The 45181-nt window shown below is 45.4% G+C and carries 29 protein-coding genes (1 of these 29 running past the window's edge); 6 read left to right on the plus strand and 23 right to left on the minus strand.

The genetic code is table 11. The features are described 5' to 3' along the window. From ilvA to GO493_RS18060, 7 genes are all read right to left on the minus strand, one after another. Positions 1 to 892 carry the 5' portion of a threonine ammonia-lyase IlvA gene (ilvA, locus tag GO493_RS18030; RefSeq protein WP_157307613.1) on the minus strand. Its footprint begins 365 nt before the window's first position, so 892 of the gene's 1257 nt are visible here — the first part of the coding sequence; the start codon lies at positions 890 to 892; the stop codon falls past the left edge of the window. A gap of 103 nt (positions 893 to 995) precedes the next feature. Further along, entirely contained in the window at positions 996 to 2039 is a 1044-nt protein-coding gene (gene ilvC, locus GO493_RS18035) for a ketol-acid reductoisomerase (RefSeq protein WP_157307614.1), read from the minus strand. 40 nt (positions 2040 to 2079) lie between these two features. Beyond that, entirely contained in the window at positions 2080 to 2670 is a 591-nt protein-coding gene (gene ilvN / locus GO493_RS18040) for an acetolactate synthase small subunit (RefSeq protein WP_157307615.1), read from the minus strand. 37 nt (positions 2671 to 2707) lie between these two features. After that, positions 2708 to 4462: a biosynthetic-type acetolactate synthase large subunit gene (gene ilvB / locus GO493_RS18045; RefSeq protein WP_317165440.1), complete on the minus strand. Its 1755-nt coding sequence runs from the start codon at positions 4460 to 4462 to the stop codon at positions 2708 to 2710. Then, complete coding sequence (gene ilvD, locus GO493_RS18050; RefSeq protein WP_157307616.1) at positions 4428 to 6107, minus strand: dihydroxy-acid dehydratase; 1680 nt, start codon at positions 6105 to 6107, stop codon at positions 4428 to 4430. The genes ilvB and ilvD overlap by 35 nt, the downstream gene beginning before the upstream one ends. 432 nt (positions 6108 to 6539) lie before the next feature. Further along, positions 6540 to 7445 (minus strand): branched-chain amino acid transaminase, encoded by a 906-nt coding sequence (locus GO493_RS18055; protein WP_157307617.1) that lies wholly within the window; start codon positions 7443 to 7445, stop codon positions 6540 to 6542. Between the two features lie 405 nt (positions 7446 to 7850). After that, the gene (locus GO493_RS18060) at positions 7851 to 8753 is read right to left on the minus strand and encodes a nucleotidyltransferase family protein (RefSeq protein WP_157307618.1); all 903 of its coding nucleotides are present in this window, start codon (positions 8751 to 8753) and stop codon (positions 7851 to 7853) included. Between the two features lie 292 nt (positions 8754 to 9045). On the opposite strand from GO493_RS18060, the gene GO493_RS18065 reads away from it, so the two are divergent. The 3 genes from GO493_RS18065 (at position 9046) to GO493_RS18075 (ending at position 13086) form a co-directional block, all read left to right on the plus strand. Then, the gene (locus GO493_RS18065) at positions 9046 to 11310 is read left to right on the plus strand and encodes a family 20 glycosylhydrolase (protein ID WP_157307619.1); all 2265 of its coding nucleotides are present in this window, start codon (positions 9046 to 9048) and stop codon (positions 11308 to 11310) included. 1 nt (position 11311) lies between these two features. Beyond that, positions 11312 to 12184 (plus strand): 1-aminocyclopropane-1-carboxylate deaminase/D-cysteine desulfhydrase, encoded by an 873-nt coding sequence (locus GO493_RS18070; RefSeq protein ID WP_157307620.1) that lies wholly within the window; start codon positions 11312 to 11314, stop codon positions 12182 to 12184. Between the two features lie 152 nt (positions 12185 to 12336). Continuing rightward, a complete protein-coding gene (locus GO493_RS18075) occupies positions 12337 to 13086 on the plus strand; it encodes a hypothetical protein (protein WP_157307621.1) in 750 nt (249 codons plus the stop codon). Positions 13087 to 13115: 29 nt separating this feature from the next. Here GO493_RS18075 and lipB read toward each other — a convergent pair whose 3' ends face one another. Continuing rightward, positions 13116 to 13835: a lipoyl(octanoyl) transferase LipB gene (gene lipB, locus GO493_RS18080; protein WP_157307622.1), complete on the minus strand. Its 720-nt coding sequence runs from the start codon at positions 13833 to 13835 to the stop codon at positions 13116 to 13118. 149 nt (positions 13836 to 13984) lie between these two features. On the opposite strand from lipB, the gene GO493_RS18085 reads away from it, so the two are divergent. Beyond that, positions 13985 to 15058, plus strand: a complete 1074-nt coding sequence (locus GO493_RS18085) for an RluA family pseudouridine synthase (protein ID WP_157307623.1) — start codon at positions 13985 to 13987, stop codon at positions 15056 to 15058. 231 nt (positions 15059 to 15289) lie between these two features. Further along, positions 15290 to 16951 (plus strand): gliding motility-associated C-terminal domain-containing protein, encoded by a 1662-nt coding sequence (locus GO493_RS18090; protein WP_157307624.1) that lies wholly within the window; start codon positions 15290 to 15292, stop codon positions 16949 to 16951. A gap of 134 nt (positions 16952 to 17085) precedes the next feature. On the opposite strand, the gene GO493_RS18095 is transcribed toward GO493_RS18090, so the two are convergent. From GO493_RS18095 to GO493_RS18135, 9 genes are all read right to left on the minus strand, one after another. Next, on the minus strand, positions 17086 to 18021 hold the full coding sequence (locus GO493_RS18095) for a hypothetical protein (RefSeq protein ID WP_157307625.1): 936 nt from the start codon (positions 18019 to 18021) through the stop codon (positions 17086 to 17088). Between the two features lie 27 nt (positions 18022 to 18048). Beyond that, entirely contained in the window at positions 18049 to 18885 is an 837-nt protein-coding gene (locus tag GO493_RS18100; RefSeq protein ID WP_157307626.1) for an anti-sigma factor, read from the minus strand. Between the two features lie 2 nt (positions 18886 to 18887). Then, the gene (locus GO493_RS18105; protein WP_157307627.1) at positions 18888 to 19439 is read right to left on the minus strand and encodes an RNA polymerase sigma factor; all 552 of its coding nucleotides are present in this window, start codon (positions 19437 to 19439) and stop codon (positions 18888 to 18890) included. Between the two features lie 226 nt (positions 19440 to 19665). After that, positions 19666 to 20526 (minus strand): anti-sigma factor, encoded by an 861-nt coding sequence (locus tag GO493_RS18110; protein ID WP_157307628.1) that lies wholly within the window; start codon positions 20524 to 20526, stop codon positions 19666 to 19668. Positions 20527 to 20530: 4 nt separating this feature from the next. Next, positions 20531 to 21079 carry an RNA polymerase sigma factor gene (locus GO493_RS18115; RefSeq protein WP_157307629.1) on the minus strand — a complete coding sequence of 183 codons (549 nt, stop codon included), beginning with the start codon at positions 21077 to 21079 and terminating at the stop codon, positions 20531 to 20533. Positions 21080 to 21146: 67 nt separating this feature from the next. Then, positions 21147 to 21725 carry a peptide deformylase gene (gene def / locus GO493_RS18120; RefSeq protein WP_157307630.1) on the minus strand — a complete coding sequence of 193 codons (579 nt, stop codon included), beginning with the start codon at positions 21723 to 21725 and terminating at the stop codon, positions 21147 to 21149. A gap of 47 nt (positions 21726 to 21772) precedes the next feature. After that, positions 21773 to 22183, minus strand: a complete 411-nt coding sequence (ruvX, locus tag GO493_RS18125; protein WP_157307631.1) for a Holliday junction resolvase RuvX — start codon at positions 22181 to 22183, stop codon at positions 21773 to 21775. Positions 22184 to 22197: 14 nt separating this feature from the next. Continuing rightward, on the minus strand, positions 22198 to 23064 hold the full coding sequence (locus GO493_RS18130; protein ID WP_157307632.1) for a UbiA-like polyprenyltransferase: 867 nt from the start codon (positions 23062 to 23064) through the stop codon (positions 22198 to 22200). A 30-nt stretch (positions 23065 to 23094) separates the two neighbouring features. Beyond that, complete coding sequence (locus GO493_RS18135; protein WP_232538887.1) at positions 23095 to 23625, minus strand: RNA methyltransferase; 531 nt, start codon at positions 23623 to 23625, stop codon at positions 23095 to 23097. A 52-nt stretch (positions 23626 to 23677) separates the two neighbouring features. Between GO493_RS18135 and mutS the strand changes: the two genes are divergently transcribed. Further along, the gene (gene mutS / locus GO493_RS18140; RefSeq protein WP_157307633.1) at positions 23678 to 26284 is read left to right on the plus strand and encodes a DNA mismatch repair protein MutS; all 2607 of its coding nucleotides are present in this window, start codon (positions 23678 to 23680) and stop codon (positions 26282 to 26284) included. A 44-nt stretch (positions 26285 to 26328) separates the two neighbouring features. On the opposite strand, the gene GO493_RS18145 is transcribed toward mutS, so the two are convergent. From GO493_RS18145 to GO493_RS18170, 6 genes are all read right to left on the minus strand, one after another. Next, a complete protein-coding gene (locus tag GO493_RS18145; protein ID WP_157307634.1) occupies positions 26329 to 27624 on the minus strand; it encodes a cytochrome c in 1296 nt (431 codons plus the stop codon). A 338-nt stretch (positions 27625 to 27962) separates the two neighbouring features. Next, the gene (locus GO493_RS18150) at positions 27963 to 28355 is read right to left on the minus strand and encodes a hypothetical protein (protein WP_157307635.1); all 393 of its coding nucleotides are present in this window, start codon (positions 28353 to 28355) and stop codon (positions 27963 to 27965) included. Next, on the minus strand, positions 28336 to 36735 hold the full coding sequence (locus GO493_RS18155; protein ID WP_157307636.1) for an RHS repeat domain-containing protein: 8400 nt from the start codon (positions 36733 to 36735) through the stop codon (positions 28336 to 28338). The genes GO493_RS18150 and GO493_RS18155 overlap by 20 nt, the downstream gene beginning before the upstream one ends. Positions 36736 to 36744: 9 nt before the next feature. Continuing rightward, entirely contained in the window at positions 36745 to 37491 is a 747-nt protein-coding gene (locus tag GO493_RS18160; protein ID WP_157307637.1) for a hypothetical protein, read from the minus strand. Positions 37492 to 37508: 17 nt separating this feature from the next. After that, positions 37509 to 39173 (minus strand): hypothetical protein, encoded by a 1665-nt coding sequence (locus tag GO493_RS18165; protein WP_157307638.1) that lies wholly within the window; start codon positions 39171 to 39173, stop codon positions 37509 to 37511. Between the two features lie 12 nt (positions 39174 to 39185). Next, positions 39186 to 45181: DUF5977 domain-containing protein (locus GO493_RS18170; RefSeq protein ID WP_198315750.1), on the minus strand; the 5996-nt coding region annotated here is incomplete at its 5' end.

Below are 45181 nucleotides of genomic sequence, written 5' to 3' on the forward strand. Positions count from 1 at the left end.
CATAGTAATCCAGTGCTGCTATAGACAATGCACCTGCCGGTTCCACCACGATAGCGTCTTCATTATATAGTCTCAGTATAGTAGAGCAAACCTTCCCTTCCGGTACCAGCTGCATTTTGGTCAGTATATCTTTACAGATCTCAAAAGTGAGGGTACCTACCCTTTTCACCGCCGCACCATCCACAAAACGTTCTATTTCACCAAGAGTAACAGGTGCACCTGCTTCCAGGGCGCGCGTCATGGAAGGAGCGCCTTCCGGTTCTACACCAATGATAGCCGTATTCGGACTGTAAGTCTTAAAATAGGTACCTACGCCGGATGCCAGTCCGCCACCGCCTATAGGCACAAAAATATAATCAACCTGGGCCTGGTCTTCCAGTATTTCTACTGCAACAGTGCCCTGGCCTTCAATTATCTTAGGGTCATCGAATGGAGGGATAAAGGTCATGCCATGCGTCCGGGTAAATGCCTGGGCTTCAGCAGCACAATCATCAAAAGTATCACCCACCAGTTTGATCTCTATATTATCGCCGCCAAACATGTTCACCTGGTTCACTTTCTGCTTGGGAGTGATAATAGGCATGAAAACCACACCTTTGATATCCAGCTGCCGGCAGGCATAAGCAAAACCCTGGGCATGGTTGCCGGCACTGGCGCAGGTTACTCCTTTCGCCAGAATCTCTTTGTCCAGGCTGCTAATCAGGTTGTACGCACCACGTAATTTATAAGAACGCACAATCTGCATATCTTCCCTCTTGAGATAGATATCTGCATTATACCTGCGGGAGAGCGTTGCGCTATAGGTAAGCGGAGTACGGTTCACCACAGGTTTCAACTTCACCGCTGCATCTAGGATATTGAGCGGATTAACACTTGTTAGTACCTGGGACATATTTCATCATTAAAAAATGACCAATCACGGACTACGAACGAAGATCTGAGTGACTGCATCCGTAATCCGCAATTGATCATTTAGATCGTTATAATTTGTATAATTACGCGTTAGGACGCAGCTTTCTTACAGCCGCACCTGCCTGCCACATTTCGCTTTCACGAAGTTCTTTCAGTTCTTCGTTCAGCTTTTCACGGTAGTCAGGAGTGCTGTTGGATGCGATAGAGCGTGCAGCTTCTTTACCGCTTTTTACGCTTTCATACAGCTCTTCAAATACAGGCTGGGAAGCAGCTTTGAATTTCTTCCACCAGTCCAGCGCACCACGCTGAGCAGTAGTAGAACAGTTAGCATACATCCAGTCCATACCGTTTTCTGCTACCAGCGGCATCAGTGACTGGGTCAGCTCTTCTACTGTTTCATTGAAAGCTTCAGACGGAGAGTGACCGTTCTTACGCAGTACTTCGTACTGTGCGGCGAAGATACCCTGAATAGCACCCATCAGTGAACCACGTTCGCCTGTCAGGTCAGATGTAACTTCTTTCAGGAAATCTGTTTCAAACAGGTAACCGGAACCAACGCCAATACCCAGTGCAATAACACGATCACGTGCTTTACCGGTAGCGTCCTGGAATATTGCAAAACTGGAGTTCAGACCCTGACCCGCCAGGAACAACCTGCGCAGAGATGTACCGGAACCTTTAGGTGCTACCAGGATCACGTCTACGTCAGCCGGAGGAATAATACCAGTCTGGTCTTTATAAGTAATACCAAAACCATGGGAGAAATACAGTGCTTTACCTTTGGTCAGGTGTGGTTTTAAAGTAGGCCACAGGGAGATCTGACCGGCATCACTCAGCAGGAACTGGATGATAGTACCTTTTGAAGCAGCTTCTTCGATCTCGAACAGTGTCTGACCTGGTACCCAGCCATCAGCGATAGCTTTATCCCATGTTTTAGAACCTTTACGCTGTCCTACAATCACGTTGAACCCGTTGTCTTTCAGATTCAATGCCTGGCCGGGACCTTGCACGCCGTAACCAATAATAGCTATCACTTCGTTCTTCAGCACTTCTCTAGCTTTTTCCATGGGGAATTCTTCTCTGGTTACTACGTCTTCCAGTACCCCTCCAAAATTGATGGTTGCCATGTTTTGATAGTGTTTGTTTTATTTATTGAATTATTTAAAACTAGATGCTTTCTTCTTCAGCTGATACCTCTGTATGAGCAGTATATCTTGCCTGTTTCAGATTGTCAGGACGCTGTGCTTCCAGCTCCTTCAGGTGGTCATGGAAACGACGGCTCCATTTCACAATGGCAACTCTCCCGCTCTTGGAATATTCTATCAGCCCATAGGGTGCCAGTTTGGCCTGCAGGGCTATCAGCTCTTCCTGGTGACCGGTCTTCTCCAGCACAAAATATTCATCTGTGATGGTGAGAATACGGGCATTGTTCTCCCGGATCAGCTGTTCAATATTACCATTCTTCAGCGCCTTGGTAGATATCTTGTACAACGCCAGTTCCTGGTACACCACTTCGTCTTCCTCATGTACAAAAGCACGGTGAATCTCTATCAGCCTTTCTATCTGACCTACTATCTTCTCCAGCTTCGACTTTTCAGACAATACGGTGATGATAAATTTATATACGCCCGGGATCTCCGTTTCAGCCGTTGTCAGACTGGTGATGTTAATGCCCCGGCGGGTAAAGATAACAGTGATACGGTTCGTGATACCGATCCTGTCTTCCGTATATACCGTTACTGTATATTCTTTTTGCATAGTGTTCGTGTTAATGATTGCTGATTCCTTATTCCTGCTACTCAAGCCTGATATTAGCTATCGGCTGACCGGAAGGTACCATTGGGAATACATTGTCTTCTTTCTCCACAACTACTTCCAGCAGATATGCACCATTGTGGGAGATCATCTCGTCCACAGCAGCAGTGATATCAGCACGGTCTGTCACTTTTCTGCCCGGAATGAAGAACCCTTTGGCTATCTGCACAAAGTCAGGATTGATCATCTCTGTAGAAGAATAACGTTTATCAAAAAACAATTGTTGCCACTGACGCACCATACCCAGGAAGTTGTTGTTCAGGATCACGATCTTCACACCGATCTCTGACTGGTATATCGTACCCAGCTCCTGCAACGTCATCTGGAAACAACCATCACCAATCACAGCCACTACTTCCTTTTCCGGCGTTCCTACCTTCGCGCCCATTGCGGCAGGCAATGCAAAGCCCATAGTACCCATACCGCCAGAGGTGATATTGGTATTAGGGTCCTGGAATCGATAGTAACGGGAAGCGATCATCTGGTGCTGCCCTACGTCCGTTACCAGTACAGCTTTACCCGCTGTCCTTTCAGAGATCAGGCGTACCACCTCCGCCATCTTTAAACCACCTTCAGCAGGATAAAGTTCTTTCTTCGATACCTTTTCTTCTTCTTTTTTATCCGCCTCACGGAATTGCTGGATCCACGCATCATGCTGCTGCGGTTTTACCAGCTCCAGCAGCGCCTCCAGGGCAGTCTTTGCATCCGCATGTACCGCTACATCCGCTTTAATGATCTTATTGATCTCAGCTGCATCTATTTCAATGTGGATCACTTTCGCCTGCTTCACATACTGTGTTACATCACCTGTGATACGGTCGTCAAAACGCATACCTACGGCAATCAGCACATCACATTCATTCGTCATGATGTTGGGCGCATAGTTACCATGCATACCCAGGTAACCTACATATTTCGGATGGTCAACCGGTACGGCTGACAAGCCAAGCAAAGTAGACGCTATCGGGATACCCGCTTTCTCTGCTAATGCTATCAGTTCCTTCTCCGCACCGGAAAGCAATACTCCGTGGCCACAGAAAATATATGGACGCTGTGCATTGTTGATCAGTTCAGCTGCCGCTTTCACCGCTTCAGTATCCAGTTTTGGTACCGGGCGGTAACTACGGATATAATCACATTTCTTATATTCAAAATCAAACTTCGCTACCTGCGCATTCCTCGTAATATCCACCAGTACAGGTCCTGGACGGCCGCTGCCCGCAATATAGAATGCTTTGGCAATAGCCCCCGGAATGTCTTCCGGACGCGTTACCTGTATATTCCATTTGGTGATAGGCATGGTAATACCTATTACATCCGTTTCCTGGAAAGCGTCAGTACCCAGCAAATGCGCTGCCACCTGTCCGGTAATACACACCATAGGGGTAGAATCCATATAAGCATCTGCCAGACCTGTTACCAGGTTGGTAGCACCGGGGCCGGAAGTGGCAAACACCACCCCTACCTTGCCGGAAGTACGGGCATAACCCTGGGCAGCATGGGTAGCGCCCTGTTCATGACGGACCAATATATGATGAACTTCATTCTGAAAATCGTAAAGGGCATCATAAATAGGCATAATAGCGCCTCCCGGATAGCCGAAAATGGTTTCTACACCTTCTGCAATCAGCGAGCGGATCACTGCCTCAGAACCGCTGATATTAGGTAGAACGGCAGCTGCCGCACTCTTTCCAGCCAGCTCAGGCTTCATCGGTAACACATCCTTCTGTTGCATCTGAAACAAGTTTTGCGTATTTTAATAATATACCGTTTGATGCTTTCAATGCAGGTTTTACCCAACTGGCCTTACGGGCGGCGAGTTCCTCTGCGCTCACTTCCAGCACGATCGAGTTCTTCTCAGCATCTATTTCAATAATATCGTCATCCTGTACCAGGGCTATGGTACCACCTTCATAAGCTTCAGGCGTAATATGCCCTACCACAAAGCCATGGGTACCGCCGGAGAAGCGGCCATCAGTGATCAATGCCACACTCTTGCCCAGGCCCACACCCATGATAGCAGAAGTCGGCTTCAGCATTTCAGGCATACCAGGTGCGCCTTTAGGCCCTACCTGCCTGATCACCACAACATCCCCTTTCTTCACACGTCCGCTCTGGATACCTGCAATCAGCTCAAATTCACCATCAAATACACGTGCAGGACCACGGAAGCTCAATCCTTCCTTACCGGTTATCTTTGCCACTGAACCCCTCTCTGCCAGGTTACCATACAGTATCTGTATGTGACCGGAAGCTTTGATAGGCTTTTCCAGCGGAACAATAATGTCTTGCGATTCAAATTCCAGTTCCGGTACGCTTTCCAGGTTCTCTGCCAGCGTTTTACCGGTTACAGTCAGGCAATTACCATGCAGGTAACCCCTCTTCAGCAGGTATTTCATTACCAGCGGAACACCTCCGATGTCATGAAGGTCCTGCATCATATACTTACCACTCGGCTTCAGATCTGCAATAAAAGGAGTTTTATCACTGATACGCTGAAAATCGTTCAGCGTAAATTTGATATCTACTGATTTTGCAATAGCTATCAGGTGCAGTACCGCATTAGTACTACCTCCCAGCGCCATTACCACAGTTGCGGCATTCTCAAATGCCTCAAAGGTCATAATGTCCCTGGGCTTAATATCTTTTTCCAGCAGCAGACGGATATACTTACCTGCTTCCTCACATTCCTGCTGCTTTTCCTTACTTTTCGCAGGGCTGGAAGAGCTGTAGGGAAGGCTCATACCCATTGCCTCAATGGCTGAAGACATGGTATTCGCCGTATACATACCGCCACAGGCGCCGGCGCCCGGGCAGGAATTCATTACTATTCCTTTATAGTCCTCATCATTCAGGGTACCCGCTATTCTCTGGCCCAAAGCCTCAAAAGAAGAGATAATGTTCAGGTCCTGTCCTTTATATTTACCAGGAGCTATCGTACCACCATATACCATAATGGCAGGACGGTTCAGACGGCCCATTGCCATAAGGGAACCAGGCATGTTCTTATCACATCCCGGAACAGTGATGAGGGCATCATAATACTGTGCGCCGCATACAGTTTCAATAGAATCCGCAATCAGATCACGGCTGACCAGGGAATAACGCATACCGGGTGTACCATTGCTCATACCATCACTGACGCCTATGGTATGAAATGTCAGTCCCACAAGATCGTTTGCCCAGACCCCTTTTTTGACCTGCTGAGCAAGATCATTAAGGTGCATATTGCAGGTGTTACCGTCATAGCCCATGCTGGCAATGCCAACCTGCGCTTTCTTCAGGTCCTCTTCGGTTAAACCTATGCCATACAGCTGCGCCTGTGCGGCTGGCTGTGTAGGGTCCTGGGTGAGCGTTTTGCTGTACTTGTTCAATTCCATCTGTCTGTTATTTATTTCCTGATTGCGATGTTAAGTAGGGTACAAAATAGCGGCTATATGGCGCAAGTTCCAAACCAATTACTGACAGGTTAGCCGGTATTCAAATCTCTTCGATTTATGGCTAAACCCGCACTGGTACTGGATAACGTACCTCTAAAAATCCAAATTCCAACTTATTAAAAAATGCTTTAACGGGAGGCTGTATAAATGAGTCTGTGTTGGAAAAGGTAAGGGTGGGGCTGTTTCCGGGAAGTATAAAAGGCAGAAATCCCCCCTTTAATACTTCCCGCTACACTGCGCCCATTTGAGGAAGCCCGCTGCAGTGTATATATTTCTTTAGATCTCTATGCAATACCATACCCCTCCAGGTATGATATATTGAAGAATACCTGAATAAGTCTATGATATATAACGCTTACAGTAAAGCAGCCATTAAGCCACGGTTACAGCAGAACGGTCAAACTCCTTTTCAAGTACCCTGGCTTTATAAGCCTGCTGCAGCAATTTACCCAGGGAAGAAGCCCATGGTTTGCTGAAGCCATGTCCGTCCAGAGAGTCCCATCCTACCAGTTCAGCTGCAGTACCACAATAGAATACGCTTTCAGCAGTCTTTAACTCATCTACAGTGAACAGCTTTTCTTCCAGGGGAATGCCCAGTTCATGACATAATTCAATAACAGTAGCGCGGGTAATACCTGGCAGAATGTTGCCGGGAGGAGGAGTGAAGATCTTTCCGTCTTTTTCAAAGAAAATGTTAGCACCAGGTCCTTCAGCCACATAACCGTTCATGTCCAGCAGCAGCGCTTCATCATAACCTTTTTCTTTAGCTTCCTGAGAGGCCAGGATGGAGTTTACATACAGACCTGCAGTTTTTGATTCGATCTTGAATGCTTTTGGATTAGGACGCTGGTACGACGAAGTCATTACACGCAGCAGCTTTTCACCCAGGTAAGCACCCCATTCCCATGCGCAGATCAGTACATGTGTTTCACTGGCGGCTTTCAATGTCATGTTGGGAGGGCAAAAGGCCAGCGGACGGATGTACGCTTCTTCCATGTTGTTCAGTTCAAGCACTTTGTAACACGCCGCTATCAGCTCTTCATTGTTGAATGTATAAGGCATGTGTATCAGTTCGCAAGAGCGTTTAAACCTGTCGAAGTGTTCCTTAGCTTTAAAGATCTTTACAGATCCATCAGCAGTCTTGTAGGCACGGATGCCTTCAAACACAGCATAACCATAGTGCAATGACTGGCCATAAAGATCTATAGTAGCCGCAGTGGCTTTCTTATACTCCCCGTTCACGTAAAGAATGGTGTTCTCGTTGTAATAGCTATACATATAATTCAGATATTAGAAATCGATTCAGATTTTAAAATTACAGGCGTAAAAAAACGCCTTCCTCTGTGGAGGAAGGCGTGTTATTTTTAGTTGTTGTACACAATTACCTATCCTCCATATTGGTGGCCAATAATGACAACGACAACCACGACGAGCGTGATAGCCCAATTAAGCTGAGCTACGATGTGATTGATCTTGTTATTGTCTTTATTTACCCACATGGAGGTACTGATTTTATTTTTTTGGTATTACAAATGTATTGGTCGTTAAAGTAAAAAACAATACAACCGGTAAGATTTAGTTATTTCGCAAACAAATCTTGACTTTTTGAAGATATTGAAATAAAACAACCTTTCTTTAAACAAAATCTGATCAAATTAGGAAATTATTGTAAATAATTCCTAGCTATTTCCACAAATTATCCGGGTATTCACCATTTTTAACAAGTGCAGACAGGCTTGCCTGTACACCGGGAGCATCTTCCTTATAGGTAACGCCAAACCACTGAGCCCCCGTTGGCAGCACATTCACTACTCCCAGATTGTTCTTGATGAAGTGGTCTACCACAATAGGAATAAAGAACTCTGACTTAGGTTTGTCACCATCTTTCTGCAGGAACTCTTTGAACAGCCTCTCACTCAGCTCAAATACTGAAGGATGAAAGCCCCAGAAGTTCATGGATACAGGAGTTTGCGGCTCCAGCGGATGCTTGCCGCCATCAGCATCTTCATACACGATCTGCTCTCCGTCCTTGTATACCTTGGTTCTTTCATTGATGGCAGACAGGTTGCCATTACCATCGGCTGCACATACACCACGGGATACAGAACCATGCTCGCTGATGGTTTTGCTTAACTCATAACCCACTACACTCCATACATCAGGCTTCGCAGCGTCCTTCAGGAACGTAGCCGCCTTCTGGAAAGAATCACGGCCATAGAAATCGTCCGCATTGATCACCGCAAAAGGCTCGTTAATAGCATGTTTAGCACATAAGACCGCATGTGCCGTACCCCAGGGCTTCGAACGCTCCGCCGGGATTGCATAACCGTCTGTAAAAGCTTCCATTTCCTGGTAAACATAATCAACAGCGATCCGCCCCTTCAGTTTGGGCTCAAATATCTCCCGGAAATCGGATTCGAAATCTTTCCGAATAATGAAAACAATTTTGCCAAAGCCAGCGCGGATAGCATCATAAATAGAGTAATCAATGATTGTTTCTCCGCTGGGGCCAAACTGTTGTATCTGCTTCAGACTACCATAACGGCTTGCCATACCGGCAGCCAGGATCAATAAAGTTGGTTGCATCTATGAACTTTGTTTTTATTTGTTTTCACAATTGCGCAATTTCCAGGCGCTAAATTTAACGATTAAAACTATTTTCACACTTTCTTTTTGGAGGTAGACAGGGTTTTAATGATTTATTAAAATGGCCCTTAATATCAAGCTATCCGGGCCCAGAGGCAACAAACACCGTACCAACCAGACGTTATAACCTGGAAGGAGAAACAAGTCGTTGCTTTATACATGTGAATATTAGCATGAAACATTAGCTGTTACTGCAACCTTCCTGATTTAAGTAAATATACGAAGATGCATTATGAAAAAATTATTTCTTCAGGCATTCGCCACATTGTTATACCTGGCCGGCTTTGCGCAACAAAAAACAGCCGATATCACCATCATACCGGAACCTCTGCTTGTCAGCCCTATGCCCGGCAGCTTTGTATTAAATCAAAACACACAGATACACTATGAAGGTAAAGCAGGCAGGATCACTGCAAACCTGCTCAATGACTTCCTGGAAAGCAATTATAACTTTAAACTGGAGCTGAATAGCCGCCCGCTGCCCAAACAACCGGCATATCCCATTATCAGCATAGTAGAAGCCAGTACAGGTAAACCCGAAGGATATATCCTGGAAGTGAACGCAGGAAAAGTATACCTGCAGGGAGATGCAGCAGGGCTTTTTTACGGACTGCAAACCATCAGACAACTCGTCCCGGTCGATAAGAAAGCGGCTATCCACATCCCTGCCCTGCGCATACAGGACTATCCCCGCTTTGCATACCGCGGACTGATGCTGGACGCAGGAAGACATTTCTTCCCGCCCTCCTATATCAGACAATTCATCGACATGATGGCGCTCTATAAATTCAACCGGTTCCACTGGCACCTTACAGATGATCAGGGATGGCGTATAGAGATCAAAAAATATCCACGCCTGCAGGAAATAGCTTCCGTCAGGAAAGAAACACTGATAGGCCATCACCGCTTCAGTAAACAGTATGATGGCAAACCTTACGGCGGTTACTATACGCAGGAAGAAGTACGTAACATTGTTCAATACGCCGCTGAAAGGAATATCACCATCATACCCGAAATAGAAATGCCCGGCCACTCACAGGCCGTACTGGCAGCATATCCCCGCTTCGGAAACACAGGAGGCCCTTATGAAGTACGCACTACATGGGGCATTTCCAAAGATGTGCTGAATCCCGCCAATGATTCAGTATTCACCTTCCTGCAGGATGTACTGACAGAGGTCATGGACCTCTTCCCCGGAAAATATATTCATATAGGCGGCGACGAATGCCTGAAAGACCGCTGGAAAGAATCCGCAGAAGTACAACAGCTGATCAGGAAACTGGGACTGAAAAACGAACATGACCTGCAAAGCTATTTCATACAACGCATGGAAAAATTCGTAAACAGTAAAGGCCGTGCTATCATTGGCTGGGATGAGATACTGGAAGGAGGTCTGGCGCCCAATGCTACCGTTATGAGCTGGAGAGGCGAAGAAGGCGGTATCGCAGCTGCCAAACAGAAACATGACGTGATCATGACGCCCAACACCTATCTTTATCTTGACTATTACCAGGGCCATACAACCACAGAACCACTGAATGCAGGCAACTTCCTGCCCCTGAAAACAGTTTATAAATATGAACCGCTGCCCGCTTCACTGGATGCAGCAGAAAAGCAATATATCAAAGGCGTACAGGCCAATATATGGACGGAGTTCATGCCAGACCAGGAAATGGTGAACTACATGACCTGGCCCCGCGCACTTGCCGTATCAGAAATAGCATGGTCCCAACCCGGCAAAAAAGACCTCTCCCGCTTCATGAAAAAACTGCCATCAGAACTGGCACGCATGAATAATGCAGGCATCCGTTTTCGTATTCCCGAACCTGTAGGATTGGAAAGCAAACTGGTGAACACTACCGAAGTAACCGTTACATTAACGCCTCCCGTAAAAGGAGCCGCCATCTTCTATACCACAGATGGCAGTGAACCAGGTACCTCCAGCTCCCGGTATATACATTCCATACATCTGCCCGTGCCGGAAAAAGGCACAGCTACCTTACGCACCATCGTAGTACTGCCATCTGGCCGTATCAGCCCTGTATACAGCGCAGGTTACATACGTGACGGCAATTATCTCCCCGCACAACAGGTAAAACCAGGTAAGAAAGGTCTTACATTCACAGCCCGCTTCGGAGAATCCACCACCACCGATACCAGTGGCATCATCCCCCAGGTTGACATACGCCAGCTGCAATTAAAGAACTGGCAGCTGAGTGCTGTCTATGAAGGCTATGTTAAGCTGGATGCAGACGGGCTCTATGAATGGTACCTGAATGCAGATGATCAGGCAAAGTTCTACCTGGATGACCAGCTGCTGCTGGATATCAGTACTCCCGGCACTCCTGAAAAGAATATCCTGTCTGTTATGCGCAAAGGATATCATAAAGTAAAGGTAGAATTCCGGAATACCCAGGGCGGGCCATGGCTGGAGCTGGGTCTGTTCCGGAACGGGGAAAAGATCAACCTGGCAGATCACCTTTATACAGGTCAGTAAAATGCAGTTCAACTACAGTAATATCATTCTTCAGCAATTTAAAGCAACATGGCTGCCAGATACTATCCTGGCGGCCATGCTGCGTCTTGACCTGCTACATCCTGAAGTCTCAGGCAACAAATGGTTCAAGCTCAAATACAATCTCATAGCGGCAGCAGCCCAGGGTAAAAGTCATATCCTCACATTCGGTGGCGCATATTCCAATCATATTGCAGCTACAGCAGCAGCCTGCCAGCTGGCCGGACTGACCTGTACAGGGATCATCCGCGGAGAAAAACCACCCGTGCTTAGTCATACCCTGCAGGAAGCCATGGCAAAAGGCATGCAGCTGCAATTCATCAGCCGGGAAGCTTACCGGCATAAAAATACCACTGACTGGGCCTCCCTGTTCCCCGATGCCTTCATCGTGCCGGAAGGTGGTAACAACGCAGCAGGAGCTAAAGGCTGCGAAGAAATACTCACACTGGCAGACACCAGCAGCTTTACACATATTGCCTGTGCGTGCGGCACAGGTACCACACTGGCAGGGCTCATCAACAGCGCCCTTCCGGCCCAGGAACTGAGAGGCTATCCTGTATTGAAAGGTGCAGAATATCTGGAACAGGAAGTCAGCGCGCTGATCACAGTACCCAGGCCTCCACTGTGGCAACTGGTACATGAGCATCATGGCGGAGGATACGCTAAAGTACCCGCCGGATTAAAAGAATTTATGGAAGACTTCTTCATCCAGACGGGAATCCCCCTCGATATTGTTTATACCGGCAAACTGGTACGGGGTGTATGTGAAGATATAAAAGCAGGAAAATATCCTTCCGGCAGCCGCATCCTGCTCATACATACCGGCGGTCTGCAGGGCAATCCCTTATTATCCTAATAAACTGTTAATCTGGTATTAAAGGAAAATATACCAATGCCGGAAGACGTTTACAGCCTGTCAGGTATTAATTCTCTTATTAACTTTTTTACTATCTTGAAAGACAGTTGTACTTTTGCCAACCTAAGATATAGATACAGGAATCAGTATATATGAAGCAGTTGTCGCGTTTTTTTATAGTAGCAGTAATTATTACAGCATCCGCATCTTTCGTCAAAGCACAAACAAGCACTCCGCCTGTATTACCTGACTTTTCCGCTCTGATAAAAACGGGAAAAATTGAGCTGGAATTCATTTCAGGATTCAGGGATGTCATGCATATCGGAGTTCAGCGTTCTATAGATAGCGTACTGAACTTTAGTACTATCGCTTACGTAAGCAATCCTAATAATTACAGGAACTCTTTTGTAGACATTAAGCCGCTACCGGGGTCCAACTACTATCGCCTTTTTATACAATTCAATAACGGCAGGTATATCTACACAAAAACCTTAATGGCTGTGCCCGACAGCACCATAGATGCCAGTAAGAAATTACAGCTGGCAGACGTGAAAGAGGCTATTGCAGCGCAACAGGCTGCCAACGGTACAGCAGACGGAAAAGGTAAGGAAGAAGAACCCAAACCGGTGAAGATAGTATGGCATCCGTCCAACTATGTCTATACCACTGCCGATGGAAACGTCAATATCAGATTGCCCGACGCTGCACAGAAAAAATACTCCGTAAAATTCTTTGAACCGGATGGTTCCTTCCTGTTTGAGATAAAGGAAGTGAAAGAACCATTCCTGATACTGGAAAAAGCTATCTTCCTGCATGCAGGCTGGTTTAACTTTGAGATCTTTGAGAATGGCAAATCCTATGAGAAATGGAATCTGTTCATTCCGCTGATTTACAGGAACTGATCTTTGCCGGGTTGCCCCCGGCAAGATCCTTAAACTGTAACGCTACCTGCAACCATCTCAGCACCAAACACTTCCGCAAAGTGCCTGCCGATCTTTTCCTTTACTTCCGCTAAAGAGACTTCCCTGCCAAGCTCCTCATGCAGCGAAGCCACTTTCTTATCAACTATCCCACAGGGAACAATATTGCTGAAGTAATTCAGATCTGTATTTACATTCAGAGCAAAACCATGCATAGTTACCCACCGGCTGCAACGCACACCCATCGCACAGATCTTTCGTGCCCTTGCAGGATCATGCGGGTCCAGCCATACACCGGTCTCACCGGCAGAACGGTCTCCCTTCACACCATACTCTGCCAGTGTGCGGATAATCACTTCCTCCATAAAACGAAGGTATTTCCCTATGTCAGTAAAGAAGTTCTCCAGGTCCAGGATAGGATATCCTACCACCTGCCCCGGTCCATGATAAGTGATGTCCCCTCCCCTGTTGGTAGGCACAAAGCTGATACCCCTCTCCTCCATCTGCTCATTGCTGATCAGAAGATTTTCCATATGCCCGCTTTTCCCAAGCGTATACACAGGAGGATGCTCACAAAATAAGAGGTAATTGGTGGTCTGACCAGCAGCTTCACCTTTGGCAGCCGCCTGCTTTATACTGACATTCTGCTGAAGAAGCTGTTCCTGGTAATCCCAGGCCTGCTGATAATCAATACTTCCCAGGTCTCTCGTGTAAATGATCTTCTTGTTCATGGCGGCCGTAAAATTACGAAATTTTGCCTTTTACCCCGGCTGGCCGCAGGCCAACCTCCCCTCCTCCTGCATAGAAAAACAACCACAACCAATACCAGCACCAAGAAAGAGCCCTGCAATCCTTACCTTTGCAAAAATTTTCAATCCTGATGGCGGAAGAATTGCTTGAACTTGACGATGAGCTGGAAAACGGAGAAGGCAGCGAAGAGCTGTATGAACGTGTAAATATTATAGCCGACAAAGGCCAGGAACCACTTCGCGTGGACAAATTCCTCATGAACCGTGTGGAAGGCGCTACCCGCAACAAAATACAGCAGTCCTGCGATGCCGGATTAGTGCTGGTCAATGAAAAGCCGGTAAAATCCAACTATAAGGTGAAAGCACATGATCACATCGTAGTTTTCTCCCACAAAAACCCGGAAAATACCGAGGTCATCCCGGAAGAACTGCCATTAGACATTGTTTATGAAGATGATGACGTAATGGTGATCAACAAACTGCCCGGAATCGTAGTACATCCCGGCTGCGGCAACTACACCGGCACCCTGGTAAACGGATTAGCCTGGTACCTGGGAGATCATACCACTACCCCCGTAGCAGAACCCGCTATACCCAGGTTCGGGCTCGTACATCGTATTGATAAGAATACCAGCGGACTACTGGTAGTAGCCAAGTCAGACAAAGCCATGAACGACCTGGCCAAACAGTTCTTTGACCATACCGTACAACGTCGCTACATGGCCCTGGTATGGGGAGATTTTGAGGAAGATGAAGGCACTATCGAAGCACATGTAGGTCGTCACCAGCGCTTCCGTAAGATCATGGACGTATATCCCGAAGGCGAATATGGTAAAGAAGCCATCACCCACTATAAAGTGCTGGAACGTTTTAACTATGTGACACTCATTGAATGCCGCCTGGAAACAGGACGTACCCACCAGATCAGGGTACATATGCAGCATATAGGCCATTCCCTGTTCAATGACGATACCTACGGCGGTAACCGTATCCTGAAAGGGACCGTTTTTGCCAAATACAAGCAATTTGTGGAAAATTGCTTTGAGATCATGCCGCGTCACGCATTGCATGCTAAAACACTGGGATTCATACATCCACGTACACGCCAGCCTATGCATTTTGAAAGTCCTATGCCGGAAGACTTTAAAGCTGTACTGGAAAAATGGAAAAGATATACCACCGCCAGACCACTGGATGAGCAATAATTATTAAAAATTCAGCCGCACAGCGCAAATCACTTCTATTCAAAAAATTTAGCTGCGCGCAGCGCAAAAAAAAATCACCCTCAAAAGATGGGTTTGGCCTTCGGCCAAACCCATCTTTTGAGCAGTTATCCCGCTACACATCAAAAAAACCACACAGACACATCCCCTTCATTAAAAAAATTAAACATATCAGTTTTTTTCGATAATTTAGCACCTTACCCATGTCCAGCCATGAGAAGCCTATATCTACTTATTTTAGTCTTACTGACTCTACCGGGTATCATAATTGCCCAAACCACAACACCTTTTACATATTCAACCACATGTCAGAACGATAGTGTAAGATTCATCATTGCGGAAGCTGATCAGGCAGGTATAGATTCTGTAAAATGGAACTTCGGAGATCCGGCTTCAGGTGCCGCAGATTCCTCAAAAAAAATCACCGGCGCTCACCTGTACAATACCCTTAGTACCTATACTGTAACACTTACCAGCTATAGTAACGGCGCCGCCAGCACTTCTACATTAGACATTACCATTGTAGCGCCCGTACCTTACGATTTTGGCCCTACAGACCAGACACTGTGCGATAGTACTACCATTACACTGACCGCACCAACTGTTTCCGGCGCTGCTTACGAATGGCAGGACGGATCTACCAGCCAGAGCATAGTCGTAGATACCGCTACCACCTACAAGGTAAAGATCAACGGATGCCTGGTACCCGATTCTGTGAACATCTTCTATACCCCCGTTCCGGAACTGGAACTGGGAGATGACCTGGTGCTCTGCCTGGGTGAAAATATCCAGCTGGACGCCACCGCACAGAACTGTACTTACCTGTGGAGCACCGGCGAGACCCGCTCCACCATCGTAGTACATAGTGACGTACCTACCGGCCCGGTACAATACTCCGTAACAGCCGATGCCAAAGGTTGTGGTCTCTACAGGGATACTATCACCATCACTTTTACCGGCAGCCCCTATCCGTTCTCTCTCGGTCCTGATACAGTGCTTTGCCCCGGTGAAACCTTCTTCATAGATGCTACCACTCCCGGTGGCAGCAATTACAGGTGGGGTAATGGCGCCAGAACGCCCAGCACTACCATAAGAAGTAACTGGGCCCTCTGGGTATTGGTCAATATCAACAATACCTGCGACGTACTGGATACTATAGGAATAAGGTTCTGGCCAGACAGGAACGTAGACCTGGGTAACGATACTACAATTTGTAAAGGAGAGACACTGGTGTTAAAAGCTGACTTCGGCACTGCCAATTACCGCTGGCAGGATACTTCCAAACAGGCTACCTACTATGTACGGCAAACAGGAGATTACTGGGTAAGAGCACAGGTTGGCCGTTGCGTATCAAGCGATACTATTCATGTACAGACAGAAGATACCCTCCGCGTAAACCTTGGCCGGGATACTGTGCTTTGTAACGGAGAGGTGCTCAGATTGAACCCGCAGAGCGGAGGCTCCCAATACAAATGGCAGGATAGTACCTCCGTACCATTCTATAATGTTACCCAGGCAGGTACTTATGCACTGGTAGCTACCAATAGTTGCGGACAATCAATAGACGAAATAAACGTAACCTACCAGGAATGCGATTGCCAGGTCCTCCTGCCCACTGCATTTACCCCTAATGGAGACGGATTGAATGATTACTGGCGACCAAAATTCCGGTGCGAGATAGCTGACTATAAAGTAAGTTTATATAACCGCTGGGGACAAAGGGTATACTATACCACAGATCCGCTGATAGGATGGAAAGGCACAAAACAGGGAGGAAGAGTACCGGTTGGAACTTATGCCTGGGTAATGGACTACAAGATCGTAGCTACAGGAAAATTGATCCGGAAAACCGGAACTGTAACAGTGATCTATTAATAATCGTATAACTCGCCGGTCTGAATTTTTTAGCCGGCCGCAGGCCAGCTCACGCTTGCAAAAAAAATGGTTTCGCCGGGGCGAAACCATTTTTTTTGCAGTAATTCTTCATGCTGTATACAGCCAAAAATAATTTATTTAGCAGCATCAAAACTATGAAACTTAGCTACAAACGTAGCTGTCTCCCGCTTCTTAAACGGCACGTCCCATGTCCCGTCATATGTAACCAGTGATGGAATAAGCAGCCCCTGTTGCTTGGTCATCTGCACATTCATCTTCACATTGAAATCAAAAAGCATCGTTTTATAGGAAAGGGAATATTTACGCCCTACTATCTCAAAATTATCTTTATTGAAGTAGGTGATCAGCTCATTGATTACTATCTCCCCCCTGTCTAATCTGTTCAGATCATCTCTTGCCTTTGCAGTAAAAACATAGCAGGGAGTACTACCCAGGTAATCCTCAGCAGTAATGGAGAAATTATAAAGACGCATCACTTCCGGATCAAAGATCGCTACTTTAGCTCCCACTATAGGCACCCCTCTTACCGGTTTTCCCGGGTTGAAGATCAGCTTTTTGAGCTGTGCCTTATGCTTAGCCATACTGCCGCCGGAAGTTTCCGGGCTTTCGCCGCTGGCATCCACACAAACAGTACCTTTTGTGAAGAAAAGGCTTGCATAAAGTTCCGCTGTATAGTAGTTGTAATCACCTTTTTTGGTGTAAAAGTCGCCCGTTGCATGCTCTTCCAGCACTTTCATCGTACGGCAATAGCCTTGCATGGTCTGATGTGTCCGGCTCTTAAGAGAAGCCTGTACCTGCTGCTTTTTATCGTAAATGCGGATATCGTTGTCCGACACATATCCGAGAAGACGGAGGTTTTTAAATGCCCTGTAGAAAGTAGTATCGTCTTCTACTCTTTTAATGAAACTGTTTACATCAAAGCCTATACGTTTTGCCTGGACCACCACTTCATCCAGGTTAACGGTCATTCCTTTATAAATAGCTGTGTCCTGTGCATAGGTATTATGAAAAAAGAACAGCGTGAAAAGGTACATCCATAATTTTCGCATAGCACGAAATTATGGATTTTACCGGTTTCACCCGGCTTTTCCTGCTACATACATCTGGTCTGATGTTGGCGTTGCACTTCCGCCTTTCTTTTCGAGAGTAATCGCAAACATTTCTGCAGCGCTGATAGATTTCATTTTCTGAAGCAGCTCAGGAGTAGCATTTCCTGGTTCAAGCATGCCCATATCTACCGGTTTACCATCTACGATGGCCCAGAGTTGATATTGTTTATCAGCAGCAGGCGCAGGCAGGTTATTCACAAGTACGAATACCTCTTTAGAGCTGGCATTCCAGTAAACGGTAGCCATTGCATCAGGGAAGAGTTGGGTGCCAGGCATCTTTATCATTTTCATGGCAGGATCTTTCATGATGTGAAGAGACTTGCTCATCTCCTCCATGCGTGTGCGATAAAGATCAGTATTGGCGGTCAGCGTGTTGTTCTGCGTCAGCAGGTTTTCATAACGGATCTTATAATCATTGTAACGGTTGTAAAACGTGTAACCCAGAAACACGCTGCCGGCCAGCAGGATGATAGATGCGGCCGCTGTCCAGCGCCATATGCCATGTACACGCACAGGCCTGGTATATATTTCCTCTGCAATCGTTTCTTCAATGTAGGCATTGCTGTGCCGGGCTTCTTCTTCAGTCTCTACAGTACTAAGTATCTGTTGCCGGAGATATGCAGGAGGCTTTACAGCATATAGTGATACATACTGTTCCATATCATGCTGGCAGTCGTCTACTGCTGCCGCAACTTCCGGATATACTACCATGCCGCGCTCCAGCTCCTGCGTTTCCGCTGGTGTGGCAAGTTTGCTAACATAAGCTTCTACTAAACCGGACGATATGAAACGTGACGCGTCCACTCTTATACTAATTTTAACAGATTCCGTAATTGAATTATGGCGTTTCTCATTCTCGTTTTAACCGTACCCAAAGGAATTTCCAGCACCTTGGAAATCTCTTCCTGGGTGCATCCTTTATAGTACGCTAAATCAATGATGATCCGTTGTTCCTTTGTTAATTTTTCAAGGACCTTTGAAAGTCCAAGATGGTCAACGGATGGGTGTACGGTTAAATTACCTGTATATAAATGTACGTCATCTCCAATGTCTTGGATTTTCTGATCCATTTTATGTGCCTTTGACCGGAGAGAATCAATGGCGGTATTGCGGGTAATATTGAGCATCCATGTAAATAAACGCCCTTTACTATCGTCATATCTGTCAATATTGCGCCAGATCTTGACAAACACTTCCTGCAAGACATCACTCGCATTGCCCTCGTCATTGAGCACCTTTAACGCTACACCGTACAGGGCCGGCGAATAACGATCATACAGGTATCCGAATACCTTCTGGTCTTTGGCCCTTAACCCCTGCACAAGCTCAGATTCCGTATAGTTGAACGCGGATTCCAAAAGAGTCAAAAATTTTGTTAAAAATACAATTCAGAATGTGCTCCACATTTCAGCTGTCAGGTGCTACAGATGTCTGTTTTCCGGTACAACTGGATGTTAAAAATCCAAATATTGTTAAATAATGGTTTAAACGGGAATGCAATAATAAAGGAAAGATACCAAATTATTACAGAATAATTGATAATGAAGCGATAAGAAGAGATAACAGGGGAAGGTCAACAGATTATCAGCCAGCTACTTTACCAGCTACAAACATCTGGTCCAGGGTGGGGGTTTGGCTACCACCCTTATTCTCCAGGGTCACTGCAAAAACCTGCGCTTTTTCTACATTTTTTACTTTCTGAAGAGCTTTGGCAGAATCACGCTCAAATATACCGGCATCTATCAGCTTGCCGTTCACAATTGCCCAGAGCTGATATTGCTTGCCTTCAGGAGGCTCCGGCAGCACCTGCGCCAGGACAAAGGTCTCTTTAGATTCAGGGTTCCAGCAAATAGTGGCCACAGCACCAGAGTGTTTACCTACACCCAGCATTTTCACCCATTTGAACGCCGGGTCTTTCATCAGGCTGTTTTCCTTCTGCGTATGGTCCAGCTGTTCTTTAAAAGCATCCCTTTCTGCCGTCAGCTCTACCTGGCCGGCCTCAAGAGTTGTATTCCTGGTTTTATAATTATCAGCATTGCTATAGGCTACAATATTCAGCGTCGTGCTCACAAGCAGAAGCACAGAAGCAGCAATGGCCCCATATTGCCACATTTTCAGCGGAGAAAGCTGCAGGCTCATGCTTCCATTACTGCTGAAAGACTCCACTTCGGCAAATGTTGCTGCTTGCTCTTCCACTACCGGGATCGCTTCTTCCACATCGTCCTTGTTCAGGCGCTCCATGAGCTGACGTTTCAGCGCTGCAGGCGGCTTTTTAGCCCACATCTCTATATAGCGTTCCATGTCCTGCTGTATAGCATCTGCAGCAGCCCTGATCTCGGGATGCTGTTGTATAGCTGCCATTACCTCACGGGACTCTGTCTCAGACAGTAATCCTGTAACATGGTTTTCTATAACACCGGACGATATGTAGCGTTGAACATCCACTTGCTTAGATCTGTTTTAAAATATTGCGCAGTTGTATGATCGCATTACGCATCCTGGTCTTCACGGTCCCCAGGGGAATATCGAGGATCTTGGCTATCTCTTCCTGCGTACATCCCTTATAATAAGCCAGGTCTATAATAACACGTTGTTCTTTGTTCAGTTGTTCTACAACTTTCACCAATCCGAGATGGTCTATTACAGGCTGCACGGTGAGCTGGTCTGAAGCCTGTGCATTAGGCCCCAGTTCATGCAGCTTCTGCCCAAGTTTATGGGCTTTTGAGCGAAGGGTATCAATAGCGGTATTACGGGCAATGTTCACCATCCAGGTAAACAACCTCCCCTTTTCAGCATCATAGCGTTCTATGCCCCGCCAGATCTTGAGGAAGATCTCCTGCAGTACATCCCCTGCAGCAGTTTCATCATTTAATACTTTCAGGGCAATGCCATATAATGCCGGGGAATAATGATCATATAAGTAACCGAAGTATTTCTCGTTCCTGGCCTTAAGACCAAGTACTAATTCGGATTCTGTATATGTGACTGCCGCTCCCAATGTATTGTATTAGTTTGCAGGCACTAAAATAGCAGGGTTTTCTCACATTACAAAATTTTCACTTATTTTATTTGTGAAATATCATTTTATAATCAACGCTTACTTTCCCCTTGGAAATATCTTCCAGTTTACCTTTGATCATCCTTTTCTTCAACGGCTTCAGGTGATCTATGAATAATTTACCATCAATATGGTCATATTCATGAAATATAACGCGGGCAGTAATGCCGGTAAAAGTCTGCTCCTGTGGCTGGAATTTCTCATCTACATAACGCAGTGTCACTGACTCAGGTCTGTATACATCCTCCCTTACTTTCGGGATGCTCAGACAGCCTTCATTATAAGCCCACTCTTCCCCATCAGTCTCTACTATATGAGCATTGATGAAAACCTGCTTAATGCCGTTATCACCAGGATAATCCTTCTTCTCATCTTCTTCCAGGCTGTTAATGATCTGCTCACTGTCCACCACAAACAGGCGGATAGGCCTGTTTATCTGCGGTGCTGCCAGCCCTACCCCATTTGAACCGTACATGGTTTCCCACATATTTGCGATCAGTTGTTCCAACTGGGGATAATCAGGTGTAATATCTTCACACATTTTACGTAAAACCGGGTGGCCGTAAGCAACAATAGGTAGAATCATTATTCAGTATTTTTTTCAGAACTGCAAAGGTAAGATCAATTGGGTAATTATTTGTGCTGAAGATATTCCTGCAATATAATAGTGGCGCTGATCTCGTCTACCAGCGCTTTATTCTGGCGGTCCTTCTTTTTCAGTCCGCTGTCTATCATAGCACGTACAGCCAGCTTTGACGTAAAACGCTCATCTACTTTCTTTACAGGAAGCTCAGGGAAATTTTTCTGCAGTATCCTCACACATTCTGTAACAAGGGCAGTAGCATCAGTAGCCCCCCCGTCCAGGTTTTTGGGTTCTCCTATCAATATCAGTTCCACCTGTTCTTCTGACAGGTATTTTTTCAGGTAAGGTATCAGGTTGTGAGTAGGAATAGTAGTAAGTCCGCTGGCTATCAGCTGTAACGGGTCTGTCACAGCCAGGCCCGTCCTTTTCTTACCATAATCAATTGCCATTATTCTCGCCATCGTATATAAACAGTTTAACCAATAAAAAGCATATCACTGATGGCAAATACCGCCAACACTACGCTGGCAATACCATTAGTGGTCATAAAGGCAATATTGACACGGCTCAGGTCATTCGGCTTTACCAGCAGGTGCTGGGTGATCAGCATAATAATAAAAACAGTAGCGCCAATAGCATACAGCCAGTGAAAATGCCCCATAAGGCCTATAATGATCACCAGCGCCCCTGCTATAAGGTGCAGGGCCTCAGAGAAATGCAGGCCCCCTGTCTTTCCCAGCCAGGCAGGAACAGAATTAAGAGACAATGAGCGGTCAAACTCTTCATCCTGCAGGGAATAAATAATGTCAAAACCTCCGGTCCAGCACATTACCAGCACAGATAACAACACCGGCAACAAGGCAAATTGACCTGTCACTGACAGGTAAGCGCCTATAGGAGCCAGGGAGAGCCCTAGTCCCAGCACAAGGTGACATAATGCAGTAAAACGCTTGGTATAGCTATACCCCAGCACCACTATCAGCGCTACGGGCGAAAGGAAAAAACAGATCCTGTTAATAAACCAGGTGGTCAGCATGAACAAGAGGCAGTTCACGATCACAAATAACAGCGCATTCTTCTCGGTGATCACGCCCGCCGGGATCTCCCGCTTTGCAGTACGGGGGTTCTTCCTGTCTATATCCGCATCCAGCCAGCGGTTAAAGCCCATAGCAGCGCTGCGGGCAAAGACCATACACAACACCACCAGCACAAACAGCTGCCAGCTGAAAGGCTGACCTGCCTTGACGGTTGCCATAAAAAAACCCGTCAGGGCAAACGGCATGGCAAAAATGGTATGGCTGAACTTAACCAGCGATAGGTATTTATTGACTGTAGTGATCATAGTAATATAGTTATATGCTGCCTGCAGCAGTTACTTTTTGAGTTTCACAAAGATATCCCAAACTACAATACCGGTACTTACCGATATATTTAATGAGTGCTTCATACCGGATTGCGGGATCTCTATACAACCATCCGCCATTTTCATGACCTCTGCATCCACCCCTGATACCTCATTCCCGAATACCAGCGCCAGCGGCCGGGAAGGATCCGGATTAAAGGCATCCAGCATCACGCTGTTCTCCGCCTGCTCTATGGTCATAATAGCATAACCAGCCTCACGCAGCTTCTCCACAGCTTCCCTGGTAGTGGGAAAATATTGCCATTCAACCGTTTCTGTAGCGCCTAAAGCGGTTTTCTGAATATCACGGTGAGGAGGAACCGGCGTATAGCCGCATAATACAATTCCTTGTAGCAGAAAAGCATCTGCAGTGCGGAACACTGATCCTACATTATGCATACTGCGTACATTGTCAAGCACAAGTACCAGCGGCGTCTTATCTGCTTCTTTAAACTGTTCCACCGTTTTACGGCCCAGTTCATCCATGCTTAATTTGCGCATTTTGCAAAAATACAATAAAAGGAGTGACTCCAAGTTTCTATATATTTGCCGCATGGCGAAAAGCAAATCGGAAGAAACCCCGCTCATGCAACAGCACAAGGCTATTAAAGACCGTTACCCGGATGCCGTGCTATTGTTCCGTGTGGGCGATTTTTATGAAACTTTTAATGAAGATGCTGTCATTGCATCAAAAGTGCTCGGCATTGTACTGACCAAAAGGGCAAATGGTTCCGCCTCATATGTTGATCTGGCAGGTTTTCCACATCACTCATTGGACACCTACCTTCACAAACTCGTAAAGGCCGGCCACAGGGTAGCCGTGTGCGATCAGCTGGAAGATCCCAAAACTGTCAAAGGCATCGTAAAAAGAGGCGTTACAGAAATGGTAACTCCCGGCGTAGCCGTAAATGACAAGATCCTGGAAAACAGCAGCAACAACTTCCTCGCTGCTGTACATTTCGGTAAGAATAAAACTGGTATTGCCTTCCTCGATATATCTACAGGAGAATTCTTCGTAGCAGAAGGCACCCTTGAATACGTTGATAAACTCCTGCAGAGCTTCAAACCTGCAGAAGTACTGTATGCCCGTCCTCAACAGAAACATTTCAAAGAATGCTTCGGCACCAGGTTCTACACATACACACTGGACGAGTGGATCTTTACCTCCAATTACGCCCAGGAAACACTGCTCAAACAATTTGAGACACACAGTCTAAAAGGCTTTGGTGTAGAACAGCTACAGGACGCACTCATTGCCGCAGGCGCCACCCTCCACTATCTCCGCGATACGGAGCACCCGCACCTGCAGCATATTACCGGCATACAGCGTATTGACGAAAAAGACGCCCTGTGGATGGACCGTTTCACCGCCCGCAACCTGGAACTCGTCAGCAGTGGTATGGAACAGGGTAACGGCCTGCTGGATGTACTCAATAACACTGTCAGCCCTATGGGCGCCAGGCTGCTGAGACGCTGGCTGGCACTCCCGCTGCAGGATATCGCTAAAATTAACCAGCGACTGGACGTAACAGAATACTTTATAAAAGAAACAGAACTTTCCAAAGCCTTACACCATCACCTGAAGCAAACCGGCGATCTCGAACGGCTTGTTTCCAAGATCCCCCTGCGCAAGATCAATCCCCGGGAAGTTATGTCCCTGGCCAGAGCGCTGCAACAGGTAGAAGGCGTAAAGGAACTGCTGGCAAAAAGCAATAATTCACACCTGCAATTCCTCAGCCAGCGCATGGATCCCTGCCCCGATATACTGGCACGCATCCTGAAAGAAGTGGTGGAAACTCCGCCGGTGCTGGTCAGCAAAGGCAATGTGATACAGGAAGGTGTACACGAAGAACTGGACAACCTCCGCAAAATTGCACATTCCGGCAAAGAATACCTGTTGCGTATCCAGCAGACAGAATCTGACGCAACCGGCATTCCCAGCCTGAAAGTGGCTTTCAATAATGTGTTTGGCTATTATCTTGAAGTAACCAACGCACATAAGAATAAAGTGCCGGATACCTGGATACGCAAACAAACACTGGCCAACGCAGAACGCTATATCACTCCCGAGCTGAAAGAATATGAAGAGAAGATCATAGGTGCAGAAGAGAAGATCCTTTCACTGGAAACACTCATCTTTGACCAGCTGCTGGCTGCCCTGCAGCCTTATATCAAGCCTATACAGGACGATGCAAAACTGCTGGCAGAAATAGACTGCCTGCTTTGCTTTGCCAATAATGCCGTACAGTACAAATACCGCCGGCCTAATATAACACAGGACTATAGCCTGGAAATCAAAGAAGGAAGACATCCCGTTATAGAACGCGGACTTCCCCCCGGAGAAAGTTACGTTGCCAACGATATCCTGCTGGATAAAGAACAACAACAGATCATCATCCTCACCGGCCCTAACATGAGCGGTAAGTCAGCATTACTGCGGCAAACCGCCATCATCACCCTTATGGCGCATATGGGCAGCTTTGTACCCGCTGCATCAGCCAACATCGGGCTCACAGACAAGATCTTTACCCGCGTTGGCGCATCAGACAACCTGAGCGGAGGAGAATCCACCTTCATGGTTGAAATGAACGAAACCGCCAGCATCATCAATAACATCTCAGACCGCAGCCTTGTAATACTGGATGAAATAGGCCGTGGCACCAGTACATATGATGGTATATCCATTGCCTGGAGCATAGTGGAATACCTTCATGATATGACCGAACACCGTCCTAAAACGCTGTTCGCTACACATTATCATGAATTGAATGAACTGGAAAACAAACACAGCCGCATCCGCAACTTCCATATCACCAACAAGGAAGCCGGCAATAAAGTGATCTTCCTCAGAAAACTGGCTCCCGGCGGCAGCCGCCATAGCTTTGGTATTCATGTGGCGCGTATGGCCGGCATGCCTCCCGCCCTCATCAACAGGGCCAATGAAGTACTGGCACAGCTGGAAGAGAAACATATTGAAGCCCCCCTGCAACAGAACGTAAAGAACATTGCCGCATCTCCTTCCAAAGTACAGCTAAGCATCTTTGACGCACATAGTGACACTTTCAAACAGATCAGGGAAATGCTGGATACTGTCGATATCAACAGGCTAACGCCGGTAGAAGCGCTGCTCAAACTAAATGATATTAAATCACTCTTATAAGATAAAACAGGCGGTATCAAAAGATACCGCCTGTTTTATTTTTATCATCGTTTTATGACCTTATCCTCATCTCCCTCCTGGTAAGGAACAGACACCACTACCATCGTCATCATCTCATCTTTAGTCTTCATTGCTCCATATACCAGCTGCGGAGGAAAAGAAGGGTTCACCGGGTTATTAATAGTATTGTCATACTTACCTTCTATAGTTATTACAGTACCCTTCGGGATCTTCACCAGTTTAGGGAACCAGTAGATCTCCTGCCAGTTAAAATCCCATTCAGGAATAGATACCAGTTTTATCGTATCATTTTCCGGTGTTACGGCATATGCTTTAAATACTTTTCCCAGCAGGTGCATATGCGGCCATACATATAATACAGATTGGGTCTCTTCCGTTTTTACGCTCAGTTTAAAATCCTTTTCCACATTGGCAGGAATGTAAAAGAAAGGAGTGATCTGCTTTTCTCCTACCCCGCCTGACCCATATGTAGTAGCTTTGATCTTTCTTTTTACCGGCGTTTTCCTGAAGAAGAACTGTACCCCGTTTATCACTTCTTCATCTTTTCCCAGGGGTGCATAATGTACAGTCATCAGCACCACTCCCCTTTTAGGCATTACCCAACCCATATCTTCCGGGTAAGATTCATAGGAACTGCCGGGTATCCAGCCGCCAAAGAAACGTATGCCTTTCCGGTAGTTGACAAAATACTGCAGGTAATCCAGGTGGGAATCAGTGTTATCTACATAGTCCCTGGTATTGTAAATGGCATCTGTTGGTACATCATCTATTTCATAGTTAGCATGGTGGATCACTTTTTTATTGTTAGTGGTAAACTCTATAGCTTCCACACTAACAGAATCAGGCAGCTCAAAAGGTATTTTATAAACAATGAACCGTTCTGTATTATCGCCTTTTAGTTTGAAAGACTCCTGCATTTTCAGCACCAGGTCAGGATTACGGCGGTATTGAGTACCCTCCGCAAAAGAAGTTTTCTCCTCCCCTTCTTTCCCTCTCGGCATACCATGATCTGCCCAGTCTGCTATCAGTGCAATCTCCTCATCTGTCAGCCTTCTCTGGTTAGAGAAGGTCACATAATGCGGGTCTGCCTTCCACGGCGGCATATAGCGGTTCTCTGTAACACGCTTTATAAAGCTGGCTCTCTTGGCCACTTCTTCATAAGTCACCATAGAAAAAGGTGCAGCTTCTCCCTTGTGATGGCAGGGACTGCAATTCCTGTGAATAAGCGGCGCAATGTGCTCTGACCAGGTAGCATGCTGGGCGCGGCTGTTTAAATGAATAGACAAAAACAGGAAAAGCAAGACAGATCTCGATAACATATTCACGGTTCGGGAATTATATCATGAATATAAGTCAAATCTAAATTAAAAGACTTTATAAGTGATACGGAACAGGAAGCCCCGTTATGATATTTACTATTATTTCCCCAGCAGGGGAATAAGTGCATAGTTTAGTTACAGTTTGTCGAACTTTTTTGACGTATTCGAATTTACCCATTATCCATTAAAAGGCAGCAGAGCATTTTCTCGCTCCGCTGCCAGATATTTTCTTCTCGATTATAAGATCTGTAAAACCATTGTTGACAATCTTCATCATTACAACTAGATTGCCTTACTTAACCTTATCTTAAGTTGATTCTCTATTAAGAAAGACTCCATCACTTTAAATAATTTTTAACCCAATTCAGGCTATCAGGAAACTCCCTATTATAAGATCCAAATCCTTTTGGTGTAATCAGAATGTCATTAAGACTAGGATCTTGTGGATCATAGAGTATTGGGAAACTCTTACCCTGAAAATCCCTTCCTGCCATTACAACAAGCCCTACTAAATCACGAGTATTTGTAAATTTCTTACCCTCTACATTGAACTCATATTCCAATACCAAATATCCCCTATAAGTTCTATCCTCACCTACTATAATACCCTGAGTTAATCTCCCATGATTAATTAATTTATTCCTTGCGTTATATGATAGATATATTATTATGCCAAATATTGCAGCTATAACACCCAAAACAACAGGTCGCTTAATTTCCATTTTTCTCATCTATATTCTCTTTTTTTTCAGCATTTTCTTTCGCTGTTTTGTATTGTCCGTAAATATATGTGCCTGTACCAGATATTTGATTCCCAAACAAATTGGTAACATAATTACTTCCAGTTTCTCCATAATAGCGTCCGAATGCGCTGGTTCCCTTTCCTGCTGCCCAATTAAAAAAGGTACCTGCACCTGTTTCGATTCCAATAGTCTGCAAGTCCTTTTCACCAAATATAGAATTGTCTAATGCACCTCGTTGTGCATGAAGCTCGAAAGCTGATCCTAGAAATGCAGACGTAAAGGGATGTGAAAAGAGACCATTTGCGGTTATACTGGTTAAATTATACTCAGAAAATGAGATCTTTCCTTTTTGACCAAGCTGAACAAATGTCTGAACAGTAAAATCTGCTCCAGCACTAGTCACCCCCATCGCAAAAGTATTTTTTGCAAATAATCTACCGGTCCAGCCAACCAGTCCTGATCTAGTTGCCCATACTGCAATCGTTGGAGCAGTTACAACACCAATAACAATACCACTTACTACAGCCATGCTTCTTGTGCTATTAGCTGCTCCATCTTTAGCATAATCATTCGACGGCATAAATGCCCCAGGGGGAAGAGGATGCCTAATTGCATCTGATGGCATCATCCATTGTCGCCTTACAGGATCCCAGTGAGTCGCTTCTGCACCGTCAAGATCGTTTGCATCCACTGGTCGATTACTTGCAAACTGATATGGTGTTAATTCCGGATAATCACCTGTCAACGGATCAACACTCAAGAACCTCCCCGCTCTCGGATCATATATCCTGAACCCATAATCCTGCTGATTTCCATCACCCTTCACCTCATTATCATTCTCCTTACCATTAAACCCATAACGGTATTTATTACTGCTGAACCCTCTTCCTGGCATCAGCATACCAAAAGAATAATATTCCTGCGCTGAAACAATATCTGCTTCGAAGTGGTCTATAGACACACTATCGAAAGACACACCCTCCTTTCCATCAGATACCGTTGTCAGCACATTCCCCAAATGGTTGCTTAACTCAAAGAACTTCTTACCTCTGGTGAAATTAGTATTAAATCCTGATCCTAAACCCGGTAAGTTAACTATCGCCGGGCTAGCAACATTCTTCACATTGGTATTCAATGTATTAATACCCAAACGGCTGCTACCATATAAATGAGCTTCCGATTGCGTAAGGTCTCCGTTATTAACGGAATTATCTCCTTTCGTGTAGACACTCATTACATTGCCAGTGGCATCACGGACATACCAGGTTTCTTTCCCCCCTGCAATCTTACTTATACGGTTGTCAGCAATATCATATGAAAATTCGATCTCCTCACCCGTATTGTAGAGAATACTGTCAATCTTATCACGGGTAGTCCAGCCGATGGTGATACCTGTTTTAACGTCTTTTCTCAGCCTGCCCGAAAGGTCATAGTCATAATTCAGTGTATTCTGATTATCAATATCATTAGCATAATTAGTAGAATCTACGAAATCCTTTATCTCACTTAACTTATTAGAATTACCTGGGTAATTATATTGCAGGCTGTCCATTAACAATGGCATACCGGCAAACGTATTATTACCGTACCTGACGTATGTCTTGATATTACCCATCGCATCATATGAAATGGCTTCCTTAAAGTCAGGTAACATTACTGGCGTCCAGGTATTGGTTGTAGTATTCAGACCCTGTGAAACTCTCATACCTAATAGCCTGTTCAAGACATCGTATGTATAAGTAGATAAGAAAGGTGTACCCACTACAGGTATATTCTGGCTTATAGCTGCTATATTACCATTATACAAAGACTTGAAGTTAGCTCCTGCCGGCTCAGCTTTAGCAAAAGGATTTGTACTGTTTATAGCTGAATAATCCCTGTTGCCGTAATAGTGGAGAGCAAAACCAAAGGCGTCTTTAGCCACCAATCCACCGGTAATGCCATCTTTACCCATGTCAGCACTTGCCGTTACTGCTGTACTGTTAACCCCTTTAAGCCAACCTTGTAAAGTATAGGCATAGTCAAGTCCCTGCACCTGCTGCTGACCAATGACTGTTCTTGCCAGCGGACCGTGCTTATAATACTTATAGTAAGCGTCATTATCCCAGTAGATACTGTCACGACTGGTTTCAACGTTGGTAATCCTGTTCTCTGCGTCATAACTGTAACGATGATAGAAAGCATCAGGCTGTCCAGGCTGATAAGCAACATGATTTACTTTACCGCTTATCAGGTCATACCGATAAACTATTTTTTTGAAACGGTTACCTACCGCAGCAGCCATAGCTCCGATACGGAAATCCTGGATAAGGGTATCCACATTACCATGCCTGTCATAACTGTAGAAAGTACCGGTAGTATAAACGTTACTGTTTAAATCAGCTGCTGTAGAATACAGCGCAGACCAGGATACCCTGTTACGCAGGTTAGTAGCTGAAAGTATGCCTCCACTCAACAAGGAATTTGGCACATCATACGTCGTCTTTACAATCTCTATTCTCGTACTTGCCGCTCCATTAAACCACTGGTTAAATCCTGCCGTATCCCTGGCCAGTTGGTGTGTAAGCTGGAATAGGCGGGTGCTTCCCTTCTGAATAACTCTTCCAAGGTTATCATACAGGGAGTAAGTAAGCCTTCCATTACCACCCTGTACAGGGTCCTGATAGCCGGTCAGCCGGCCTATACGGTCATAGAAGAATCTATGCATTCTACTGTTATCCGGCGCCTGCTGAGCAATCACCTTATTTAAGGTATTATACCTGTACTCTGTAGTTAACCTATGTGGAGGCAGTTTTGTAGTACCATTAGCTCTGGCTGCTCTTACACCGGCAACCCAGTCAGCTGTACGGGTAATTACAACACCTAATGGAGGTACTGTTCTTACCAGGTTACCTGCGCGATCATAGTAATACAGGGTATAATGATATTCTGAGGTATTATAATTGACTGTAAAGAGTTCTCTTAGACCTGCATTTATGCAGGTATCTATATAAACTGCTTCAAAATCATTTTTTAAAGAATCTCTGTAAGCATTAAATAGCTCTGTTCCTTTAGCAATAGCAAAGAATTCGTTGTCAGAACAGTTATCAACTTCGTTCGCATCTATAGGAGGGAAAACCGGATCGGCGTAACCGCATAAATGTGGCCCGTTACTTATCCTGAAACAATCATCACCTGCTATACAATTAAATGTTTTATGTACAGGATTCATAACTGTTTCCTGAAGCGTCACCCAGGTAGCGCCCGTATCAAGCAGCGCCCAATCCACCCCCAATTGAACTTCATCACTGGAATTAATAGACAATTTGTTATAGGCCACATTCACTGAAAGATCACTACATCTTAATTGTCCGGAAAAAGGTTTAAACATCAGGAAAGCATCGTTTCCATAATTACCAGCACCAATGAATCTATTATCTGCTACCGCAACTATCTTATTCATAGACAGAGCACTATCCATCACCATCATATCTGACGATAATAGAGTGCCATCTGCCTTTATTTTATGCCAGGTAATGTTATTTTTTGACGTTAGCAATGTATTCTGAACAGCCATTATACTTCCATCAGCAGCATACCCAATAGGCATCCACTGGGTAACCGTACTATCCATCGGACGGGTGAATTCGTTTAATGATAATACATTTCCTCTCTCATCAACTTTCAGAATACTATTTCTCGCAGCATCACCACTTCCATTTGCATAATTTGCCAGATATCCCCCAGGCACCTTCAGAATGAACCCTGAAAAGTTACTCGTTGAACTTGGACCCATATCATATTTTCTCACCTTACCTAGACTACCTGTATTACGGTTCATCTTTATAATAGAGCCATCAAAATCATTACTCCAAATCGAACAGGCTGTAATAACCAATGTGTCATTGTTCTGCAATAAAGAAGCACCTTCATCACCATTACTGTTTCCTATTCGTTTCAACCATTTAACATTACCGGTTGATGTTATCGCACCAACCATAATATCGGCAGCCGCATTTCTAATATCATATTTTGAAGTAAAGGCATAATCTCCATCTGTAGTTTGTATAATATCAGTTCCCGCTTCACCTCCCTGAGTATCATAACCAATACGACGGCTCCAGGTTAATGTACCCTGAGAATCCATCTTTAAGATCAAGGCGTACTTACCCACAGCCCCAATAGCAATGTAACCACCATCAGCGGTTGCTTTTACTTTTGCGAGATATTCCGCACTGGCATCACCATAACGCTTTGACCATTGCACATTTCCACTTGCATCTGTCTTTACCAGATAGGCATCTGTATGGGACTTATTGACCGTAGTATACCCGGCCATTATGTAACCATTATCAGCAGTGCTTACCATATCGTAGATAAAGTCCTTCGTGCCATTAGAATAGCTATGCATCAGTTGTTTATTACACACGAGACTATCTTTCCCTCCATATAGCTGACAACTGTCCATAAAGGCCAGGTATTCCCATGTTTCCTTACGGAATCCCAGCTTGTTGGTCATAAAAGAAGCAAACAGAGTATTCTTTTTACGCTGAACACTATCTGCTTCTTCTTTTTCAGGTTTCATTCCTGGGAACCTGGTCATATATTCATCGTAGAGATCATTCACTACCTCACAGGTCGTACAAGGAGGAGCTACATTACACTGGATCAATGCAGGTATTTCTAATATTCCGCCCAGATAATTACAGTTACTCGCAGAAGCATCACATACGCTCAATAAGCGCTGTATATGTTCATTCGTGAAAGATGTTTTCCTAGTTCGGTTCAGGTAAACAGCCAGATTAAGATCAGTGGATTTTTTATATGCCAGATATTCTGTGTTTAACTGTCGCAGGTTTTCGCATTCACAATTACTCGGTTTGGTATAGGTTTGTTTATTACCATAAGCCGGCTGTTTATCATATGCTGCAGGTACAGTAATCAGGTATCCATTACATTCAGACGAATTTGAAATCCCCCATCTTGCGTTTAAAGTATCCACCACTTCAATAAAACTCCTGTAACGGCTTGTACTGGATGGTCTTACAGTACTTGCACCATAAGGATGGTCCTGATCCGCTCCTTCCTTACATACAGCTACAAGGCTATCAGTAAGAACTTCCAGATTCGACTGACTATATTTACAAGGTGCTAACTGCTTCATCCAGGCACTTACATAACTACGACAGTTCTCATCATAAGAACGTTGCATCATGGCATTTACTGAATCTTTCATTATAGTAGAATCAGTGCCATTCACAAAAGCCCCCATCCCGCTCTGTTCCAGAGCATCTTCAGCCGGAGCAAAATGAGGTTGCTTACCAGCCGTAAAAAGTTGGTTCGCAGTTACCCTAACGTAACCTGGAGCAACTGTCTCATTGATCGTGTAGTCGATCTGTGCATGTTTGGCATTGAGATAGAGCTGCCTGAACGTACGCCATGCCATATCCAGATCGCCAGTACATAAAGTGGCTTCATTAAAAGCATCTGATGTTTTGGCGTAGGCACTGAAACAATCGGTAGAATTAGAAAGACATTTAGCTGAAATAGTCGCCATACTCCAGATAGACCTCTTGTCGGCTTCTTTCTTTGCTTCATTGTAGTTCTTCATTTTCGCTTCCAGCACCACCTTTGAGGCAAGGCTATAAGAATAAGGGTCTATATCTCCGGAAGGGAAGCCAGGAACAAAACTACTACCCAACGGATTCAGGTATCCTGCAGTCTTTGCCTGCTGATAACTGTCCACACCTTCAAACTTCTTGTCCCAATCATAAGTGCTCTTATAACTCTCAAATAAAAGCAGCTTATAATATTCAGGGTGGAAACGTAATAAGGCAGTTGCCCATGAAGTCCTGAACTTAGCGGCAAACTGCTCCGGACTAAGACGTTGGGGGATGACCAATGAGCCGGTCTCCTCGTTATAAACACTATCCCTTCTTCCTAATTCATCATAGTATATAATAGAATCACGCTGATAAGGCGGTAATGTCTTATCATTTACCTGGAAGAAAATAGAATAGGGATCCAGTGTCAGTGTATCGCCCAGGGTAGCATACTGGCCATAAGGAGGTACCATATCCTGCAACATGGCATTTCTTATGCTTTCTGATTCGGATGTGATGCCACATAACGCTTTACAGTCAGCAACCGCTTCATTATATGCTGTAAGCGCCTGGTCACGGGCAGCAGCAGAATCTGCCGGGCTAATACCTGTATTGCTCATGTATTTATCCCTGAATGTCTCCCATTGCCCAATTGCCTCATTGCAGGATTCACAAGATGGTTTACATTCCTGGGTGCTTAATATGTCACGCTGTTGCTGTATGAACTGCTCTAACGTAACGCAGAGGTTCTCCTTCAGGAACACGCTATCCCTGTAATAATCCAGGGCATCCCTGTTAATGGTGAGCCTTTTTGTGATCTTGTAAGCACCCGGTTTGAGGCGCCTGGTAAAGCCTACCTGGATATTCTGGGCTGCGCTACAGCCGGTTGGATAGGTTCCGGGAGTGTAGTTATGCAGGATAGTGTCAAATGGTTGTCCGCCGAGACGCTGGTTAAAGGCGTCGTCAGTGATCTTTATTTCAAGGTCGTATAATCCATTATAACAGATAGTATTGTTATCGCAATCCTTCCTTTGCAGTACCGGAGCATTTAACAGGTAGTTAAACTTATAGTCACCCTCAATAACCACCATCTGGTTCTGGGCAGATTCCAGCACCAGGTCCTTTACTACTGTTCTGCGGGACAGCGTATCTGTAAAGTTGATAGCATTATTATAAGAAAGTGGCGTCAATGCGGCACTGTCTGGTACTCCCGCCAAAGCTGTAGCAACGGTACGGCCATACATATCTATATAGGATACGCTGTACTGACCATTAGCATCCTGAACATAATCTTTGTAGTAGTGGCTTACCGGTCCGGCATCTGTTCCGAACAATATATCCATTTCATTATCGCCCGGAGAGGCATAAGTATACCTGGTATCGTGGTTCCCCCCAAGTTTGTGTACAGGTCCTACCCCACCCTGACGGACAATATGGCCAGTATTGTCAGGTGTGTAGGAGGTTTCTGTAAACGCGTAACCTCCTGCGTCAGGGATGTATTGGTTTTCACCGTTATTCTTTTCGGGGTTATTCGCAGAATAATACTGGTTAGCACCGGAAGCTGTAGACATAGGTTTAGCTGATGCTGTCAGCAGCTCAGCCGGGCTTCCAACAGAATCGTAGTTACTCTTATCGTATTCCCCCCCGTTCAATGCCCTGTTAAAATTTCTTGAATAGCTGATAACGGAGTTAAGGGAGGGAGATGGCATTACCTGTATAACAGCTTTGCCCTGATAGTCGTAAAGGGATTCACCAACAATAACTGTTTGAGTAGTATTGTCTTTCGTTACTGCCTGACGGGCACGCAGGCTGCCATCGTAGTATTCAACTGCTACTTTTCGCTTGCCTTCTTCTGCAAAGCTGATCGTTGACTGCCAGTTCAGCGAGCGCTGGTGACCGGAAAAGCTAAATTGCCCCAGTCCGCCGGATTGGGAAGAACTCCAGGCGGTTTCAGTCCGTCCTTTGCCTTCACGCTCCTGTACACCTCTGACACGGAAAAACAATACCCCACCGTTATCATATATTAAAGGGATATTGTAATTGTTACCCGCTACTGTTACACGGGAGGCATTGTTCCTGAAGATCAGGCTTGCATCCTGCAGGTTTCCATATCTCGTATCTGCCAGCGCTGTAGAATCAATATATGCCCATTCCAGGTCGTACATATCCATGCCCTCTATTGCATTCCATTTCACCTTTACTTCATCTGCAGAATCCGGGTTGGCGGGAGCTTCCGCTACTAAAGAGGTGACAATGTTACCAGTACAGGACAACTTATATGTTACCCTGACCTGCATCTCATTTTCTATCAGTAACGCCGGGAGCACATCTTTTGAAGCGTTTGCAGTAACGGAAAGTACCTTAACGGTCACGTTATGCGCGTTAGCGAACACAAAGCTGCTTTTACCAGCGTAGGTTGTGGTATCGTAGTTGATATTCAATGTTCTGTCAACCGAGTCTACGACAAAGTCCGGCCTTGTGTATATAATACGCAGGCTGGCTGTTGCCGTAAATGGCCCGGGCAGATAGCGGTTTGAATATTCATTAATACTGAAAGTAACAATATTCCTGACCAGGTAAGGTGTATCCAGGAGGCTTTGTTTGCTAACGTTAAAATAAACGCTGTCTGTAACAGTAATGGCAGCACCGGCTGTCAGCTGGTTCTTACTTCCATCCAGTACCTCCTTCAGTGACGTGATATGCTGGGCATAGGATTTCCCCGCCACTGTCATCAGCAGCAACAATATCATCCCCCATCTGGTCATTATTCGTATCAAAGCTTTCATATAATTCCTTTATTGTTTTGGGGTTGTAAACAGTATCCTGTATTCTTTATAACCGGCCGCCGGTGTATAATCGTCTCCTTCTTTTGTAAAGAACCGGCGTTCATTAAAGCGTTCACTGTCAGGTTTTATTTCCCGGTAATCGTAGTAAACAGCCTTTACTATTGCGTATTCCTCATAGCCATCCAGCTGCTGAGGGTCTCCGCCCGGGTCCATCAGGCTTGTTGTTTTGACGAGGTAACGCATAGTTGTGATGCGATTAACAACAGTGTCTATGTATATGCTGACAGCTTTAAATTCAGATGTTTCCGGGAAAGATACCTGTAATACTTTTTGCCTGCCTTCGGCACTTATCTGGCAACCAGTAGCACCGGCTTTCAGCAATAATGCAGCAGAGTAAGCCACAGGGTTCTGTCCTGCCATGGAGTCTGCCCTTACAGGAGAAATAAGCATCTGTTTATCTTCCCTGAACAGGATAATATTATATTTTCCGTTGCTTATGGTCTCAGTACTATCCAGTAAATACCAATATTTGCTACCGTCCATTTCCACACTTCCAGAGAGAGAGTCCAGTATATTCCCCGGCGTATGCTCGTTGGAATATGTGAACTTCACGGTAAAAGCGAGAGGCTTTGATCTATAGGACTGTTCTGCTTTTTTCAGTAACAAAGCCGCTCTTTCCATACCATTCCCGGCCTGCGCCATTACCGGCAGAAGTCCCCTCAGTAGTATTATTATGAGTATTAAAAGTTGTTTCATTGTTTTCACTTTTTGCGTTATGGCAGGACCTCCTTTTGTAAGGCACTTCTTGTTTCCTTGATGGTCTGGATACCTCTTTCCGTCTCTTTCTTCAGGCGGATAAGGGTTCCATCGTCATCATATTCATAGAGAGTAGCATAGTTGTTCTCATCCAGTTCTGCCATCAGCCGCAGGTTTTCCGGGCTGTATACAAAGGATTTCATGTTCGCATTGTATGGGTGGATGCGGATGTCGTCAAAGTATGAAGCAACGCTTCCGGTAGAAAGCATGTAAACGGAGAAGCTTCGTGTACCAGCGGGGAGGTCAATTACCTGTTCATAGCGTTGCCAGCCTTCGGTAATATTTCCGGCAGGCAGGGCTATGATCGTTGTACTGTCAGTAGCTGTGCGTACCCGGATCTGTACCTGATTACCGGTATAGGTTAAGCCCCTGCAAGGTTGCGCTTCTTTTACCCAGGCGCTGAACAGTAATCTTGTGCCTGCTATAGGGGAAAAAGATGGTATCAGGGAGTTTTTCCCGGCTTTTACGCTGTAGAGCACACTATCTGTCCCGGCACAGTTGCCTGGGCCTGCGTTATAGGATAACATGAATCCGGCAGTATCGGCGGCAACAGTATTGGTAGTAATGCCGTAACTACGGCCGGCATCTACACGTAAGCTGTATTTACCTGTATGTTGCTCGGTAGTATCAAGAGAGGTTTTATACTGGGAAAAGTCGAAGCTGCGAGCCACGTCACATGCGTTGTCACATTTTATACCAGTAAAGAAATAGTCCTCAAACCCGTCATAGGCAGTTTCCCGGTACCTGGCATTCTGTGCTACCGCGACAGGCAATGCGTTATCATAGCCGTATAATCCTGCGGTATACCGGCCATAAGGATCTTTGTTCTCTATCTCAATGCCTTTGACATTATATAAAGTCGTTTCAGACATCCACAGCCATTTTGTTGTATCCGGCTGAGCTTTCCACTTATTGCCGGATAATGTCCAGAAAGGAGTAAATGAAGGGATAATGCCACCGGTGCGGTATTTCACGGCAACGGCGGGATCAGTTTCTGCTCTTTCTCCATAATAAGCATATGCTTTCAGGGGACGCCAGTTTCCTTGTAATCCGTACACAAAAGCATTTACGCTTGTATCTGTAACAGCGCTGTAGCAGGAGCCGGAAGTGGCAGTGGTACAGGTATAGCAGTTGCCTATAGTGAGCTCAGCTGCTTTGGTACTGTTACCTTGTAAATGATATGAAACTATGTCAGAACCTGCGCAGGCATCGCTTTGCAGGTTGTAAAAGCTTACTGAAGCTCCTGAGGATGATGTCAGGGCTACTTCACAGTCACCAAGGCTGGCTTTGTAAACAGCAGCAGTTTGTTCTGTGGTGATCGCGTAGAAAGGCTTGTTGATGTTCTTATAGAGAATAGCACATTGTGTATAGGAGATGTCATATCCTGCACGCCTGGCATCTCTTAACAGAGAAGACATCTTTATACCGCTTGATGCATTTATGAAAAGGCGATGTGAGCTGATAAGATAGTCGAACAGTGGTTTCAGGCATTCGCAGGCACAGGAGGATGGCGCCTGTGCCCTTTCTCCTGCCCTGGATAGCTCAGGACTGCTGATAAGAAATATCAACAGCAATACGAACTGTTTCAAAAGATTCAGAATTGTTCTTAAAGTGTTATTCATGATAATTTCTTATTACAGTTTGATATACCCGGTTCCGTTAAGTAATGTGTATTTTACATCTACACAAACTACCCCATTCTGAATCCGTCGTACCCCCACGTCTTTTGCAATAACCTTAGATGTCACACCACTACAATAAATCGAAGTATTGGTATTTGTATCACCTAATTCACAGTCTTTCTTGCTAATGGAGTAATTGACTGTCAATCCATTAACATTAGCCGGTTGGGTCCGTGCCTGGTCATAATAAAAAAATAAGGTAACCGTAGCCGTTGTTTCAGTAGAACTCTGTACTGTCTCTACTATCTGCATATACACATATACAGGTAATGCAGTACATACTCCTTCTGCATTCGCTTTCTCCTGCGCCTTGGTCTGTGCCAGCTGTAATGCCTGGCTGTTCGCATCGGCAAGACTGGTGTTCACTACAATTGTACCAGCGGCAACTGTATAAGAAACCGGTGTACTTCCATATCCGGTCGGACAACTGCGTGTGGCAGATGCCGTTTGAGCTTCATTTGGATAGCTGCAGACAGCATTTGCATTAGCAAGGGCTTGCCCTTCCGAGTTCAGTTTGGCCTGAGCCTGAGCATTAGCATCATCCTTACTGATGTTAGACGTTACTGCACCCGCAGGCAATGAATGACTTACAGCACTGGATGTACCTCCAGTCGTACAGGTTTTATAGAAGGTTCCGGACATCGCATCACTGCTATAAGTACATACCCCATTCTGATTGGCATTATTCTGCCCATCTGTATTTAAACGCGCACTTGCTTTAGCATTAGCATCTTCTTTACTGATGTTTGATGTTTCCGCACCTGCTGCTAATTCAAAAGAGATAGGTGTAGTTGTTCCACCTGTTCCACAAACCTTACTGAAGGAACCCGACATCGCATCACTGCTATAAGTACATACTCCATTCTGATTGGCATTATTCTGCCCTTCTGTATTCAGACGTATACTTGCTTTAGCATTGGCATCCTCTTTACTGATGTTTGATGTTTCCGCACCTGCTGCCAGTTCATAGTATATAGAAGTGGTGATTCCTCCTGTTCCACAAATCTTACTGAAAGAACCGGACATCGCATCACTTCCATAAGTACAGATTCCTTTTGCATTTACACTGTCCTGAGCAGTAGCCAATGCTTTATTATTAGCATCTTCCTGACTGATCAGGGATTCGAAAATTCCTGCTGGGATTGTATAAGTGACAACAGAGCCTTCCCCACCAGGGCCACAGTCATTTCTCGTAAGTGTTCCTGTTAGGAACTCATTAACAAATGGACATATTGTTTCCGAATTTGCCAGCGCCTGGCCATCAGCAATAGCTTTTACTCTGGCAAGTGCATCTGCGGCCTCCTGGCTGATAAGAGAAGAATCTGTTGCAGCTGGGTGGTGGTAGGTTATCTCCACTCCCGGTTTTCCACTCGGACAAATGCCGGTAAACACTGTATCTATTGGCGAATTATAATAATATGGGCGACATTCACTTCTTGCTCCTGCATACACTTCGCCATTCATCTCCATATCAGCTGCTGCTTTAGCGTCAGCATCTTCCTGGCTGATCTCTGAATAATAGCTGCCTTCCGGTACTACGTATTCTATCGGGGCACCCGGAGCATAACCACGTGGGCAGGTACTTGCAAATGACTGTCTCAGCTCCCTGCTTGTATAATAATGCGGGCCGCAATCACTGCCTCCTACATATTGTGCGTAAGGCACCTGCAGACAGGTGGTTTCTACTTTCAGCTTCTTCCTGTCCGTTCCTTTCCAGAACTGGCCAAAATCTCCAGCTGTGGCAGAAATCACGTTGATAGTGCTGTCAAGTACCAGGCTATACCCGTTCCCTGTACTTTTCAAGGGGTTGCCAAGGGAAGTGATCTGTCCAAGGCTGGCAGAAATGTTCCTTCTGCCAGAGCGAATTACTTTCATTACTACGTCGTTACCAGAGAAAGGCGCTCCATCACGATCTACAAAATAGATATCTGGCTCTCCGCCGGACATTGCGTTGGCATCAACAGCATATATTACACTGGTTGAACGGAAAGTGGCTACTTCCGGGGTACAGTCTTCTCCACCCGTCCTTTCTTTAGATCCTATCAGGATCTCATCGCCGGCTGAGAAATAGTCGGTTTCTTTTGCAGTAGCAAAGCCAATGTTCAATCCTTTGATGATCTTGCCCTGACGAATGAATATATTGTCCAGTGTAGTGTTGATATTCTTATATGCGCCACTCATGCCGTCATACACCCAACCCGCAGGCATGTTGAAATTATAAACGGGGTCTCCCAATTCATTTTCCGTACGGCTTAATACAGGGCTGCCGGTTTCGCTGTCAAAAAGCAGGTTTTTAGTGTATACCCTGCTTCCCCTGTTTGTCACTACTAGGCTATCTAAGATCCCATGGCGGTTGATGATCTTTGTAGCACCGACTGAAAGGAATTTCGTTTCCTCACGCTGTATCAGGTTAAGTGCCATTGGCACAATGAAAATCGGAGGCCAGAAGAAGGTAAAGTTATCCGTATTCAGCCCCAGGTTTACTGCATTGGTTACAGAACGCTGTGAACGCATATCCAGCATCAGCTCCATATCCTTACCCATTGTAGCTGCAGTATCTATCACTCCCTGCGGGTTGATAGCCATCACCGTATTGCTCAGGTGTTTATTGAGCGCCTTTTCATTATCTACTTTGTAAAAATTCTCTGTAGATGATACAGGGTTGTCAGGATCTGATTCTGAATAATATGCTGTAGACTTTACCTTCCCGTTCATATCATTCAGTTCTACCTTAAAGCCCTGGCTGACAGCTACAAAATGACGGGCATTGATCTTAAGGAAGTTATTTAACGCCGGTTTAAAGCGTTTCTTGCTATCTCCCAGCAAGGTCATATCAGTTAATGTAGGAAAGTCATAAGTAGTATAGAATCCTACCTCATCATAACCATTAACAGAACGGGTGTTCTTAGCGTGTATGGTCCTTGTCCTTACTTTACTGTAACCTACGGAAGCAGCGGGATAGAACGTTTCGCCCAACGGCTTTTCAGTGTAACCGATGCTGATCGGGGCCAATGCTGCTACCTGTTCTTTATATGCCAGCGGCATACGCCAGGGGTTCTCCTCTCCTCCCAGTATTGGTTCATAGCTGGCTACACCACTACTGATCGCCTCAGTCTTTCCATTAACAATCCTCGTAGTAGTATATTGATATTCCTGTCCGTAAACAGATTCTTTCTGCCGGGTCATGGCATTCCAGTGATCATAAATACGTATGCGTTTTACACGTAATCCACCGCCATATTTTTTATGATAAGGGTTATTCAGGCGTACCATAGAACGCGCCAGATCCACCTTCTTCGCCCAACCTTTAATTCTCGCTGTGTTATCATAGTTCTGCACCATGTTGATGAAGTTGTCAGCCTGTGACAACAATATCTTCACCGCATCCCCCAGATCAGCATCCTCTCCCACATCGGAACCTGGATAGGCTTTAGAGGGGAGGTTAAGGCGCAGAAATTGCACAGAAGCTTTAGCCAATGGGCTGTAAATACTGGTGGATTTATCTGCTTCACCTCCGCTGGTAATGGCTTTCACCTTGAACCAGAAGGTATTCCCGTTATTAAAATATCCGTAATTACCAGGATCCAGAACAGCATAACAGGATACATATTCCTTTCCACTGCCAAACTTATCTGCCGGCATCTCTACGTACAGACGGAAGAATATGGTGTCTATTCCTTCGAGATAATGTGTATACAAGTCCTTCTTACTGGTCACTGCCTTCGGTGCATTGACGGAAACATACATATATTCATTTAGCGGACCATACAAGTCAGATTTCAGATCTCCCGTGGATGTAGGCTCCGACCCTGAGAAACCAGCTATACTGAACATCTGCGCCGCTCTCTTGTTCTGTACAAAGGCGTAGTCATCACTTTCATAGTCCACCTTTATACGTCCGCCGGCAGGCAGCACGATAGAGTCCAGCGTCCATGCAGCTGCATTTTGTGCAGCCAGCGTACTGTCCTGCAGCGCATAGGGATAATCTGCGTTAGTGATTACATTACCAGAGGTAGAACCAGGGTTCTGTAAAGGATCCTTATAATTTCCCCACCGGTCATATGATTTGTTATTATATGAAGGGTTATTGCTGTTATAGTTGAAGACATAAGGATTACGCTGTCCCTTCTTATTACCGTTATATTCAAACCAGATACGTTTCAGGGTTAGTTTGCCTTTATTATTTAATGGTCTGCTGGCACCTGGACAGAGTTCGTAAGTGTATTCAAAATGAACAGTTTTAACAGGTCTTGCACCTGCAGCACCGTATTTCTGGAAGTCAGCCTTTACATACAGGTTGATCTCATCCAGCCTTTTCATGACGCCACCAGGGTATTTGTTTCCCTTCTCATCTACTGCAGGCTGATCCTCACGATCGCTCAACTTAAAAGTAGCGATCATATTCTTTGATTCGATAGAGTTCAGGTACCACAGTTCTTTCTCACCATATATGTAACTACCCTTATCGTCACGTGAATCTGTTTTCAGTCCTTCGTTGTAGGTTGCACTATCTGTAGATGGTGCGCGCCATCTGTAAGGATTTTTGATCCCTGCTACTTTTGTATAATTGAATTTAACGGCGCTTCCCGGATCGTCGTCTGAAATACCGTCACCTGTTACATCCACATAGTCGGGTGATACCAGTCCTGTAAGCAGGAAGCTGTGTGCATATGCCGGTACTTCTTCGCTGTTAAAATAATGATCATTGCCTTTGCTGTTGGTAACGTTGTCGTCTGTACCATGCGTGTATTTTACAAGACCATCCGCCCTGTTACCATCGCCGGCATCAACAGAAAATGTTTTCTCCCGCTGTTTGAGGCTATATACCGGTAAACCGTATATATATCTGCGTCCATCAGGATTCAGTACCTGTACTTCAGAGATGTGATTTTTCTTTCGGAAGGTGTTTATTCTTTTTTCCAGGGATATTCCGTTCTGTACAGCCATTGTATCTTTTGACGGCAGCAGGTACAGGTTACTTTTAGGGATAGGCATTAAAGGAAGACCTGCATATCTCCATCTCAGTTTAATGATGGCTTCTTCTGTATTCTGGAAATATTCAAGCTTAATATTATACAGTTGCCCTTCCTGGAGGTTGACAAAAGCTGTATCAGCCGTTTGGGCGTGTACATCCCATCTGTCAATGAACAGGCTGTCGTTTATATATAACCTTACCCCGTCATCGCTGTTTGTCACGATCTCATAAGCGCCGGTTACATCTGCTTTCAGCCTGCCTGTCCACCGGGCAGACCATCTGCGGCCAAATTTATTCAATCCCGCAGGTACCCCGGCATTAACAGCGTCCAGGTTAGCAAAATTGACAGCTGTATCTACTTTAGCAAAATGCAGTTGCTGGAACTCTTTACCTACGAAGTACTCAGCCGCTAATCCATGACGGTCTACATCCAGCTCTTCCGGGAAGGTCAGGTTACAATTATGAAGAGCATACTGGTTCAGGCCATAGTTCTCGATGTATTTTGACAGGCCTGCTACAGAAGATTCTTCTGCAGTCAGGTAGCTGATCACCTGGGTACGTTTGTCGCGCGTATCCTTAGTGGTACTGCGGGGGGACATTGTCTGCTGACCAACATATTTCTTAGCCCTGTAACGGTTCAGTATATTGGTAGTAGAGATATCGGGGCCGCTGTTACCTGCCTGGGAAAGGTTCACAGCAACAACATCATCCCCTCCTAGATTTTCGTAAAAACTACTTGTATTCAATGCCATTTCTCCGGGATTCCGGAAATAGGCTGCTTCATAGTTCCTATTAGACTTTGTGAAGGCTACATTATTACGGAGTGGATTAGACGCCTTCCAGGGCCCTGTTTCTGTATAAGAGCGATTCACATTCAGGTCTACACCTACATGGACAAGGTCTCCAAAACCCAATTCTCCACCTAACCGGTCTGAATTATCGCGCGTCCGTATACTATGGTCATATATATACC

The organism is Chitinophaga tropicalis, from assembly GCF_009758205.1.
Classification (GTDB): Bacteria; Bacteroidota; Bacteroidia; order Chitinophagales; family Chitinophagaceae; genus Chitinophaga; species Chitinophaga tropicalis.

Excerpts from the sequence above, each read along its gene's own strand:
- ilvC (WP_157307614.1), bottom strand. The coding sequence starts at position 2,039 with ATGGCAACCATCAATTTTGGAGGGGTACTGGAAGACGTAGTAACCAGA.
- ilvN (WP_157307615.1), bottom strand. The coding sequence starts at position 2,670 with ATGCAAAAAGAATATACAGTAACGGTATATACGGAAGACAGGATCGGT.
- ilvB (WP_317165440.1), bottom strand. The coding sequence starts at position 4,462 with ATGCAACAGAAGGATGTGTTACCGATGAAGCCTGAGCTGGCTGGAAAG.
- ilvD (WP_157307616.1), bottom strand. The coding sequence starts at position 6,107 with ATGGAATTGAACAAGTACAGCAAAACGCTCACCCAGGACCCTACACAG.
- GO493_RS18055 (WP_157307617.1), bottom strand. The coding sequence starts at position 7,445 with ATGTATAGCTATTACAACGAGAACACCATTCTTTACGTGAACGGGGAG.
- GO493_RS18060 (WP_157307618.1), bottom strand. The coding sequence starts at position 8,753 with ATGCAACCAACTTTATTGATCCTGGCTGCCGGTATGGCAAGCCGTTAT.
- GO493_RS18065 (WP_157307619.1), top strand. The coding sequence starts at position 9,046 with ATGAAAAAATTATTTCTTCAGGCATTCGCCACATTGTTATACCTGGCC.
- GO493_RS18070 (WP_157307620.1), top strand. The coding sequence starts at position 11,312 with ATGCAGTTCAACTACAGTAATATCATTCTTCAGCAATTTAAAGCAACA.
- GO493_RS18075 (WP_157307621.1), top strand. The coding sequence starts at position 12,337 with ATGAAGCAGTTGTCGCGTTTTTTTATAGTAGCAGTAATTATTACAGCA.
- lipB (WP_157307622.1), bottom strand. The coding sequence starts at position 13,835 with ATGAACAAGAAGATCATTTACACGAGAGACCTGGGAAGTATTGATTAT.
- GO493_RS18085 (WP_157307623.1), top strand. The coding sequence starts at position 13,985 with ATGGCGGAAGAATTGCTTGAACTTGACGATGAGCTGGAAAACGGAGAA.
- GO493_RS18090 (WP_157307624.1), top strand. The coding sequence starts at position 15,290 with ATGAGAAGCCTATATCTACTTATTTTAGTCTTACTGACTCTACCGGGT.
- GO493_RS18095 (WP_157307625.1), bottom strand. The coding sequence starts at position 18,021 with ATGCGAAAATTATGGATGTACCTTTTCACGCTGTTCTTTTTTCATAAT.
- def (WP_157307630.1), bottom strand. The coding sequence starts at position 21,725 with ATGATTCTACCTATTGTTGCTTACGGCCACCCGGTTTTACGTAAAATG.
- ruvX (WP_157307631.1), bottom strand. The coding sequence starts at position 22,183 with ATGGCGAGAATAATGGCAATTGATTATGGTAAGAAAAGGACGGGCCTG.
- GO493_RS18130 (WP_157307632.1), bottom strand. The coding sequence starts at position 23,064 with ATGATCACTACAGTCAATAAATACCTATCGCTGGTTAAGTTCAGCCAT.
- GO493_RS18135 (WP_232538887.1), bottom strand. The coding sequence starts at position 23,625 with ATGCGCAAATTAAGCATGGATGAACTGGGCCGTAAAACGGTGGAACAG.
- mutS (WP_157307633.1), top strand. The coding sequence starts at position 23,678 with ATGGCGAAAAGCAAATCGGAAGAAACCCCGCTCATGCAACAGCACAAG.
- GO493_RS18145 (WP_157307634.1), bottom strand. The coding sequence starts at position 27,624 with ATGTTATCGAGATCTGTCTTGCTTTTCCTGTTTTTGTCTATTCATTTA.
- GO493_RS18150 (WP_157307635.1), bottom strand. The coding sequence starts at position 28,355 with ATGAGAAAAATGGAAATTAAGCGACCTGTTGTTTTGGGTGTTATAGCT.
- GO493_RS18155 (WP_157307636.1), bottom strand. The coding sequence starts at position 36,735 with ATGAAAGCTTTGATACGAATAATGACCAGATGGGGGATGATATTGTTG.
- GO493_RS18160 (WP_157307637.1), bottom strand. The coding sequence starts at position 37,491 with ATGAAACAACTTTTAATACTCATAATAATACTACTGAGGGGACTTCTG.
- GO493_RS18165 (WP_157307638.1), bottom strand. The coding sequence starts at position 39,173 with ATGAATAACACTTTAAGAACAATTCTGAATCTTTTGAAACAGTTCGTA.